Annotated in this window: 58 protein-coding genes and 3 pseudogenes (2 of these 61 only partly in view); 35 read left to right on the top strand and 26 right to left on the bottom strand. The window is 65.7% G+C overall.

Going from position 1 to position 55008, the window contains the following annotated elements; all coding sequences use genetic code 11:
• The 3 genes from ACQI5H_RS13795 to ACQI5H_RS13785 all read left to right on the top strand — a co-directional run.
• Positions 1–592: the 3' portion of a cytochrome P450 gene (locus ACQI5H_RS13795; protein WP_427079917.1), read on the top strand. 719 nt of this gene lie to the left of the window's left edge; 592 of the gene's 1311 nt are visible here — the last part of the coding sequence; its start codon lies off the left edge, out of view; it ends in the stop codon at positions 590–592.
• 77 nt (positions 593–669) lie between these two features.
• Complete coding sequence (locus ACQI5H_RS13790; RefSeq protein ID WP_076122314.1) at positions 670–1209, top strand: ester cyclase; 540 nt, start codon at positions 670–672, stop codon at positions 1207–1209.
• Between the two features lie 10 nt (positions 1210–1219).
• Positions 1220–1714: a hypothetical protein gene (locus ACQI5H_RS13785; RefSeq protein WP_427079916.1), complete on the top strand. Its 495-nt coding sequence runs from the start codon at positions 1220–1222 to the stop codon at positions 1712–1714.
• Here the strand turns inward: ACQI5H_RS13785 and ACQI5H_RS13780 are convergent.
• Positions 1711–2415: a haloacid dehalogenase type II gene (locus ACQI5H_RS13780; protein ID WP_427079915.1), complete on the bottom strand. Its 705-nt coding sequence runs from the start codon at positions 2413–2415 to the stop codon at positions 1711–1713. The two genes, ACQI5H_RS13785 and ACQI5H_RS13780, sit on opposite strands and share 4 nt — an antisense overlap.
• A 9-nt stretch (positions 2416–2424) precedes the next feature.
• Here ACQI5H_RS13780 and ACQI5H_RS13775 point away from each other — a divergent pair, with 9 nt between their 5' ends.
• Positions 2425–2793 (top strand): YidH family protein, encoded by a 369-nt coding sequence (locus tag ACQI5H_RS13775; RefSeq protein ID WP_427079914.1) that lies wholly within the window; start codon positions 2425–2427, stop codon positions 2791–2793.
• Positions 2790–3101 carry a DUF202 domain-containing protein gene (locus ACQI5H_RS13770; protein WP_427079913.1) on the top strand — a complete coding sequence of 104 codons (312 nt, stop codon included), beginning with the start codon at positions 2790–2792 and terminating at the stop codon, positions 3099–3101. Before ACQI5H_RS13775 ends, ACQI5H_RS13770 begins: the two co-directional genes overlap by 4 nt.
• On the opposite strand, the gene ACQI5H_RS13765 is transcribed toward ACQI5H_RS13770, so the two are convergent.
• On the bottom strand, positions 3098–3832 hold the full coding sequence (locus ACQI5H_RS13765) for an Rv3717 family N-acetylmuramoyl-L-alanine amidase (RefSeq protein WP_427079912.1): 735 nt from the start codon (positions 3830–3832) through the stop codon (positions 3098–3100). The genes ACQI5H_RS13770 and ACQI5H_RS13765 overlap by 4 nt on opposite strands.
• A 309-nt stretch (positions 3833–4141) precedes the next feature.
• Here ACQI5H_RS13765 and ACQI5H_RS13760 point away from each other — a divergent pair, with 309 nt between their 5' ends.
• On the top strand, positions 4142–4897 hold the full coding sequence (locus ACQI5H_RS13760) for a cutinase family protein (RefSeq protein WP_427079911.1): 756 nt from the start codon (positions 4142–4144) through the stop codon (positions 4895–4897).
• A 47-nt stretch (positions 4898–4944) separates the two neighbouring features.
• Complete coding sequence (locus ACQI5H_RS13755; protein WP_427079910.1) at positions 4945–6114, top strand: acyl-CoA dehydrogenase family protein; 1170 nt, start codon at positions 4945–4947, stop codon at positions 6112–6114.
• Between the two features lie 3 nt (positions 6115–6117).
• On the opposite strand, the gene ACQI5H_RS13750 is transcribed toward ACQI5H_RS13755, so the two are convergent.
• The 3 genes from ACQI5H_RS13750 to ACQI5H_RS13740 all read right to left on the bottom strand — a co-directional run bounded on the left by ACQI5H_RS13750 (position 6118) and on the right by ACQI5H_RS13740 (position 8816).
• The gene (locus ACQI5H_RS13750; protein ID WP_427079909.1) at positions 6118–6687 is read right to left on the bottom strand and encodes a TetR/AcrR family transcriptional regulator; all 570 of its coding nucleotides are present in this window, start codon (positions 6685–6687) and stop codon (positions 6118–6120) included.
• A gap of 9 nt (positions 6688–6696) precedes the next feature.
• The gene (locus tag ACQI5H_RS13745; RefSeq protein ID WP_427079908.1) at positions 6697–8172 is read right to left on the bottom strand and encodes an MFS transporter; all 1476 of its coding nucleotides are present in this window, start codon (positions 8170–8172) and stop codon (positions 6697–6699) included.
• A gap of 62 nt (positions 8173–8234) precedes the next feature.
• Positions 8235–8816 (bottom strand): DUF3060 domain-containing protein, encoded by a 582-nt coding sequence (locus ACQI5H_RS13740; RefSeq protein WP_427079907.1) that lies wholly within the window; start codon positions 8814–8816, stop codon positions 8235–8237.
• A 390-nt stretch (positions 8817–9206) separates the two neighbouring features.
• Between ACQI5H_RS13740 and ACQI5H_RS13735 the strand changes: the two are divergent.
• The 3 genes and pseudogenes from ACQI5H_RS13735 to ACQI5H_RS13725 form a co-directional block, all read left to right on the top strand.
• Positions 9207–9878, top strand: a pseudogene (locus tag ACQI5H_RS13735) (BadF/BadG/BcrA/BcrD ATPase family protein); the annotation flags it as partial.
• A gap of 138 nt (positions 9879–10016) precedes the next feature.
• Complete coding sequence (locus tag ACQI5H_RS13730) at positions 10017–10913, top strand: N-acetylmuramic acid 6-phosphate etherase (protein ID WP_427080006.1); 897 nt, start codon at positions 10017–10019, stop codon at positions 10911–10913.
• Positions 10914–10942: 29 nt separating this feature from the next.
• A pseudogene (locus ACQI5H_RS13725) lies at positions 10943–11196 on the top strand (FIST signal transduction protein); the annotation flags it as partial.
• Between the two features lie 54 nt (positions 11197–11250).
• Here the strand turns inward: ACQI5H_RS13725 and ACQI5H_RS13720 are convergent.
• Positions 11251–13365 (bottom strand): serine/threonine-protein kinase, encoded by a 2115-nt coding sequence (locus ACQI5H_RS13720; protein WP_427079906.1) that lies wholly within the window; start codon positions 13363–13365, stop codon positions 11251–11253.
• Positions 13366–13506: 141 nt separating this feature from the next.
• Between ACQI5H_RS13720 and ACQI5H_RS13715 the strand changes: the two genes are divergently transcribed.
• From ACQI5H_RS13715 to ACQI5H_RS13705, 3 genes are all read left to right on the top strand, one after another.
• Positions 13507–14592: an MrcB family domain-containing protein gene (locus ACQI5H_RS13715; protein WP_427079905.1), complete on the top strand. Its 1086-nt coding sequence runs from the start codon at positions 13507–13509 to the stop codon at positions 14590–14592.
• Positions 14593–14789: 197 nt separating this feature from the next.
• Positions 14790–16064, top strand: coding sequence for an SIR2 family protein (locus ACQI5H_RS13710; RefSeq protein WP_427079904.1), 1275 nt, complete (start codon positions 14790–14792; stop codon positions 16062–16064).
• 262 nt (positions 16065–16326) lie between these two features.
• Positions 16327–17211: a S1 family peptidase gene (locus ACQI5H_RS13705; RefSeq protein ID WP_427079903.1), complete on the top strand. Its 885-nt coding sequence runs from the start codon at positions 16327–16329 to the stop codon at positions 17209–17211.
• Positions 17212–17590: 379 nt separating this feature from the next.
• Here the strand turns inward: ACQI5H_RS13705 and ACQI5H_RS13700 are convergent, their stop codons facing one another.
• Positions 17591–18040, bottom strand: coding sequence for a VOC family protein (locus ACQI5H_RS13700; protein WP_427079902.1), 450 nt, complete (start codon positions 18038–18040; stop codon positions 17591–17593).
• A gap of 87 nt (positions 18041–18127) precedes the next feature.
• On the opposite strand from ACQI5H_RS13700, the gene ACQI5H_RS13695 reads away from it, so the two are divergent.
• Positions 18128–19396: a cytochrome P450 gene (locus ACQI5H_RS13695; RefSeq protein WP_427079901.1), complete on the top strand. Its 1269-nt coding sequence runs from the start codon at positions 18128–18130 to the stop codon at positions 19394–19396.
• Here the strand turns inward: ACQI5H_RS13695 and ACQI5H_RS13690 are convergent, their stop codons facing one another.
• Both ACQI5H_RS13690 and ACQI5H_RS13685 read right to left on the bottom strand, forming a co-directional pair.
• Positions 19397–20863 (bottom strand): serine/threonine-protein kinase, encoded by a 1467-nt coding sequence (locus ACQI5H_RS13690; RefSeq protein WP_427079900.1) that lies wholly within the window; start codon positions 20861–20863, stop codon positions 19397–19399. It abuts the gene before it with no gap.
• Between the two features lie 78 nt (positions 20864–20941).
• Positions 20942–21298: a hypothetical protein gene (locus ACQI5H_RS13685; protein ID WP_427079899.1), complete on the bottom strand. Its 357-nt coding sequence runs from the start codon at positions 21296–21298 to the stop codon at positions 20942–20944.
• Between the two features lie 44 nt (positions 21299–21342).
• On the opposite strand from ACQI5H_RS13685, the gene ACQI5H_RS13680 reads away from it, so the two are divergent.
• Positions 21343–22716 (top strand): FAD-binding oxidoreductase, encoded by a 1374-nt coding sequence (locus ACQI5H_RS13680; RefSeq protein ID WP_427079898.1) that lies wholly within the window; start codon positions 21343–21345, stop codon positions 22714–22716.
• Between the two features lie 83 nt (positions 22717–22799).
• Here the strand turns inward: ACQI5H_RS13680 and ACQI5H_RS13675 are convergent, their stop codons facing one another.
• Together ACQI5H_RS13675 and ACQI5H_RS13670 are read right to left on the bottom strand one after the other, a co-directional pair.
• Positions 22800–23210, bottom strand: coding sequence for a hypothetical protein (locus ACQI5H_RS13675; RefSeq protein ID WP_427079897.1), 411 nt, complete (start codon positions 23208–23210; stop codon positions 22800–22802).
• A 21-nt stretch (positions 23211–23231) separates the two neighbouring features.
• Positions 23232–23837, bottom strand: coding sequence for a TetR/AcrR family transcriptional regulator (locus ACQI5H_RS13670; RefSeq protein WP_427079896.1), 606 nt, complete (start codon positions 23835–23837; stop codon positions 23232–23234).
• A gap of 62 nt (positions 23838–23899) precedes the next feature.
• Here ACQI5H_RS13670 and ACQI5H_RS13665 point away from each other — a divergent pair, with 62 nt between their 5' ends.
• Together ACQI5H_RS13665 and ACQI5H_RS13660 are read left to right on the top strand one after the other, a co-directional pair.
• The gene (locus ACQI5H_RS13665) at positions 23900–24349 is read left to right on the top strand and encodes a DUF1707 SHOCT-like domain-containing protein (protein ID WP_427079895.1); all 450 of its coding nucleotides are present in this window, start codon (positions 23900–23902) and stop codon (positions 24347–24349) included.
• A gap of 2 nt (positions 24350–24351) precedes the next feature.
• Entirely contained in the window at positions 24352–25113 is a 762-nt protein-coding gene (locus ACQI5H_RS13660) for an SDR family NAD(P)-dependent oxidoreductase (protein WP_427079894.1), read from the top strand.
• Between the two features lie 23 nt (positions 25114–25136).
• Here the strand turns inward: ACQI5H_RS13660 and ACQI5H_RS13655 are convergent, their stop codons facing one another.
• Genes ACQI5H_RS13655 through ACQI5H_RS13635 form a run of 5 tightly spaced genes read right to left on the bottom strand, consistent with a single transcriptional unit; the run spans position 25137 to position 28213 of the window.
• Positions 25137–25586, bottom strand: a complete 450-nt coding sequence (locus ACQI5H_RS13655) for a hypothetical protein (protein WP_427079893.1) — start codon at positions 25584–25586, stop codon at positions 25137–25139.
• 40 nt (positions 25587–25626) lie between these two features.
• Positions 25627–26061 carry a protease inhibitor I42 family protein gene (locus tag ACQI5H_RS13650; RefSeq protein ID WP_427080005.1) on the bottom strand — a complete coding sequence of 145 codons (435 nt, stop codon included), beginning with the start codon at positions 26059–26061 and terminating at the stop codon, positions 25627–25629.
• The gene (locus tag ACQI5H_RS13645) at positions 25961–26491 is read right to left on the bottom strand and encodes a hypothetical protein (RefSeq protein WP_427079892.1); all 531 of its coding nucleotides are present in this window, start codon (positions 26489–26491) and stop codon (positions 25961–25963) included. The genes ACQI5H_RS13650 and ACQI5H_RS13645 overlap by 101 nt, the downstream gene beginning before the upstream one ends.
• On the bottom strand, positions 26488–27297 hold the full coding sequence (locus tag ACQI5H_RS13640; RefSeq protein WP_427079891.1) for an SDR family oxidoreductase: 810 nt from the start codon (positions 27295–27297) through the stop codon (positions 26488–26490). Before ACQI5H_RS13640 ends, ACQI5H_RS13645 begins: the two co-directional genes overlap by 4 nt.
• A 4-nt stretch (positions 27298–27301) precedes the next feature.
• On the bottom strand, positions 27302–28213 hold the full coding sequence (locus ACQI5H_RS13635) for an RNA polymerase sigma-70 factor (protein ID WP_427079890.1): 912 nt from the start codon (positions 28211–28213) through the stop codon (positions 27302–27304).
• A 49-nt stretch (positions 28214–28262) separates the two neighbouring features.
• Here ACQI5H_RS13635 and ACQI5H_RS13630 point away from each other — a divergent pair, with 49 nt between their 5' ends.
• From ACQI5H_RS13630 to ACQI5H_RS13615, 4 genes and pseudogenes are all read left to right on the top strand, one after another.
• Positions 28263–29315, top strand: a complete 1053-nt coding sequence (locus ACQI5H_RS13630; protein ID WP_427079889.1) for a DUF5685 family protein — start codon at positions 28263–28265, stop codon at positions 29313–29315.
• A gap of 35 nt (positions 29316–29350) precedes the next feature.
• Positions 29351–30133, top strand: a complete 783-nt coding sequence (locus ACQI5H_RS13625; RefSeq protein ID WP_427079888.1) for an enoyl-CoA hydratase/isomerase family protein — start codon at positions 29351–29353, stop codon at positions 30131–30133.
• Positions 30134–30176: 43 nt separating this feature from the next.
• Entirely contained in the window at positions 30177–31769 is a 1593-nt protein-coding gene (locus ACQI5H_RS13620; RefSeq protein ID WP_427079887.1) for a Na+/H+ antiporter, read from the top strand.
• A 114-nt stretch (positions 31770–31883) separates the two neighbouring features.
• Positions 31884–32214, top strand: a pseudogene (locus ACQI5H_RS13615) (hypothetical protein).
• Positions 32215–32235: 21 nt separating this feature from the next.
• On the opposite strand, the gene ACQI5H_RS13610 reads toward ACQI5H_RS13615, so the two are convergent.
• Positions 32236–32853 (bottom strand): TetR/AcrR family transcriptional regulator, encoded by a 618-nt coding sequence (locus ACQI5H_RS13610; protein WP_427079886.1) that lies wholly within the window; start codon positions 32851–32853, stop codon positions 32236–32238.
• A gap of 9 nt (positions 32854–32862) precedes the next feature.
• Positions 32863–34032 carry an aromatic ring-hydroxylating oxygenase subunit alpha gene (locus ACQI5H_RS13605; protein WP_427079885.1) on the bottom strand — a complete coding sequence of 390 codons (1170 nt, stop codon included), beginning with the start codon at positions 34030–34032 and terminating at the stop codon, positions 32863–32865.
• Positions 34033–34160: 128 nt separating this feature from the next.
• Here ACQI5H_RS13605 and ACQI5H_RS13600 point away from each other — a divergent pair, with 128 nt between their 5' ends.
• From ACQI5H_RS13600 to ACQI5H_RS13590, 3 genes are all read left to right on the top strand, one after another.
• Positions 34161–35267: a glycosyltransferase gene (locus ACQI5H_RS13600; protein WP_427079884.1), complete on the top strand. Its 1107-nt coding sequence runs from the start codon at positions 34161–34163 to the stop codon at positions 35265–35267.
• 13 nt (positions 35268–35280) lie between these two features.
• Entirely contained in the window at positions 35281–36129 is an 849-nt protein-coding gene (locus ACQI5H_RS13595) for a sulfurtransferase (protein WP_427079883.1), read from the top strand.
• Between the two features lie 76 nt (positions 36130–36205).
• Positions 36206–37384, top strand: coding sequence for an FAD-binding domain (locus ACQI5H_RS13590; protein WP_427079882.1), 1179 nt, complete (start codon positions 36206–36208; stop codon positions 37382–37384).
• A 6-nt stretch (positions 37385–37390) separates the two neighbouring features.
• Here the strand turns inward: ACQI5H_RS13590 and ACQI5H_RS13585 are convergent, their stop codons facing one another.
• Positions 37391–38239 (bottom strand): hypothetical protein, encoded by an 849-nt coding sequence (locus ACQI5H_RS13585; protein WP_427079881.1) that lies wholly within the window; start codon positions 38237–38239, stop codon positions 37391–37393.
• Positions 38240–38363: 124 nt separating this feature from the next.
• On the opposite strand from ACQI5H_RS13585, the gene ACQI5H_RS13580 reads away from it, so the two are divergent.
• From ACQI5H_RS13580 to ACQI5H_RS13550, 7 genes are read left to right on the top strand one after another with little or no spacing between them, the layout of a single operon-like run.
• Positions 38364–39143, top strand: a complete 780-nt coding sequence (locus ACQI5H_RS13580) for an alpha/beta hydrolase (protein ID WP_427079880.1) — start codon at positions 38364–38366, stop codon at positions 39141–39143.
• Complete coding sequence (locus ACQI5H_RS13575) at positions 39140–39922, top strand: SDR family NAD(P)-dependent oxidoreductase (protein WP_427079879.1); 783 nt, start codon at positions 39140–39142, stop codon at positions 39920–39922. The genes ACQI5H_RS13580 and ACQI5H_RS13575 overlap by 4 nt, the downstream gene beginning before the upstream one ends.
• Positions 39919–40791 carry a TIGR03619 family F420-dependent LLM class oxidoreductase gene (locus ACQI5H_RS13570; protein WP_427079878.1) on the top strand — a complete coding sequence of 291 codons (873 nt, stop codon included), beginning with the start codon at positions 39919–39921 and terminating at the stop codon, positions 40789–40791. Before ACQI5H_RS13575 ends, ACQI5H_RS13570 begins: the two co-directional genes overlap by 4 nt.
• Positions 40788–41516 carry a hypothetical protein gene (locus ACQI5H_RS13565; protein WP_427079877.1) on the top strand — a complete coding sequence of 243 codons (729 nt, stop codon included), beginning with the start codon at positions 40788–40790 and terminating at the stop codon, positions 41514–41516. Before ACQI5H_RS13570 ends, ACQI5H_RS13565 begins: the two co-directional genes overlap by 4 nt.
• Positions 41507–41992, top strand: coding sequence for a lipoprotein LpqH (locus ACQI5H_RS13560; protein ID WP_427079876.1), 486 nt, complete (start codon positions 41507–41509; stop codon positions 41990–41992). The genes ACQI5H_RS13565 and ACQI5H_RS13560 overlap by 10 nt, the downstream gene beginning before the upstream one ends.
• Before the next feature lie 59 nt (positions 41993–42051).
• Positions 42052–43038, top strand: coding sequence for an alpha/beta fold hydrolase (locus ACQI5H_RS13555; protein WP_427079875.1), 987 nt, complete (start codon positions 42052–42054; stop codon positions 43036–43038).
• Positions 43035–44282, top strand: coding sequence for an MFS transporter (locus ACQI5H_RS13550; protein WP_427079874.1), 1248 nt, complete (start codon positions 43035–43037; stop codon positions 44280–44282). The genes ACQI5H_RS13555 and ACQI5H_RS13550 overlap by 4 nt, the downstream gene beginning before the upstream one ends.
• A 38-nt stretch (positions 44283–44320) precedes the next feature.
• Here ACQI5H_RS13550 and ACQI5H_RS13545 read toward each other — a convergent pair whose 3' ends face one another.
• Both ACQI5H_RS13545 and ACQI5H_RS13540 read right to left on the bottom strand, forming a co-directional pair.
• Complete coding sequence (locus ACQI5H_RS13545) at positions 44321–45160, bottom strand: hypothetical protein (protein ID WP_427079873.1); 840 nt, start codon at positions 45158–45160, stop codon at positions 44321–44323.
• 109 nt (positions 45161–45269) lie between these two features.
• Positions 45270–45920, bottom strand: coding sequence for a TetR/AcrR family transcriptional regulator (locus ACQI5H_RS13540; protein WP_427079872.1), 651 nt, complete (start codon positions 45918–45920; stop codon positions 45270–45272).
• A 166-nt stretch (positions 45921–46086) separates the two neighbouring features.
• On the opposite strand from ACQI5H_RS13540, the gene ACQI5H_RS13535 reads away from it, so the two are divergent.
• Entirely contained in the window at positions 46087–46872 is a 786-nt protein-coding gene (locus tag ACQI5H_RS13535) for a spirocyclase AveC family protein (protein WP_427079871.1), read from the top strand.
• A gap of 4 nt (positions 46873–46876) precedes the next feature.
• On the opposite strand, the gene ACQI5H_RS13530 is transcribed toward ACQI5H_RS13535, so the two are convergent.
• The 4 genes from ACQI5H_RS13530 to ACQI5H_RS13515 form a co-directional block, all read right to left on the bottom strand.
• Complete coding sequence (locus ACQI5H_RS13530; protein ID WP_427079870.1) at positions 46877–48073, bottom strand: cytochrome P450; 1197 nt, start codon at positions 48071–48073, stop codon at positions 46877–46879.
• Entirely contained in the window at positions 48073–49062 is a 990-nt protein-coding gene (locus ACQI5H_RS13525; protein ID WP_427079869.1) for an LLM class flavin-dependent oxidoreductase, read from the bottom strand. The genes ACQI5H_RS13530 and ACQI5H_RS13525 overlap by 1 nt, the downstream gene beginning before the upstream one ends.
• Positions 49063–49129: 67 nt before the next feature.
• The gene (locus ACQI5H_RS13520) at positions 49130–50191 is read right to left on the bottom strand and encodes a dihydrodipicolinate reductase (protein ID WP_427079868.1); all 1062 of its coding nucleotides are present in this window, start codon (positions 50189–50191) and stop codon (positions 49130–49132) included.
• Between the two features lie 13 nt (positions 50192–50204).
• Positions 50205–51167, bottom strand: a complete 963-nt coding sequence (locus ACQI5H_RS13515; protein ID WP_427079867.1) for an LLM class flavin-dependent oxidoreductase — start codon at positions 51165–51167, stop codon at positions 50205–50207.
• A gap of 152 nt (positions 51168–51319) precedes the next feature.
• Here ACQI5H_RS13515 and ACQI5H_RS13510 point away from each other — a divergent pair, with 152 nt between their 5' ends.
• Entirely contained in the window at positions 51320–52414 is a 1095-nt protein-coding gene (locus ACQI5H_RS13510; RefSeq protein WP_427079866.1) for a dihydrodipicolinate reductase, read from the top strand.
• A 76-nt stretch (positions 52415–52490) separates the two neighbouring features.
• The gene (locus ACQI5H_RS13505; RefSeq protein ID WP_427080004.1) at positions 52491–53630 is read left to right on the top strand and encodes a MalY/PatB family protein; all 1140 of its coding nucleotides are present in this window, start codon (positions 52491–52493) and stop codon (positions 53628–53630) included.
• 33 nt (positions 53631–53663) lie between these two features.
• Here the strand turns inward: ACQI5H_RS13505 and ACQI5H_RS13500 are convergent, their stop codons facing one another.
• On the bottom strand, positions 53664–54395 hold the full coding sequence (locus ACQI5H_RS13500; protein ID WP_427079865.1) for a DUF2652 domain-containing protein: 732 nt from the start codon (positions 54393–54395) through the stop codon (positions 53664–53666).
• A gap of 114 nt (positions 54396–54509) precedes the next feature.
• Between ACQI5H_RS13500 and ACQI5H_RS13495 the strand changes: the two genes are divergently transcribed.
• On the top strand, positions 54510–55008 hold the 5' portion of the coding sequence (locus ACQI5H_RS13495; protein ID WP_427079864.1) for a haloalkane dehalogenase. 407 nt of this gene lie beyond the right edge of the window; 499 of the gene's 906 nt are visible here — the first part of the coding sequence; the start codon lies at positions 54510–54512; its stop codon lies off the right edge, out of view.

Genomic DNA, 55008 nt, shown 5'->3' with positions numbered 1-55008 from the left:
CGATCTGACCAGCGCCCTGGTCGAAGCCGAGGTCGACGGCGAGCGGCTGTCCTCGTCGGAGATCGCGTCGTTCTTCATCCTGCTGGTGGTCGCCGGCAATGAGACCACGCGAAATGCGATCAGCCATGGCGTGCTTGCCCTTTCGCGGTATCCCTCGGAGCGGGAGAAGTGGTGGTCGGACTACGAGAAACTGGCACCCACGGCGGTCGAGGAGATCGTGCGGTGGGCCTCCCCGGTTGTCTACATGCGGCGAACGCTGACCCGCGACACCGAGCTGAGCGGCACCAAGATGGCCGCCGGCGACAAGGTCGCGCTGTGGTACAACTCGGCGAACCGCGACGAGTCAAAGTTCGATAATCCGTGGGCTTTCGACATCACGCGCAATCCCAATCCGCATCTCGGTTTCGGCGGCGGGGGCGCTCACTTCTGCCTCGGCGCCAACTTGGCCCGTCGGGAGATACGGGTGGCATTCGACGAATTGCGGCGCGAAATCCCCGACATCGTCGCGACGGAGGAACCCGCGCGGCTGCTGTCGCAATTCATTCACGGCATCAAGACCCTGCCGGTCGCCTGGACTCCCCCGCGCGGTTAGCCGCTGCGGGAGGGCATAGCCGTTCCGCGAATCCGCTAGCACATGCGCTATCAAATCCGGGGCTTACGCTAACGACCGTGACCATTCCCGCGTTTCCCCCTCCCGAGGTGCTCGCCGCCCGCGAGAAACTCGTGCTCGACCACTTCCACGATGAGGTCCGCCAGGCCTGGGACGACGTGCTGTCGACCTTCCCGCACCCGCGCTACGAGCTGATCCCGCAGATGGTCGTCCACGACGGCGACGAGGCGGTGCGCGGCTACTACGTCTACACGCGCACCGCGTTTCCCGACCAGGACCACGAGATCATCGCGCTGCGGCACAGCGCCGACGCGGTAATCGTCGAATTCTGGTTGATGGGCACACACCGCGGTTATCTCGGCAAGGTTCCGCCCACCGGCAGCCGGTTCCGGGTCCGCATGAATGCCTACTTTGTGTTCGATGACACGGAAACGCTTGTGTGCGAACGCATTTACTTCGACACGCTGACCATGATCAAGCAGCTGCTGGGCGGGCTGAACATGAGGAAGCCGTCGAACTGGCTGCTGGCCGCGCGGTGCGTGCGCGGCTTCCTGTCGATGTCGTCCGAAAAGCCTGACCCGGCACTGACTTCCGCGTAAACTACACCGCATGCGGGCCCTTTACGCGGTAGGCGGCCTGGCCGCCAGCGCGTTGCTGGCCGCCTGCGGTTCCGACCGAGCCAGAGACACAATCACCCCGCACGCGACAGCGACGCCATCCGCGACGGCGGCCACAACGCTGAGCTCGCACACCGAGAAGTGGATCAACCTACAGGTCGGCGAGTGTGTCGCGGACCTTCCACCTGCCGATCTGAGTCGGGTGACGGTCACCGTGGTCGATTGTGCGACAGCGCATTTGGCCGAGGTCTACCTGCGCGCCCCGGTGGCCGTCGACAAAGCGATCGCCAACGTCGCCAGCCGCGACTGCGCGGCCGGTTTCGCGCCGTACACCGGGCAATCCGTTGACGGCAGCCCGTTTTCGATCACCTATCTCATCGACTCAAATCAGGACCGCACCGGCGCCAACCCCACCCCGAGCACGGTCATCTGCCTGCTGCAGGCCGCCAACGGTCAGCCGCTGACCCGTTCGGCCCACCGGCCCTAGCAACCCAACTGTGCGGCGAGGTCGACGAAGTCCGAAGCGTTGACGTCGAACTCGTCGGAATACGCGACGTCGGCTGAACCGTCGGGCCCGAATTCCCGTGGGCGCGCGACGAAGGCCGTGCGGAACCCGAGCCGGGCCGCCGCGCGGATGTCGTACTTGTGGCTTGCCACCATCATGATGTCCGCGGGATCGCGGCCCAGGTAGGTCGCGGCCATGCGATAGATCGCCGGGTCGGGCTTGAACACCCCGGCCATCTCGGCGGCAAAGACGGCATCCCAGGGCAATCCCGCCCGCTTGGAGATGTTGATCACCGCCGATACGTCCGCGTTCGACAGCGTCGCCAATGTGAACGCGCGCCGAAGCCGCGTCAGCCCCGGGACCACATCCGGCCACGGCGCCAGCCGCTGCCAGGCCAGCGTGAGCTCCTCGCGCTCGGCGTCCGAAAACCCCGCGATGCCGCGCTCCCCCAGGACGGTGTCCAACGACGAGCGGTACACCGAGTGCACCGAAACCCAGCGCGCGCCCGGCGCGGCGTCCAACGCGGCGAAATAGCCTGCGCGCCAACGCCGCACCACGTCGCCCCAATCGACGGCCGGGTGCCGGCCGGCGCTGAGGCGCTGTGCCTCGCCGCAGACGGTGGAATGAAAATCGGTCGCCGTGCCCTGCACGTCGAACAACAACGCCTTGACCACGCACCTCATCATGCAACGATGTGCCTCGTGGCCGACAACGCCGAAGAGCCCGAAGAGCTCGACTACCGGTTCACCTTCGCCAACGAGCGGACGTTTCTGGCCTGGCAACGCACCGCGCTGGGCCTGCTCGCGGCGGCCGTCGCCCTAGTGCAGCTGGTTCCGGAGCTGGCGATCCCCGGGTCGCGCCGCCTGCTCGGGGTTGGTCTCGCGCTGCTGGCGACCCTCACCAGCGTGATGGGTCTGGTGCGCTGGCAGCAGGCCGATCGCGCCATGCGACGCGGAGGCCCGCTGCCCCGTCACCCCTCGCCGGTGTACCTGGCGGTGGGGCTCAGCCTGGTCGGGATCATCGCGCTCGGCCTGGTCATCCTGAAGGCGGTCGCGGGTTGACCCGGCCGGCCAGCCTGCCGGCGGAACGCACGATCCTGGCCTGGACGCGGACGTCGTTCGCGTTTCTGGTCAACGGCGTGCTCCTGACGATCAAGGACTGGCACGGCGCAACCGAACCGGCGGCCTTGATCCCTGCCGCGTTGGCCGGTGCCGCCGCGCTGTGTAGCTTCCTGATCACCCTGCAACGCCAGCGGACGCTGGGCCGGCGGCCGATGCCGGCGCGCATCGCCGCCCGGACCCCGGTGTACGTCGTCGGGATCTCCGTGCTGGTGCTCGTCGTCGTGACGGCCCTGACCCAGCTCGTCTAGAGCTTCAGGTACGCCGCGATCCCCTGGACGACGGCGGCGGCATACCTCGCCCGACCGTCCGCGCTTTCCATCCGGGCGCCCTCGTCGGCGTTTTTCATGTTGCCGAGCTCGACGAGGATCGCCGGGTACTCGGCGAGGTTCAGACCGGCGAGGTCGTCGCGGCCGTAGAGGCCGTCGGAGCCGATGTAGGTGGACGGCCGCAGGCCCGCCTGCACCAGGGCATCGCGCATCGTGCGGGCAAGCTGAATCGCGGGGCCAGATTGCGCGGCGTTCAGGGGCGGGCTGGAGTAGTTGACGTGGAATCCGCTGCCCGACGGCGGACCACCGTCGGCGTGGACGCTGACGATCGCGTCGGGGCGCATCGCGTTGGCCAGCGCCGCGCGCCGGTCGACGCAGGGACCGACGGAGCTGTCGTTGTCCCGCGACAACTGGGTGCGCACGCCCATCTGGTTGAGCGAGCCGCTGATCAGCTGGACGACGTCCCAGTTAAACGCGTGCTCCGGATAGCCGTCGTTGGTGGCGGCGCCCGACGTCTGGCACGCCTTCATGCCGCCCCGCCCGTTGGGGACTTGTTGGTTTATCGAGGCGTCGTTCACCGCGTTGTGGCCCGGGTCGAGGAAGATGGCCGTGCCCGCGGCGGCCACACGGGGGGCGTCGAGCGTCGCGGCACCGAGCACCGCCGGCGCGACGCCGGCGAATCGCAGTAGGTCACGCCTGGAGACAGCGCCCATCGCGCGATGCTAGCAATTGCTCCGCCGCAACGAGTATTGGGCTGGCCAGCAACGTATTTGGCGATGGTTCGCCGCGGAGCTCCCGCGGAGATGCGCCCCTGGCCGTGAAATCTGGTTCACAATCCGGTGATTGGCCAAGCCCGGCAGTCCACGCACCGCTAACGCCCGCGCGAACCACAGCAAACTTGAGTTGGCGACCCCCGATCGCACTGGGTACGGTGCTCTCGCCGAGTGACTTGCGGACCCCCTACGGTGTGGGGGAATAATTATGAAGTCCTCTGGAAATTCTTAGGTTTGGGAGGCGCTGGAATGGGCAAATATTGCGGCATGACCGCCGGTAATGTCATTCGCTTTCTTGCTCCTGCAGTACTCGCCGCCGCTGGACTCAGCGGATCCGTCGTGGCTGCCCCAATCGCATTCGCCCAGGGATGTCCGGACGTCCAGGTGTTGTTCGCCCGCGGCACCGGTGAGGATCCCGGGGTCGGCCCGACGGGACAAGCGTTCGTCGATAACCTGCGCGGGCGCATCGCCCCGAAGTCGATGGATGTCTATCCGGTCAACTACCCCGCAAGCCAGGAGTGGCAGACGGGCGTCGACGGCATCCGGGACGCGGGCGCGCACGTCCAGTCCGAGGCGGCAAGCTGCCCGCAGACCAAGATGGTGCTCAGCGGCTACTCCCAGGGTGCGGCCGTGATGGGCTTCGTCACCTCCGCGGCGGTGCCCGACGGGGTCGACCCGGCGACGGTGCCGAAACCGCTGTCGCCCGACGTGGCCAACCACGTCGCCGCGGTCGTGCTGTTCGGAATGCCGAACGTCCGGGCCATGGACTTCCTCGGCCAGCCCCCGGTCGTCATCGGGCCGACCTACGCGGCCAAGACCATCAAGGTCTGCGCCCCCGAAGACCCGGTGTGCTCCGACGGTATGAACTTCGCCGCGCACGACACGTACGCGGACGACGGCAGCATCGTGGACAAGGGCGCGGAATTCGCCGCCGCGCGCGTCAACGGTTCCCCCACGGGGCCAGCGACCGTGGTGAACTCGCCACACGGGGGCTTCGGCAGCTGACAAGCTGACCAGCTGACCGTACAAAAAAGTATGTTACGGTCGACGGCATGTCCGTCGTCGATGTCCGCTCCCTGCACGGAATCACCGACGAATTCGTCGCGCGGCTGGCCGAGCGCGCCGACGAGGCCGAGCGGCTGCGCCGCCTACCCGCCGAGACGGTCAGCGAGTTCAAGCAGACCGACCTCATTCGACTGTTGCTGCCGGCGCGCTTCGGCGGCATCGAGGCGTCGTTCCCCGAGCTGCTCGCACCGATCCGGCGGATGGCGCACGGCTGCGCGTCGAGCGCGTGGACCCTGGGTTTTTATGCATTGCACAACTGGATGCTGTCGCTGTTCGACCCGCGGCTTCAGGAGGAAGTGTTCGCCTCGGGACCGGTGCTGGCGCCCGCTCCCCTGGCCCCGACCGGGCGCGGCAGCGCGGCGGACGGCGGAGTGCGCCTGACGGGCCGGTGGTCTTGGGCGACCGGGGCGATGAACGCGGATTGGGTGATCGTCGGGGCGCTCGTCGAGCGGCGGGACGGCGTTAGCGCGGCGCTGGTGGCCGTGCCGGCAGGCGAGGTCGAGGTGGCCGACGTGTGGCACACCGCGGGGATGCGCGGCACCGGCTCGCACGACCTCGTCGCCACCGACGTCTTCGTGCCCGAGCACCGCATCGTCTCGGTGTCGGACATCTACGGCGGAACCGCGCCGGGAGCGCAGTTTCACGGAGTCGCGACGTACCGTTGGCCGCTGGTTCCGGCGCTCGCGCTGACGGCGGCGATGCCGGTCCTCGGTGCCGCCGAACGGGTGACCGAGCTGTTCGCCGAACGGCTGGCCGGCCGGATGCTCGCGTATAGCGGTGTGGCACAGAAGGATCAGCCCGCCGCCCAGATCAGGCTCGCGGATGCCAACGTGCGGCTGCGCGCGGTACGCGCGCTGATCGCCGAGACCGCCGAGGAGATCGAGCGCATCGTGGTCAGCGGTGAGCGCGTCCGACGATCGACACGGGCCAACGCGCGCATGGCCGCGGCCCATACCGTGCACGAGTGCCGATCCGTCATCGCCGATCTGATGGAAGCCGCCGGCGCTAGCGCCCACTTCCTGGCGAACCCGTTGCAGCGCGCCAAGCGCGACGTGGACATCGCGGCCGGCCATGTGGTGTTCGATTACGACGTCGGCCGAGAGTTGGCCGGTGCGTTGGCAATTGGCGCGAAGATCTCGCCGATCGCGATGGTGTGAGCTTTACGTCGGATCGGCCAGCATGAGGTCGAGCAATCGCTCCCGTTGCGTCACGGACTCCGCCTGCTCGGCCGAGCCGGCGAGGTGCAGCAGCCCGATGCCCGCCGCGAAGGTCAGCTCCGCGCGCAGCTTGGCGTCGTCGGGATCGAAACCGTAGTCCGCGTAGGCCTTTGCGACCGACTGCAGCAGGCGTCGGTCGGCGGCGCGGATGTTGGCGGCGGCGACGCGGTCCGTGCGGGCCCACTCGCGCATCGCGCGCTCGAGCATCCAATGTTGCGGGCTGACCAAGTCAATCATCATGGTGGACAGCCGTTCCCGCGGTGGTAGCGCGTCGAGTTCGGCCAGGGATTGGCGGTCGCGCTCCAGGAAGGTGTTCCAGGATTCGACGAGCGCGGCCCGATAGCCGTCCATGTCCTCGAAGTGCCAGTAGAAGCTGCCCCGGGTGACACCCAGCTGCTGGCAGAGCCGTTCGACCTTCAGCGCGCGCACGCCCTGCTCGGCGAGCAGGGCGTAGCCGGCCTGCAGCCAGTCCTGGACCGACAGGCGGGTCGACGGGGGTTTCCGCGCAGCCACCGTGCCAGGTTACGGGCTTTTGTCGCCGGGGTCCTCGGCGTCGGCCACGGTCAACGGCAGGGCCAGCTCTTCCAGCGGTCGGCGCTCGGCCGCGACGCCGAGCCACAGCTCGACCAGGCCGGCGGCGGCCATCACGACCGCGCCGATCAAAAACGACCAGACCACCTGGCCGCGATCTCCGGAGTTGATCAGCTGGCCGAAGAGCAACGGCCCGGTGATGCCGCCGATCGCCGTGCCCACCGCGTAGAAGAACGCGATCGCCAGGGCCCGGGTTTCCATCGGGAAGATCTCGCTGACGGTCAGGTAGGCCGCGCTCGCGCCGGCCGATGCCAGGAAGAACGCGACCGCGAGCACCGCGATGAACGTCCACGCGCCGCCGGTCTTGGTCACAAATAGGACCGCGAGGACGACGACCGCGACGGCCGAGCCGATGTAGGTCAGGGTGATCATCGGTTTGCGGCCGACGGTGTCGAACAGGTGCCCGAGCAGCAGCGGGCCGAAGAAATTGCTCAGCGCCCACAGGATGAAGAACACCGGCACCGCCCCCGAGGCGACGCCGTAGAACCCGCTGAGCAGCGTGCCCAGGTTGAACGTCACGCCGTTGTAAAGGAAGGCCTGCCCGATGAACAGCGCCAACCCCAAGATCGCGCGACGCGGGTAGAGCTTGAAGGCCACCCTGGCGATCTCGACGAACGAGATCGTCTCGCGCTGTCTGATTCTTAGTGGCCGGCCTTGCGGCTCGGGCAGCGGTTCGCCGGTGTGCTCTTCGACTTCTTTTTCGATGTCGCCGACCACTTGCTCGGCTTCCTGGTCGCGCCCGTGAATGAACAGCCAGCGTGGGCTTTCCGGGACGTTGCGCCGGACGACGAGGACGAAAATGCCGAAGATGGCCCCGATGGCGAACGCGAGCCGCCACCCGACATTGGCGGGGAAGTTCGCCGTGTTGAGCAGGACCAGTGCGCCGGCCGCGCCCATGGCCGACCCAAGCCAATAGGTCCCGTTGATGATCAGGTCGACGCGACCGCGCACCCGTGCGGGGATCAGCTCGTCGATGGCCGAGTTGATGGCGGCGTATTCGCCGCCGATGCCGGAGCCGGTGAAGAAGCGTGCCAGGTAGAAAAACCACGGCGCGAAGGCGAATGCGGTCGCGACCGTCGCGGTCAGATACACGATGAGGGTCAGCACGAAGAGGTTGCGGCGGCCGAAGCGGTCGGTCAGGTGGCCGAAGAACAATGCGCCCAGGCAGGCCCCGGTGATGTAAATCGCCGCCGCCACGCCGATGTCCGCGGGTGTGAGCGCGATGCCGCTGCCCTTTTCGGTGAGGCGAGCCGACACGTTGCCGACCATCGTGACCTCGAGCCCGTCGAGGATCCACACGCCGCCCAGCCCGACCACGACGCGCCAGTGAAACCGCGACCAGGGCAGCCGGTCCAGCCGCGCAGGTACCTGGGTGGTAATGGTTCCGGTTTGCACGCTGTCACTCATCGCTACCCCCATTACCCACCGCGTCGTGTTCGCAAGCCTCCGCGCGCGGTTGTCCCGCAGCCTCAGCCCCGGTGGATCGTATTGGAGTAGCCCGAGTCGGTGATCTTCGGTGTGCCCGAGTGGTAGGTGACGACGTTGTCGTAGCCGGAGACGTTGATGCGGTCGACGTTGTCGACGGTGACTTTGTTGTCGTAGCTCGAGATCGTGAGGCTGGCGGCGTGGCCGGTGATGTCGAACTCGATGCTGTAGGCCGACAGCGTCAGCTTGCAGTTGTTGCAGGCGTGGGCGGTGACCGTGTTGCTGTAACCGGTGGATTCCAGGGTGTCGGCGTTGTCGACGGTGACGTTGTTGTTGTAGCCGCCCACCTTGAGGCTGGCGCAGTGGCCGGTGACTGTATACGTGCCGCCCGTGCCGTAGAGCGTGAGGTTGCCGTCGTTGCACGCGATCGTCTTGGTCTCCATGCTGCCGCCGACTCGGAGGTCGCCGCCTTGGGGCACCGCGGTAGGGCCGTTGCTGGGCACCCCCGGCTTCGGAATGTTGCCAAGGATCGACGCGCTCGGGTTTGACCTGACGAACATCAACACGAGCGCGATGACGACCGGGATGAGAATCCCCAGCACGACCAGGATGAGCAACCACGGCATTGGGGTGCTGCGTCGCGGGGGCTGGAACCCGAGGCCATACGTCGGAGTTGGCGAGTACGACGGACCGCTCGTGTATGGCGCCTCACCTGCATACGGCGCACTCTCCGTGTATGGCGCACTTTGGGGGGTCGATGTCGCGTCGCCAAGCCCACGCTCTAACTCGCGGATCCGCTTCTCGGGATCGTCGTCTTTCATTTGCCAAATGTGCCACAGGTACTGGTCGGGGGCCAGCCTGAATTCCCGCTCGCCGACTGTTTCAGGACGCCACCTGCAATCGGATGGCCATATCGAGCGAAATCCTAAGTGTCGGATGGGAATTCGAGGAGTGGATGATGGCTTTGGCCTTGACGCCCTGGTCAACATGCGGCCTCTCATGACAGGATTGCTGGGGTGATCCTGGCCGTAGACCTCGGCAAGACGTCCTGCCGGGCCGCGGCAGGTGGCCGGAGGGCCGAGGGGCCGGGCGCGCCGGGGCTGACGGCGCCTGGCGGCGAGCGGGCCGCGGAGGCGGCGATCCTGGCCGTCGCGCGCGAGCTGGGCCCAGTCGACGAGGTGATTGTCGGCGCCGCCGGGGCGCTGGCGGCGCCGGAAGCGGCACGCGCGCTGGGCAATTCGCTGATGACCTCGCTGCGCGCGCAACGCGTCGCGGTGACCAGCGATGCCGTCATCGCACACGCTGGCGCGCTGAATGGGGAGCCGGGCGTCGTTCTGATCGTGGGCACCGGCGTGGTGGCGCTCGCGATCGGCGCCGATGGCGCGCGGCGGACCGCCGACGGCTGGGGCCCGTGGCTGGGTGATGAGGGCGGTGGAGCGTGGATCGGCGCCGCCGGTCTGCGCGCGGCGCTGCGCGCCCACGACGGCCGCGGCCCGTCCACCATGCTGCTCGACGCCGCCCGCGCCCGCTTCGGCGCGCCGGAGACCTGGCCCGCTCAGCTCACCGGCGCCGCCGCTCTCGCGTCTTTCGCACCCGACGTCCTAGCTGAAGAGGGCGATGCCGCGGCACTGGGGCTCGTCAGCGCCGCCGCCGAGGCGCTTGCCGCGACCGCCCGCGCGGCCGGGGACGGCCCGGTGGCGATGGTCGGCGGCCTGGCGCGAGTCGAGGCTCTGCGCGCGCAGCTCAACCTCGTCCCGGCCGCCGGCGACGCGCTCGACGGCGCGCTGCGGCTGGCGGCGATCCACGAGCCGCACGTCATCCGGGTGCTGGCTCCCAAAACCGTTGCCGCGCATGGGCTCGACGCGCTCGCCACCGAGGCCGTGCGTCCAGACCTGGACGACCTCGACGCCCGGCCCATCGGCGAGATCGTCGCGCTGCTCGTCGCCGCCGAGGGCGAGACGCACGCCGTGGTGGCGGCGGGGGTCCCGCGGATCGCGGCGGCGGCCGAGGCAATCGCCGCACGCCTCGAGCGCGGCGGCCGCCTGATCTACGCCGGCGCCGGAACACCTGGACGGCTCGGCGTGCTCGACGCGGCCGAGTGCGGGCCGACGTTCGGCACCGACCTCGTACGCGGCGTGATCGCAGGTGGGCCAGCGGCCCTGACCAACGCGATCGAGGGCGCGGAGGACGCATTCGACCCCGCCGATCTCGCCGACCTGACCGCCGCCGACGCGCTCGTCGGGATCACGGCGTCGGGCCGCACGCCGTACGTTCTCGGGGCGCTCGAGCACGCGCGAGCGGCGGGCGCGCTGACCGTCGCGATCGTCAACAACCCGGGCAGCGAGGGGTCTGCTGACGTCGTGATCGAATTGCTCACCGGCCCTGAGGTTCTCGCCGGCTCCACGCGCTTGTCCGCAGGGACGGCCCAGAAGGTCGTGCTCAACGCGCTGTCGACCAGCGTGATGATCGCCCTCGGCAAGGCCTACGGCCCGCAGATGGTCGACGTGCGCGCAACCAGCGCGAAGCTGCGTCGCCGCGCGGTGCGAATCGTCCGCGATGCGGCCGGCGTCGATGAACAGGCCGCGACCGCCGCGCTCGCGGCTGCGGGCGGTCACGCCAAGACCGCGATCGTCGCGCTGCTCGCGGGCGTCGACGCGGCCGAGGCCGCCGTTCGGCTCGAACGGGCGCGGGGACGCGTGCGGGACGCGCTCGGCCGGACCTGAGGATGGCCGGGACGGCGCATCATGAAACTGTGCGGATCGGAGTCGGAGTCTCTACCGCGCCCGACGCACATCAGGCCGCGGTGGAGGCTGCAGCACACGCGAGCGAGGAGTTCCGGGTGAGGCGCCGTCGCTGGCCGTCCTACTCGCATCGCGATCACACACCGACAAGGCCGTCGACATCCTCGACGCGGTGCAACAGATGGTCGAGGCGCCCGCGCTGATCGGTTGCGTCGCCTCGGCGATCGTCGCCGGCCGCCAGGCGAGCCGGCGGTGCCCCGCGGTTACTCCGCGACCGAACCATGGCGAAACAACATCCGCCGCATGGCACAGCTAACTGTTAGAACAACGCCGGGTCAGCCAGAACGACAGCCGGCGGCACGTCACTGATCCGCGTCGCAACAATGGGTGTCTTGTAAACGTTGCCTTTGAAGCCGCACTCGTTGGTGAGAATTGTTACGGTTTGAGTGCCGTGCAGTGTGCCGTCCGGCTGCGGCTGTAATGATGAGCTAATTGTGGCTGTATCTGCGCCCTCTCCGCTCGAACATGGTGCGGGCGGCTGTAGATAAGGCGTGTTCTGCCAGTATCCGTCCGTGAACTCGAAGAAGAGTCCGATCCCGGCGGATTCCTGTTGGTTATTGTCTGCGAGGACCGCCCCCGTGGCGACGCATCGAGTAGAAGTGCATGACGAACGAAACCCATACCAATGGGTTTCCTTGCTAGAGCCGCCGGTCGTGGGGTTTCCACTAACGGTCTGGTGTGCCATGTCGAGGTCAATGCGATATGCGCCCTCGAGTACCGGCCCCCCAGAGGGTGGTCTCGAGGCGATGGTCGTGGGTACGGCGGTCACTTCCGCCGGATCAGGTATGGCGATGCCGGTGGGCACGTCACCTGTGCGGGTCGCCACGAAGGGAGTCGCCAGTACCAATCCCTGCTGGCCGCACTCGTTTGTGAGAACAGTCTGGGTGGTAAGGCCGTGCAGCGTGCCGTCGGGCTGAGGCTCCAGAGAGTTCACGGCCATCAGCGTTTCTGCGCCCGCGACGATCGCTCCGTTCACGCCTAGGCACCTGTCGACGCTTTCTTGGCGACGAAAGGGCGTTTCCTGCCAGTGGCCGTCGGCGAAATGGTAATCCCTGGGCGCGGAACCGGCAGCAGTGCCGAGGATTTGGGGATTCTTGTTGTCCAACTCGACGTCCTTCGCCACGCACCCCGCGGGCGTGCAAAGCGACCGGAAGGCTACCCAGAAGATGTTGTTGACGCTGGACGCAGGCGGCGTAGGCGCGCCATTAGCGGTCCGCTTTGCCAGGTCGTAGACCATCCGAAAGGTGCCGTCGAGGACAGCAGCAGGCGCGGCAGGAGTACCAGCAGCCGCGGAGGTGGTCCGGTGCTTCGGCTGGGTCATGTAGCCGATGACACCGATGACGGTCAGCATCACCACCGCTATCGCCGTCCCGAGTAATATCCGATTCCGCCTGCGCCCCTTCCCCTCGGCCACTGGCGCCTTTGTGGCTGTGGAATCCGATGTCTCGCTGGGTCGTTTCGACCACGCGGATGATCCCGCAATAGGTGCGGCGACGGTGATGCCCGCCTCGGTGCCGCGATCACTTTCCGCTGCACTGGCGGCGCGTTCACTGAGTGACTGGGCGAACTCGCGGCACCTGCCGAACCGTTCGGCGGGGTTCTTGACCAACGCAGTCGACAACACCGGATCGAGATGCGCCAACTCGCGTCGGCGGTCGCTGAGCTTCGGTGGTGCTGCATTGAGATGCTGGCTGATGACAGCCACGGGGTTGGAATGCTGATACGGCGGGGCGCCGGTGAGCAACTGAAACGCGGTGGCGGCCAGCGCGTATTGATCGGCGCGGCCGTCGATGTTTTCACCCATTAACTGCTCAGGTGCGGCATAGGCGACGGTTCCCACGGTGAGATTAGTCGCCGTCAGTCCGCTGACGTCCGCGAGCTGTCGCGCTATTCCGAAGTCGGCCAACAGGATACGTCGCTCACCGTCCTCGGGCTCTGCGAGCAGAATGTTGGCCGGCTTGACGTCACGATGCAACAGCCCGCGGTGGTGGGCGTAGTCAAGCGCCCCGGCAATCGCGGTGACGATGGCGCACACGTCATGTACCGGCATCCCCGTCGGGTACCGGTCTTTCATCAATTGGCCGGCGTCGGTGCCTTCGACGTAGTCCATCGCGATCCACAGTTGGTCATCGAATTCGCCGCGATCATGCACCCCGACGATATGGGGGTGCCACAGCGTGGCCGCGACGTCGGCTTCGCGGTTGAAACGGTCCCGGAACTCGCGATCGGCGGACACGTCGGTCGGGAGGATCTTCAATGCGTCGCTGCGGGGCAGCCGAGGGTGCCGGGCCAAATAGACCTCCCCCATCCCCCCGGAACCCAGCAGCCGCAGGATGGTGTACCCGGCGAAGGTCGCGCCGCTGACCAACGGCATGCTTCCAACCCCCGTTTGGTGATCTCGCTGTTTGAGACGATGCCCGATTCGTCGATGGCAGCGTATGCGCCTCCGGGATTACTCACATCAGGATTGTGAAAATTGGCGCCGCACGTCAACGCGAGTCGCTAACGTGCCACCATGCGCGATGCCATTCAAGAGGTGCTGTTGTGGCAGACGGAGTATTCCAGCAAAGTCACGGACGCCATGAAGCGACGCGGCGACCTGGTCAGGACACAATTGCCAAACGAGCTCCGAGACCTGCTACCGGAACTCGCCCCGCGTGTTGGGGTCGATGATCTACGGGTGCAGGGCGGCGACGGTAGCGGGAGTCGCACCGAAATCCCGTGGACCCGCGTCTACTCCCAATCCCGTTCACCCAGCGCGACCCGCGACTGGTATCTCGTTTTCCTGTTCAGCGCCGGCGGCGACCGCGCCTACCTGAGCCTCAACCAAGGGACAACGCAATGGGATGCAGGTGGTTGGCGCCCACAGCCGCTATCCGACCTGTCTGCCCGCACGGCCTGGGCTCGACAGGTCCTCACTGATGAAGCAACATTTCCCGGTCCGTGGACAACTGAGATGCGGCTCGACAATCGCGCTAGCGAGCTCGGCACCCTCTATGAGCTGGGAAATGTTGTGGCAGTTGAGTACCCGATCGACGATGTGCCGTCCGACGAGCAGATTAGGGCTGACCTGATTGTGGGCGCCTCGTGGTTGGGACGTATTTACGACCTCAAAGATGAAGGGTTGTATGTACCGGGCGACTCACCCGAGGTATCGGACGGTGTCGCTGCGCTAGACGCGATCAGCAGGCCACGGAAGATCCGAGACCGCACGCGTCTGAATGCTGCAGAGAACAAAGTCATCGAGCAGCGCGCTGTGGAGCTCGTGCGTGCCTACTTCGAGGGACTTCACTACGAGACCAAAGACGTCGGGTCAACCGAGTCGTATGACGTCAAGGCCATCAAGGAAGGCCAAACGATCAAGATCGAGGTCAAGGGGACAACCTCGGACGGCTCAGATGTGGTTCTGACGTCCAACGAGGTAGGGCTCCACGAAGCTGAATACCCCAACAATGCATTTGCGATAGTCCGGCACATCCTCCTGCGCAGGAACGGCGAGCAACCCATGGCAACGGGGGGCGAGTTGATCTTGGAGATGCCATGGAAGTTAGATCCCGGCCGGTTACAGCCGATTGCATACCGCTATCGCACGGGGCTCTGACCTGAGCCATCTTGTTCCACGTCACTCGGTCAGCCCGGCGCGCGCCCGGTCTAGGGCCGCCATCACCTAGGGTCATCGGGGTCATAGCCTTCATCAAGGATCGCACCACGTTCTATCTCGCCCCTAGCGGCTTGGGACACAGAAGCTGGCGCGTCGGTACCCTCGGACCCTCGGTTTGAGATGGGACTATCGAGGACATGTCAGAACAAGGACCAGAAGACATCGCGAGAGATGTGGCGATCCCCAAACCGGGCAGTCTTGACGAGCACGAGAACATCTGTCAATGCGTCGAGTGTGGGCTCGATTATGACTTCGACCTGCCCGAAGAGTTGGTCAGGGCCGCACACTCACGTGACGTTGTCATCTTTGCCGGCGCCGGTGTCAGTACCGAGGTGCCCACGGTATTCCCTGAAACCATCATGGAGGCGGCAGCCGAGGAATTAGGTCTCAAAGAAGCCGAATCGTTTCCCAAAGTCATCCAGGCCTATGTTGACAGATTTGAGCGCAGGGCGTTCGTTCAAATGGTCAAGGCAAAATTCGACTGGATTAACAGCTTTTGGGGCCCAAGATACGATGCGCGTAAATTTCATCGAGAACTTTCCACGATGCCATATTTGCAAGACATCGTGACGACGAACTGGGATACATACTTTGAAGAGGAATGTTTAGCGACGCCATTCGTCGCGGGCGAAGATATCGCCCTTTATGACATGCCAGGCCGTCGGGTGCTTAAAATACATGGCAGCATGACGAATCTTAGCACTATCATAGCGACGGAATCAGACTATGAGAAATGCCTTGCCGAATTGAGCGACAACGTGATCGGCACGCTACTCAAACATATGCTGTTGACCCGCACCATTGTATTCGTCGGCTACTCGCTCAGAGATTGGGATTTTCGGCGGCTGTACGAAAAGCTTCTCGCGGATATGGGCGGATACTCACGACGGGCATACTTCGTCTCGCCATTTGGCGCGGATGAAGAAGATGAAGACAAATTTGGTCTCGTGACATTAAAGACAAGTGGTGTCAAGTTCTTAAGAGAGCTGAAGAAAGCTAATCTCGGCAGTTGTTTTTTACATGATTCGAGCTACGGCCGTGTAGCCCAGTATTACGACACTATTCTGGAGGCTGATTCATTCGCGAAGACTGTACCTCATAAGAAGTATCCTTCCGTGCTGTATTGCTGGGCATTCCACGACGGCGCTCGCGACGCATGCTCTCGCATTAAGAACAGGAAAGGTTCCGGCGAATATTCAAGCCGTGCTTATATCTTGAATCGGATCAAAACTTACGAAAATCTCCAAGAATCTGCATGGCGTGCTGCCAACTACTGGGATGACGCATATATTGATGGATATTTGGTGCCGCTATATATCATGCTTGACGATCAAGAAGACGAAGACGGCGACTATAAGTTATTCACTACCGCGCCCTTTACTTCATTTATGGAGCAGACGGTGATTCGCTGATGCGCACTAACGAAGAATTTCGAGACGCGGTCAAAGCTAGTAATCGGCGAGCCCCGAAGCCGCGAGCGGCGGCTCGTAAACTTCTCGAAAAGATACCGGCAGATATGGTCGTGACACATGGTCCATTCCTGAGTGGTCTTAGCACAGAGAATGAATACGTAGAGGACGAGCACGCCCCATGATCGTTTGCCAAGCGGTCTTGCCCAAGTCTAAATCCGGATTGACTGACGTAATCGCACGAAATAGCTGAATGGGGTAGGATATGGGCTCGGCTTTGCCGAAACCCGAAGGCGTAATTGGTGACAAAGCCTTCGTCGAATTAGGGCTTACATCATGGAGCTCAGCTATAGTTCCTGTTGTTGTAATGAGCGCAAACAGAATCCAATGTATCGGAACCGCCTTCAATATCTCTCCGTTTGGTGTATGGGTTACTGCGGCTCATGTGATGGATGAGGCGGATGCTCTCGTCGCGAGCACGCCCGGCTCTAATGTGGGCCTGGTATGGGTCGGGTCAGGCGTCGGCGAAAACGTTGTAGATCTACTGGGTGGCGCCATCCCGATTAATTTCTGCGATAGGCGTCCTAGTAGTGACCTAGCGCTGTTGCGTACCGATTTGCGGCGACAGAATGGTCATCTCTACCCATTGCCACATCTCAACCTTAGCGCACGAATGCGACGAGTGGGCACACCGATCGCCGGACTTGGCTATACACGATTTAATATACAATCTGATATTACTAATTCAGATGGCCGTCGGATAGTTGTAGAACCCAATTTTCACATGGCGACGGGCGAGGTAACGCGACTCTATCCGGAACGCAGAGATAGCGCGATGCTCCCCAGTGCATGTTTTGAGACTTCGGCAAGATTTGACGGGGGAATGAGTGGCGGGCCTCTTATATGCCAAGACGGCTGGGTGTGCGGTGTCGTCTCAACCGGCGGCCTTGGAAGCGACGATGATGGCTATACGTCATTTGCATCAGCGACACCGGTTATCTTCTTGCTGGAATTGCAGGAAGGGGCGCAAACGCAGAGCGTCTATGAGATGGTTCAGCGCGGCTTGGTGATTGCCGATCAGTATTTCCCGAATCTTGAAATCGTAGAACAAGGCGAGCGTGTCGGTATCTCATTTGCAATCGAACGCTAAAGGTCATGCTTCAGAGACCTTTGTCTATTGTGCGTCCGAGAGCGTCTAGGTCTGCCGGATCAAACTTCAACAGTTTGGCCCGACTCTCTGAGCCGTGAGCGAACCGCGAGCGATCAGTCGCGGATTAGTTGAGACGCCGAGATTCGGGGCATGCGTGCCGGAAGTTGATAGCACATGATCACACGGCGCGATTATTAGCTACCCAAAAATATCGCAGTAGTTGCAATAACAGTGTTGTAGCAAAGCGCCCCCGGCAGGATTCGAACCTGCGGCGTCTGCTCGAGCGGCACCGTGGCTGGTCGAGGAGCCGCTCTTCAAGCCACCAACCGACATTCAAGAACCGATGTGGTCGCCCATAGCGAGCTGCGCAAGACTCTTCTTAAGGACGAGTCGGCAACACCGAAAGCCAATCCTCCGGAAGCAGCTCCAGCAACTGTCCATCCGGATCCCGGATCATGGCTGAGGCCTGCGACACCGTGCCGTCGACCACCGCTCCCCCGAACTCCACGACCTTCTCCAAAGCGCCCTTGAGATCGGACACCGAGAACGAGATGTGCGTCAGCCCAATCTGATCCATGACGCGTTCTGACCCGGTGTGAACCTGACGCTTCGAGTAGTCCATGAGTTCCAGCACAAAGCCATCGCGCATCAAATACGTCGCATGCACCCCGAGCGGCTCGGGAAGCTGCACAAGCTGTGCGGTGGGGCCGTCGGGCGGATCGAGCTCCCACCAGAACTGAAACCCAAGCACATTTTCGTAGAACCGCCGCGACCGCTCGCGATCGGAGACACACAATCCGACATGGTTGAAGGTCGTCCGGTAACTCATCGCGGCCTTTCTCGACAGAACCCAAGAGCGTAATAATGCAAAGATAGTGCAAAAAGCCGAGCTCTCGTCGCGGTGGAGGACTTCCAGATGACTACACGGCCCGACGTCAGGCCCGACTCCATCGTCGACTTCGACCACCATTCCGACGAGTTCAACCTCAACCAACAGCAGATCAACGCCGAGCTACGGCAGAAATGCCCCGTCGCCTGGAACACGAACTACGACGGATTCTGGTTCCTCAGCAGCTACGACACGGTCAGCCAGACCGCCCGCGACGACGACACTTTCTCCCACCGATACGACCCCGATGCCGAGGACGGTGTCGACTACCAGGGCGAGATGGGCGTGCCGCGCCCCGACGGCCAACCGGCCCTGGGCATCGGCGAGGTCGACGGCGCCTATCACCTGGCCCTCCGCCACGCGCTGGCCCCGTTCTTCTCGCCGGGGGCCGTCGAAAAACTCAAGCCCTTCATGGAGCAATCCGCGCACTGGTTCCTCGACCAAAAGATCACCGACGGGCAGATGGACCTCGTCCTCGACTACGCCAGCCCGGTCCCCGCCATCCTCACCATGAAGCTGATGGGCCTGCCCTACGACAACTGGCACCTCTACGCCCACCTCTTCCATTCCGTCATGGCCGTCCCCCAGGACAGCGACGAGTACACCAGCGCCATCGCCAAAGTCCCCGCCATGATGCAAGAGGTCCTCGACTTCGCGGCGGCCCGACGAGCCGACGCCCGAGAAGACCTGACCAGCTTCCTCATCCAGTTCGAATTCGACGGCCAGCGCCTCACCGACGAACAGCTGCTCAACATCATCTGGAACCTCATCGGCGGCGGCGTCGACACCACCACCTCCCAAACCGCGCTCACGCTGAAACACCTGGGCACCCACCCCGAGCTACGCCAACAACTCATCGACCACCCCGAGCTCTACCGCACCGCCACCGACGAATTCCTGCGCTACTTCTCGGTCAACAAGTCACTGAGCCGCACCGTCACCCGCGACGTCGAACTCAACGGCCAACGGTTGAGAAAAAACGACCGCGTCATCATCAGCTGGCTCTCCGCCAACCACGACGAACACGAATTCGAGCGACCCGACGACGTCATCCTGGATCGAATGCCCAACCGCCACCTCGCCTTTGGGCTCGGGCCGCATCGCTGCATCGGATCGCACCTGGCGCGACTGATGTCCGAAGTGATGGTGAAGGCGGTGCTCGACCGCATGCCCGACTACCGCGTCGACGTCGAAAACGTCCACCAATACATGAACAACCCCAGCATGACCGGGCTGGGCCAGCTGCCGGTCACCTTCACCCCAGGAGCGAGCCGAGAGACGTTGCGCCCCTGGTGATCACGACGCCGTCGCGTACTGCAGCACTGGCTCCGAGGAATCGACGTGCTCGCCGCTGATGATCTTCAGCCGTTCGGGGCGTACCTGGTAGAGGACGCCGTTGAGCGGATTGCTGACATCGAACCCGTCCCCAACACGTTCCGCGTTGGAAAGTTCGATGTGGGCGCCGTCGCGGATCCGCTCACCGCGGTAGTAGTAACTCCCGCTGAGGTTTTGACACACCACAGCGAGTGACTGGGCGGTTCGCACCACGGCGGCCGGCGGATTGCCCGGGTCGCACCGGGCCGTCTCACCGACGAACCCCAACCCGTCGGCGCCCTTCACCGGGTGGGATAGCGACGGCGTCTTCGGCGCCGGCGCGCGCGACGGAGGCGCGGCCCGCACGGACTGCGACGGCACCGCACCGTTACGTGGCGTGAAGACCACCGATCCCACCGCCACGACCAGCCCGACGATCAACGCGACCACGGCCGCCGCGGTCAGCACGAGCGGCGCCCGGCCGATGGTCAGCGGACGCGCCGGCCGGTCCGGCCTCGACTCCGCGGGCGGGTACGGGCTGTAGCCGGTGTCATCGGCGTTGGGATAGAACGCCGCGAACGGCCGCGTGCGCGGCGGCAGGCTCTGGCCCGCCGCGACGGGAACCCGCTCGTCGGCCGAGGACACCGCCTCGCTGGCCGCCCGGGCCAGCTCACCCGCGGACGCGAACCGCCCCGCGCGCTGCTTGGCCATACCCTCGGCGACGACATCGTCGAAGGCCCGGCCGACGCCGCGGCGCATGATGCTGGGCCGCGGCACCGGGGACAGCAGGTGCGCGCTCTTCAACTCCTGCGGATCCGAACCCTCGAACGGCGGCTGCCCGGTGAGGCACTCGTAGAGCACACACGCCAGCGAATACACGTCGGTCTGCGGCCCAATCCGCCCGCTGGTGAACCGTTCGGGCGCCATGTACGTGCGCGACATCGCGGCGTCGCCGCCGGCATGGGCAATGCCGAAGTCGACGACGTACGCGAAGTGGTCGCGCGTGAGCAGGACGTTCTCCGGTCTGACGTCGAGGTGCATCAGCCCTCCGGCGTGCGCGGCGTCGAGCGCACGCGCCACCTGCGCCGTGATCGAGGCCGCACGCGAGGATTCCAGCGGCCCCCGCTCGCGCAGCAAGTCGCGCAGGCTGCCACCCTCGACCAGGTGCATATCGAGGTAGAGCACCCCGTCGATCTCGCCGAAGTCATGCACCGGGATGACGTGGGGTTCCTGCAAGCGCGCCGCTCCCCGGCATGCTTGGTAAAAGCGTTGCTGGAAGCCAGGTTCCGCGGCCCTCTCGGCACGTAATAGCTTGACCGCGACGCGCCGATCCTTAACCGTGTCGTAGGCCCGATAGACCTCGCCCAGCGCGCCGCTGCCGATCAGTGCTTGCAGCTCATAGGGCCCGAACCGGGTACCGAGACGCGAGCCGCCATCCGAAGACGACAATCGGCAATCCTTCCGTCAGCTCGAACAGATCCAGCCCGGCGGATTCCCAAATTCGGCGTCGACGTAACGTGCGACAGCTCACGCGTGCGGCGGTACTGGGCACCAGAACAGGCCGCAGTTGAAATTCGGAGGGCCGGTTTGCCGCGGCGGAGCGTTGATCGGTCCGCTCGGCCAGCCATATACGGCTCCATTGCCGGTATCGACGACACCACGATAGTCGTAGTAGTACTCGTGGCACACGCTCATGTTCCAGTTGATGAAGTTATCTGGAATCCGCTCGCCAGGACACCAGTGACCGCACGTGTGGCCCGCCGGGCAGTTTCCGCCGACGTGGCCAAACGGATCGGCGTGGGCAACACCCGCGGCCATCGCCAACCCCGCGGTGGCGATGGCGCCCGATACCAGTGCCCCGGCGACGATCGTTTTCAACGTCATGCGGCAACTACACAACGGCCAGCGCACTACCGATCCCAATTACGATGAGCGACATGACGGCGCGCTTCGCGGAAATCGTCGGGCCCCAAAACCTGTTGACCGGCGACGCCATCCCCGACGACTACTTCCACGACGAGGTACTGACGACGCCGCCGCAGAAACCCGCCTACGTCGCCAAACCCGCATCGGCCGAAGAGGTCGCGCGGCTGCTCAAAACCGCCACGCAGCACAAGGTTCCGGTGACGGCACGCGGATCTGGGACCGGCCTGTCGGGCGCCGCGACACCGCGCGAGGGCGGGCTGGTCATCTCCTTCGAGCGGATGAACGCGGTCCTCGAGGTCGATACGACCAACCAGGTCGCCGTGGTCCAACCGGGAGTGACGCTGACCGAACTGGACGCCGCGACCGTCGACGCCGGGCTGAGCTACATGGTTCATCCGGGCGAGCTGTCGTCCAGCGTCGGCGGCAACGTGGGAACCAACGCCGGCGGCATGCGGGCGGTCAAGTACGGGATCGCCCGCCACAACGTGCTCGGATTGCAGGCCGCGCTGCCGACCGGCGAGCTCATCCGGACCGGCGGCAAGATCGCCAAGGTCTCCACCGGCTACGACCTGACCCAGCTCATCGTGGGCTCGGAAGGCACCCTGGCCCTGGCCACCGAGGTGACCGTCAAGCTTCATCCTCGCCTCGACCACAGCGCCACCGTGCTCGCCCCGTTCGCCGACTTCGACCAAGTGATGCAGGCGGTGCCTCGCATTTTGGCCAGCGGGCTGGTGCCCTACATCCTCGAGTACATCGACAACATGACGATGGCCGCCCTGGTCCACACCCAGAACCTCGAGCTCGGCATCCCGGATCAGATCCGCGACAGCTGCCAGGCGTATCTCGTTGTGGCGCTTGAGAATCGCACCGCGGACCGGCTGGACGAGGACGTCGAGCGGGCCGGTGAGCTGGTCGCCGAGCTGGGTGCCGTCGACGCCTACGTGCTCGAGGGAAGCTCGGCCCGTCGGTTGATCGAGGCACGCGAGAAGGCGTTCTGGACGGCAAAGGCGATCGGCGCCGACGACATCATCGACACCGTCGTGCCGCGCTCCGCGATGCCGAAGTTCCTTTCCACCGCACGCGATCTGGCGGCGGCCGCGGGCGGCGCCGCGGCGGGGTGCGGGCACGCCGGTGACGGCAACGTGCACCTGGCCATCATCTGCAAGAACCCGTCGAGTAGGAAGAAGCTGCTGACCGACATCTTCGCGCTGGCAATGGAATTGGGTGGCGCGATCTCCGGCGAACACGGGCTGGGCCGCGCCAAAACGCCGTACTTTCTGGAGCTCGAAGACCCCGTCAAGGTCGAGCTCATGCGCCGCATCAAGCAGAGTTTCGACCCGGCGGGCATCCTCAATCCCGACGTTCTCTTCGCGTAGGACCCAACCCGCTAAGCAATTGTCGCTGTGAGGCGGGCACAACATGTGCCGCCTCTTCGAGAGACTCGTGTGGCCAATGTGACTTATTGGCGCCGCCGCGCTGCCAACCAGCGTGTGGCGAACCAACAGAACAGCGCGAACCCGACGCTGGAATAGATCAAGTTGATGACCACGCCCGCCGTCGGATCGAACCCGAGCTCGCGCAACTGGCCCGCTTTGCGGGCATCGATACCGTGGCTGAGCTCCCAGATGATTCCCGCGATCGCGACGAGCTGCCCGGCGAGCACGACGAGGACGAGCCGGATCACCCACCGCGTGCCGCGCAGCACCAGCACCGCGACGCCGGTCAGGACGATCGCAACCGGAACATAGACCAGCGCTTGACCCGTCTCGCGGTGCGCTACGGCGGAGACCAACGCGGTGACGGCCAGCCCCACGCCAGCAAGCATGAGCCCGGCGACGCTGATCGCCAGCGGCCGATGAAACGCAGCCATGACGGCGGAGTCTACGCGTCCTCAAAGCAATTGGGCCACAACATTTTCAATCATGTCCTCCGGATCTTGGCCAATGCCGACGGCGTGCAATTCGCCGCCGATGGCAAGCGAGGCGACGCCGTGCACCAGCGCCCAGAGCGGGCCGGCAACCGAACGCGGGTCCGCACCGTCGACAATGCCCGCCTCCTCGCAACGTGTGATCGCCTCGAGCAGGTCGCCGAACGCCCGCTCCGCCGCAACGCCCAGGCTCGGGTGTTCCGCCTTCGAAATCTCGGCGCCGAACATCACCTGGTAGCGGTCCGAATGGGCGACGGCCCAGCGCACATAGGCACGACCCAGTTCAACAACCCGCGCCTTCGGCTCCCCCACGGCCTCGGCGGCCGCGACCAGCGCGGCGTGCAGTTCGAGGAACCCCTGTTCGGCGACCGTGGCCAGCAATTCAGCCTTGTCGGCGAAGTGCCGATACGGGGCCGCCGCGCTGACGCCGGCGCGCCGCGCCGCCTCGGTGAGGGTGAACCCTTTCGGCCCCTTCTCGGCCACCAGCGATAGCGCGGCGCTGGTCAGCGCCCGTTTCAGATCGCCGTGGTGGTAGCTGTCGCGACGCACAGCCGTCGATTTCCGTGCCATGTTGACGAGATTAACATTATGGTTTATGTTAATGCTATTCACATCCCGACCGAGGAGCAGAAATGAGCAAGCAACTCTTGACCACCACCCCGAACAACCGCGCCGGCGACCGCGACCGACAGCGGACGGCCGCACGCCTCGGCCAGGCACTCGCGCAGGGCTATCTGGAGCTGGATGAGTACGACCAGCGCCTGCAGGCGACCTACCAGACGCACACCACCGGGGAACTAAGCGAGCTCGTCAAAGACCTTCCGCTCGCTCGCATCCGTCGTGCCGACCCTCGCCGCCGCGCCGCCCGCGCGGCCGCGGCCCGTCGCGGCGTGCGCATCCACCTCGGCGCCTTCGTCGCGATGACCCTTGTCGTGCTCGCCGTCTGGGCGGCGGTCGCCGCCGGCACCGGTGCCGCGTACTTCTGGCCGGTCTGGCCCATCCTCGGCGCAGCGATCGGCCTCGTCAGCCACGCCCTAGCCGTCCGCCCCGTCGTGAAAACCATTGGAATTCAAGGAGTTTAGAAATGTCGCTAGCCGTAATTACCGGCGCCAGCTCGGGCCTCGGCGCAATCTTCGCCGACCAGCTCGCGAAGCGTGGCCATAGCTTGGTACTCGCCGGACGGGACGAGGCGCGCCTGAAAGCGGTCGCCCAACACGTAGGCCAACAAGCCGACGTAGTCGTCGGCGACCTCGGCACCAAGAAAGGCACAGACGCCCTCATCGCCCACCTCGGCAACCGAGACGTCGACGTCCTGGTCAACAACGCCGGGTTCGGCACCTACGGACCGTTCGCCGAGATCGACACCGAGCGCGAGCAAGAACTGGTCGCCGTCAACGTCGACGCGCTGGTGCGACTCACGCATGCGGTGCTCCCCCAAATGCTCCAGCGCGGTCGCGGCGGCATCCTGAACGTCGCCTCCACCATCGCGTTTCAGCCCGGCCCCTACCAAGCCACCTACGGCGCGTCGAAGGCATTCGTGCTGTCGCTCAGCCAAGCGTTGTGGGCGGAGACCCGAAAATCCGGAGTCACCGTGACGGCGTTGTGCCCGGGCCCCACCCGCACCGGGTTCGTCGACGCCCTCGGATCCGACGTCTCGCACACCGCGATCTATCGACGCCTCGCGGACCCCGAGCCCGTCGTGGCCGCCGGCCTGAAGGGTCTGGACCGAGGCCGGCCCGTCGTCGTACCCGGCTTGCGCAATCGGTTGACGTCCGCGTTCAGCCACCTGTCCCCCGGTTCGATGTCGGCGCGCGTCACCGGGCGGATGCTGCGGCCGGCCAAGTGACCAACCGCGTTGCGCCGCAACACCTATGACTTCGGACGCACCCCGGCGGCGCGATAGACGAAGACCGGCTCGACCGGAAACCGCAACGTCGTGCTGGGCAGCTTCTCCAATACCTCGTCCGGGATCGTCCTCTTGTACTTGAGCTTCATCATGCCGCTGCACGCGCGGTCCACGCCGTGCAACCCGATGTCGATCACCAGACCTTTGCCGGTGATGGTCGCGGTCGCCGGTCCCTTGTCGGCGTCCCAGCCGCAATCGATGGACCGCAAGTTGGTGTCTCCCCGCGTGGGAAAGGTCGCGACCACCCGCGCCGCGCTGAAGGCGAACGCGCCCTTATAGCGGGACACCCCGGAGGCCGAAAAGACGCCCGGGACATGGCCGCTGAAGTGCCGACTCACGCCGACATTCCCCGCGAGGAAAATCAGACCCTCGGCTTCGAGCTGCTCGCGCAGGTCCGCGGGCACGTTGCTCAACCGCGACAAGTTGCGAAGGAAGCCAAACACAGCCAAATTTCTACCGCACTGTCACGGTCGCGTTGTAGGTGCACTTCGGTGTCGGATCGTGGCCCACGAAGCTGGTGTAGTAGGTGGTGATCGTGGTGATCCCGGGTTTCAACACCTCGAATGTCCAGACCTCGGTTCCGGGGGCCCCCAACGCGTCGCTGGTCGGTTGGACAAACGCGTGACTGGTCTGCTTCAGGATCGTCGGGTCGCCGATCTTGGTTTCGGCCCTCCACCGATACGGGGTGGTGTAGTTCGAGCCCAACTTCAGTGTCAATGTGTTGCCGACGGCCAGCGTGGTGTTCTGCGTGATGACGCTCTGCTTGAGCACGTCATCCATCGACACCTCAAGGGTGGTGCTGGTCGGGGGGTTCCTGGACTGGAACGTGCAGCCCACCAACGTCGATGTAACGAGCATCGCGACGGTCACCAAGAGCCTGATCTTCACGACAGTCATTTGCGTCCATTATGGGGGCTCGCGTTGGTCGCCACGTGGTGAGGATCAGCAGGGCGACCGGCAGCAGCACGGCAATGGTGAGGACGGTTGTCTGCGCGACCGCGTCCGCCGTCGTGAAGTGCTCCAGGTGGTTGACGTGAAAGATCAGGTGCGGGATCGCGAACAGCAGGTAGGCACCCAACGCAACCCGGACCACGCGGCGCTCCATCGTTATTGCGGCGACGACGAATACGAGCGCAAGTGAAAGATTCATCGCGCCGTAGTCGCGCATCAGGTGTTCGGAGAACGGCGGCACCAGGGTCACCCAGGGCACGTAGTCGTAGAACGCGCGAGGGGCCAGGGTCGCGACGAGTCCGACGGCGAGCGCCACGAACGCGAGAAACCACACGCCGGCACGAAGCACGGCCAGCCGGGCATTCATTGCGATCCCCTGCGTCGGGGGCGCGGCAAGTAAGCGCGGATAGCGTCGCGGTACGGCCGTTGACCCGCGTCGACCTGTTCGCGGAGGTACTGCTCGAAGGTGATCGTGCCGTCGGCGTGTTCCGGCGTCAGCAGGCCTCCGGCGCCGATCCCGCGAAACACCTTGCCGGGCAACCGGATCGGGACGATTGGCCGGCGCTTGCCGACGATCGCCAGGTAGCTGCGAGCGAGATCGTCGAGCGCACGCGGCTGCGGCCCGCCGAAATCCGGCGCACGCCCGAGGGGCTCGCCGAGCGCCAGCTGGGCCAACCGCTCGCCCACGTCACGCACGTCGACCGGTTGGAACCTCAAGCCCGCCGGCAGCGCCATCACCGGCGGCTTCGCGAGCATCCGCAACAGGAAAGCGATCAGATCGTGAAACTGGGTGGCCCGCATCACCGTCCACGGCAGGCCCGACTCGGCGATCGTGCGTTCATTGGCGAGCATCGTGCGGTAGAGGGTGAACGGAATGCGGTCGATGCCGACGATGGAGACGTACACCAGATGCGGTGAGCCGGCGCGTTTGGCCGCCGCGACCAGGCGCTCGCTGGGATACACGCAATGCACGATCGTGTCGACACCGTCCAGCGCCGCGTCCAACCCGTCGCCGGTTTGCACGTCGCCGACGACGTGCCGAACATCGGTGGATTGCTGCGGCCGCCGTCCGCGGCTCAGCACGCGGACGTCCTTGCCCGCGGCCGCAAGCTGGTCGACGACGATGCGCCCGACGGTGCCAGTGCCGCCGGTTACCAGTACTCGATTAGCCATACCCTTATGAACCGGGCAGCCCGGCCGGACGTGACAACTGCTCGGCAATAAATCTCAGCTTGTCCGGATTGGCCACCACGCGCACCGCCGCTATCTGCTGGTCGCTGATCTCGAAGTACAGGACACCAGCCAACGTTTCGCCGTCGAATGCCAGCACCGCGGGCTCGCCGTTGACCTCGGCGAAATCCAACCGCAGCGCAAACTGTGGCGCGTTCCTGCCGAACGCGCCCGCAATGTACCGGGCCACCCGGTCGCGGCCCAGGATCGGACGCCGGGCGGCCCCCACCTTGCCGCCGCCGTCGGCCGTGGAGGTCGCATCGGCGGTCAGGATTTCGACGAGTCCGGTCACATCGCCCGCGCCAGCCGCAGTGAAGAATCGGTCGACCAACGACCGCCACTTCGCCCGGTCCGGTCGGTGCACCGACGGACGCGGTTCGCCCAGCCGTTGCCGCGCGCGCCGGTAGAGCTGCCGGACGTTGATCTCCGACAGTTGCAGGATCTCGGCGATCTCGAAGTGGCTGTAGGCGAACGCCTCTCGGAGCACGAACGCCGCCCGCTCGTTGGGTTTGAGGCGTTCCATCAAGCTCAGCAGCGCGATCGACACCGACTCGCGCTGCTCGGCGGTTTCCTGCGGGCCGAGTGCCCGGTCGTCGGTGAGGACCGGCTCCGGAAGCCACGGGCCGGGGTACACCTCGCGGCGGGCGCGCGCCGAGGTGAGCCGGTTGAGGCACAGGTTCGTGACGACCTTCGTCAGCCACGCCGGCAGCGATTCGATGTGGTCCGGGTCGGCGGCGTGTAGGCGCAGGTATGCATCCTGCACCGCGTCTTCGGCTTCGCTCGCCGACCCGAGCAGTCGATATGCCAACCAGAACAGGCGCGACCGCTGAGCCTCGAAATCCTCGACGAGCTCGCTCACCCTGCCCAGCCTGCCATCTTGGGAGCTCGAGGTCAGGTAGCTTCTGTGCATGTTTGGCATCATCCGGCCCTGCCGTCATCGGCTCGGCGACGAGCTCGCGGCCGCGTGGACGGCCCAATTGTGCGGATTGTGTCTGGCGCTGCGCGACGATTACGGCCAGGTCGCGCGGATCGCCACCAACTATGACGGCCTGGTGGTCTCGCTGCTCGTCGAGGCGCAGTCGGCCGGCGAACCGACACGCCGAAAGGCCGGGCGGTGCCCGCTGCGCGGACTGCGGCGAGCCGACGTTGCCACGGGTGAGTGTGTGCGACTGGCCGCGGTGGTGTCTCTGGCGCTGGCCGCTGCGCGGGTTCGCGATCATGTCGACGACCGCGACGGCGTGGTCGGCGTGGTCGGAGTGCGACCGGCCGCGCGTCGCATGGCCGAGCGATGGGTGCGTCAGGGCAACGACGCCGGTCACAGCCTGGGCTTCGATACCGGTGTGCTCGTCGCCGCGATGGACCGGCAGGCCGAGCTCGAGGCCACCGCGGGGCCGGGCAGCTCGCTGCTGGCAGTGACCGAGCCCACCGAGACGGCGGTCGCCGAGGCGTTCGCGCACACCGCCGTGCTGGCCGGCCGCCCGGGCAACACGGCGCCGCTGCGCGAGATCGGCCGGCTGTTCGGGCGAGTGGCGCACCTGCTCGACGCCGTCGAGGACTACCGCGACGACCTGGCGCGCGGCAAGTGGAATCCGTTGGCCGCCACCGAAACTCCGATCGCGCAGGCGCGCTGGCTGTGCGACGATGCCGTGCTGGGCATCGAATTGGCGCTCGCCGACGTGGAGTTCAGCGACGGGCGCCTGGCACACCGGCTGTTGACGCGCGAGGTGCGCCGCGCGGTCTCCCGCACCTTCACCGGGGCCGGTTACCGAGCGCAAAGCGGAACGCCGCACGGCCAGCAGGAGCCGATCAACTTCGGTCCCGGCAATCCCGCGGGACCCGAGGGTGAAGAGCCGGGTCCAGCGGCGAAACGCCGCGGCGGCGGCGACGGAACCGGTTGCATCTGCTGCTGCGATGGCTGCGACTGTTGTTGCGACTGCGGCGACTGCTGCGACTGCACATAGGGCCCGACGCGCCCGGCCGGTTAATGTTGCCGGCCATGACCACTTACGACACGCTCACCTTCGCGCAGGACGGGCCCGTCACCCGGATTGCGCTCAACCGGCCGGACGCGGCCAATGGCATCGACGACACGCTGGCGCGTGAGTTGGTCGACGCGGCAGCGCGATGCGACGTCCCCGAGACGAAGGTGGTTGTGCTTACCGGCGCGGGACGGTTTTTCTGCGCCGGCGGCGACTTGAAGGCGATGGCGGCCTCGCCGCTCGGTCCCGGCCGATTCGTCAAACGCCTGGCCGACGACCTGCACCGGGCGATCTCAACCTTCGCGCGGATGGATGCCGTCCTGATCATCGCGGTCAACGGCGTGGCGGCAGGGGCGGGATTCAGCCTCGCGATGATCGGCGACCTGGTGCTGGCCGCCGAGTCCGCGTCGTTCACCATGGCCTACACCAAGGCGGGGCTCAGCCCCGATGGCAGCTCGTCCTACTATCTCCCGCGGCTGATCGGCGTCCGCCGCACCCAGGAACTGATGCTGACCAACCGGCGACTCTCGGCCCAGGAGGCGGCGCAGTGGGGGTTGGTCACCGAGGTCGTGCCCGACGACGGTCTGGCCGCCCGCGTCGACTCGCTGGTCGCTGAAATGGGCGGCGCCGCAAAGGCGTCCAGCTCGGCGGTGAAGAAACTTCTGATGACCAGCTTCGGCAATGGCCTCGAGGAGCAAATGGAGATCGAAGGCCGGATCATCGCGGCGTGTGCCGATAACCCGGACGGCCGCGAGGGCATCGATGCGTTCGTGAACAAGCGCACACCAACGTTCGCCTGACGCCCACCACGCGCCAACCGACCGGGTCCGGCAGGATGGGCTGGTGTTTGGCCTAGAACTCGTCGTCGCGCTCGTCTCCACCGTCATCGTGGGAACGGTCATCGGCCGGCGGTATCGCGTGGGCCCCCCGGTGCTCCTCATCTTGCTCGGCGCACTAATGGGTCTGATCCCGCATTTCGGTCATGTGCATGTCGATGGCGAGGTCCTGCTGCTGCTGTTCTTGCCCGGGATCCTCTACTGGGAAGGCATCAACACCAGCTTTCGCGAGATCCGGGCGAACGCGCGCATCATCGTCATCCTCAGCGTCGCCCTGGTGATCGCGACGGCGGCCGCCGTGTCGTGGACCGCGCGCTCGCTGGGCATGGACCCGCACGCGGCCGGCGTCCTGGGCGCGGTGCTGTCCCCCACCGATGCCGCCGCGGTGGCCGGCCTCGCAAAAAAACTGCCGCGCCGCCAGCTGACCGTGCTGAAGGCCGAGAGCCTCATCAACGACGGCACCGCGCTGGTGCTGTTCGCCGTCAGCGTCCAGGTCGCGATCGGCGGATCGGCGATCAGCCCCCTGCAGGTGACGGGCCGGTTCATCCTGTCCTACGTCGGCGGCATCGCCGCCGGGCTGCTAGTCGGCGGCGCGGCCACCCTCATCCGCAAACGAATCGACGCGCCCCAGGAAGAAGGCGCCCTGAGCCTGCTGACACCGTTCGCCGCGTTCCTGTTGGCCCAAGCCTTCGACTGCAGCGGTGTCGTCGCGGTCATGGTGTCCGCCCTGGTGCTCGCATACGCGGGACCGCTGGTGATCCGCGCCCGCTCCCGCCTGACGGCCTACGGGTTTTGGGACATCGCGACGTTCCTGCTCAACGGCTCATTGTGGGTGTTCGTCGGCGTGCAGATCCCGGGCGCATTGCGCGGTATCGCAGGAGTCGACGGCGGATTTCGCCACGCCTTGTATCTGGCTCTCGCCATCACCGTGGTGGTCATCGTGTCCCGGATCGTCTGGGGCGAGGTCACCACCCTCCTGATTCGCCTCATCGACCGCCGCGAGTTGCAACGTGCCCGTCGCGTCACATGGCGACAGCGCTTCCTCACGGCATGGGCCGGATTCCGCGGCGCCGTGTCGCTGGCCGCGGCGGTGGCCGTTCCCGCAACCACGCTCAGCGGCGCGCCTTTCCCGGACCGCAGCCTGATCATCTTCATCGTGGTCGTTGTCATCCTGGTGACCGTCCTGGTCCAAGGAACCACGCTGCCTGCCGTGCTCCGCTGGGCGAAGATCCCCGACGACGCCACCTACGTCCAAGAATTGGAGCTCGCCCGCACCCGCGGCGTACAAGCCGCCCTCGACGCGCTGCCGACGGTTGCCGACGAAGTCGGCATCAGCGACGACCTACGACGGCGCCTGCAGAAGGAATACGAGGAGAAGGCCGCGCTCGCCCAGGCCACCGAGGACGGTTCGGCGAACCACCGCCTGCTCAAGGGCAAGGAGAAGGTGCGGCGGGTGCGACTCGGCGTGCTCGAACACAAGCGCCGCGAAATCACCGCGCTTCGCAACCAAAAGGTCATCGACGACATCGTGCTGCGCGAGTTGCAGAACGAGATGGATCTAGAGGAAGTGCAACTACTCAACGCCGCCGACGACGACTGAGTCCTACGTAAGTCACACGCGCCTCAGGGATCTCGCCGGAAAGGCGACACCCTTTGTGCCCGCCTCATAGCGACAACTTGAGTACTTGTCATACCCGGACGCGATCGTTTGCATATGGACCTCCGAGGAATCGAATTGCGTTACGTGCTGACGTGGCACCTTGCCCACAATGGACGAACGACCATCGCCGAAATGATCGATGCGCTCAATCGGCAGGGCTTCCGCATCCATGGCAGAGCGTCAAAGGCCATTTCCGATGCCTTGCGGTAGGAGACCGCACGCGACAGAGCGCGCCGAATCGGACGAGGCCAGTACGGGCCTGGGTATATCCCGCGCTCGACCGAATACAGAATCCACCAACGCGTACTGGCTCTGCGGGAGGCAGCGAAATTGTCGCTGTGAGGCGGGCACAAGGAGCGCCCCTTCCCGCGCGAGGCCAAAGTGATCGATGTGACAACGCATTTGGTTACTGCGCCGAGGCGATCGGTCGGTAGTGGGTGATTGCGGGCGCAACCCATTGGCGCAAGTAGTCGCGTAGTTCGGCGCCGGACCGCGGGGGCCGGCCGGGGTCGACGATGAAGGATTGCAGGATCCGCAGCATGAATTCGACGAGACCGTCGCGTCGGTCGTCGGTGATGCCCGCGGCGTTCCAGTCCACGTTGAATCGGTCCACGATCGAACGCCCAAGGGCGAGAGCAACATCGGAGGTCACGCTCGCCGAATTCGCCGTCGCCTTTTCCGCGGTCAAGAGCAGTCCCAGGTATTTGTCGTGGGGCAGCTCTTCCAGGGTGTGGGCGATGCCCTCGACCACGGCCTCGGCGGGATCGTGGATCGGATTTAGGTGTGCGCCGATCCGATCGAGATAGGGGCCCACATGCGACAGCGCTGTGGCGGCCAAAAGCGCGTCGGGACTGGGGAAATAGCGGTACACGGTTTGGCGGGTGACCCCGAGATCGCGGGCGATGTCGCTGATCCGGATGTCCGGGCCGGATTCGTCGATGGCACGGCTTGCCGCCGCGATGATTCGTCCGATGGCTTCCTCGTCGCTCGAGGGCAGTTCACCGGACCAGCCATGTCTGCGCATCTACGTAACCTAGCCCAACGCGACGCCTAGCTCCTCGGCGAAGACCTTGATCATGTGTTGCACGCCGATTTCGTTGCGGCCGATGATCATGTGGTCGTGTTGCCCGTGGCGCACACCTTCGCCGCACTGGGGCAGCATCGCGAAGTCCTCGTCCCGGACGGCGGCGTGCACGGCGTCATAGATCAGGTCATAGGCGCTTCGGTGCTCGTCACTGGTTGCCGGGATTCGCGCTAGCCAGCTGTGACGTACCGTGCACCGGGTGGGTGAACCGGCGGGCAGGATGTCGATGACTTCGACGCCGACGTTGCTGTTGGCCAGGATCAGGTTCGGGTAGATCCAGTAGATCAGGCCCATGTTGTCGCGCACGTCCCAGGAACCGCTGGGGTCGGTGTCGAGGTTGGTGATCCAGTTGAACGGAAACCCGAGTCGGTGGTGCCTGCCGTATTCGTCGTAGATCGCCACATTCGGCAATGCGTTTTGCCCAATCAGACTCTCGCCGTGCACAAATGGAAAGTGGTAGCCCTCCGCGAACGCTTCCAACGCTCCCTTCCACGACACGTCGGACGTGAACTCGCGGTAGGTGTGATACCCGAACGACCCGTAGTCGAGTTCGGCCAGTTGCGGTCCCAAGGGGCCCAGATGCGCATCGACGTCAATGGAGCCGTCGGCGCTCAACACCGCCCAGACGAAGCCGTAGGCCTCCTGGCTGGGCAGCTCGACTAATCCGTAGTTCGCGGTGTCCACACCAGTGAAGCCGGATTTGCCTGGCACGCTGAACAATTCGCCGGTGTTCTTGTACGTCCACGCGTGATACGGACGGGTGAATCGCGAGGCGTTGCCCGCTCCGCAGGCGGGCATCGCGCCGCGGTGGCGGCAATAATTCAAGAACACATGACTGGCGCCCGAGCGGTCGCGGGTCACCAGCAACGAACTGCCCAGCACCGAACGAACTTCGAAATCGTTCGGGTTCGGGATCTGCACGCTCGGCAGGATCGCCAGCGGAGTGCGCCGCAGGATCTGAGATTCCTCGACGTCGGTGATCTTGGCGTCGCGGTAGTAGTGCAACGGCACCCGCAACGGCTGGTGCGCCATGTCCGTGGTCTTGTCCAGGACCAGCCGCAAGGCACGCCGCGTCAAATCGTCATTGATTTCCGTCGGTCGAACGTCCTCGATCGTCATGACTTCAGACCATACACCTAATCGCTTATGGATGGTCAATACTCGGAGTCTGCGGAATTCATGGACTGTTCAGGCACGCGTCGGTTCCACATCGTTGAGTGCACAGCCACGGCGGGTGTCCTCACGGTATGCGTGTTGTACAGGTCGCCAACTTTTATGGCCCGCGCTCCGGCGGCCTTCGCACGGCGGTGGACCGGCTCGGCGCCGAGTACTGCGCCATGGGACACGAGGTGTTTCTGATCGTCCCCGGCCCGCGCACCGAACGCACCGAATTGCGAACGGGCGTCGTACGAATCACCCTGCCCGCCAGGCTGATTCCCTTTACCGGCGGCTACCGCGCGGTGATGCCGTGGCCGGTCAAGGCACTAGTGGAGTCGCTGAAACCCGACGCGCTGGAGGTCTCCGACCGGCTCACGCTGCGATCACTGGGGCCGTGGGGTCGCGAATTCGGCGCCAGGACAGTGATGATCTCCCACGAGCGCCTGGATCGCCTTGTGGGACAGATACTTCCGCGCCGGGCCGCGGAGAAGTTCGCGGACTTCGCCAATAGGCGCACCGCCGCCAACTACGACACCGTGGTGTGCACCACGGGTTTCGCTCGCGAGGAATTCGACCGCATCGGAGCGACGAACACGGTCACCGTCCCGCTGGGCGTGGACCTGCACACCTTCCACCCGCGGCGGCACTCGCACCTGGTCCGGCGGCGATGGGCCACACCCGAACAGATCCTGCTGGTCCACTGCGGCCGGCTGTCGGTCGAAAAGCGCGTCGACCGCAGCATCGACGCGCTGGGCGCCCTGCGCCATGGCGGCGTCGACGCCCGGCTGGTCGTCGTGGGCGAGGGCCCGCTGCGGGCCAGGCTGCAGCGGCAGGCCGCCCGGCTTCCGATCGACTTCACCGGTTTCATCAACGACCGCCACACCATCGCGGGGCTGCTCGCCACGGCCGACGTGACGCTGGCACCCGGGCCGCACGAAACCTTCGGGCTCGCCGCGCTGGAATCGCTGGCGTGCGGGACGCCGGCCGTCGTCTCGCGCACGTCGGCGCTCACCGAGATCGTCACCCCCGACAGCGGTGCGCTGGCCGACAACGATCCCTTCGCCATCGCGACAGCCGTCGGCACCATCGTCAGCCGACCCGAGCAGCACCGCCGCAGTTCCGCGCGGCGCCGCGCGGAGAACTTCACCTGGCAACGTGCGGCGGCGGGCATGCTGGAATCGCTGGGAACCGCGTAGTTACGCTCAATCGGTGGAAGCGCGCGACCGGGTACTCATCACGGTCACGGAGCTGGCCGACATCCTCGCGGCGGGCGATCCGCTTACCGTCCTGGATGTGCGTTGGCGCCTCGACGAGCCCGACGGGCGACCGGCGTACCTGGAGGGCCACATCCCGGGCGCGGTGTATGTGTCACTCGAGGACGAGCTCAGCGATCACACCGTCGCCGGCCGTGGACGACACCCGCTGCCGTCGGGCCGTGATCTGGACGCCGCCGCGCGCCGCTGGGGAATTCGGGCTGACTCGACGGTCGTGGTGTATGACGACTGGAATCGCGCCGGCTCCGCGCGGGCATGGTGGGTGTTGACCGCGGCGGGACTGCCGAATGTGCGGATTCTGGACGGCGGGCTGTCGGCGTGGCGATCCGCCGGACACCGTCTGGAGACCGGTCTCGTCGAGCCGCAACCGGGGAATGTGACTGTGCCGCACGATGATTTGTATGCCGGCGGCCGGCCGACGTTGACCGCCGAACAATCGGGCGCTGTGACGTTGCTTGACGCCCGCGCGCCGGAACGCTTCCGGGGCGCCGTCGAACCCCTCGATCCCGTCGCCGGTCATATCCCGGGCGCAATAAATCTGCCGAGCACCGCGGTGCTTGCCGCCGACGGCACGTTTGTCGGCGATTTCGCACTCGCCCAATTGCTTTCCGACCGTGGCATCTCCGATGACCGCCCAGTCGGCGCCTACTGCGGTTCGGGCGTTACCGCCAGTGTCGTGATCGCGGCGCTCGCGGCGACGGGCCGCGAGGCGGCACTGTTCCCCGGGTCATGGTCCGAATGGTGTTCGGACCCGAGCCGCCCGGTGAGCCGCGGTTCCGAATAACGCCTTCTATTTCCTAGTGCAACTATTGCATAGTGCTATAGTAATAGCGTCCCTGCTAGCTGGGAGGGGTACGCACATGAAGGTTGCCATTGTCGGCGCGGGGATCGCCGGTCCCACGCTCGCGTACTGGCTGTGGCGCTGTGGTCACGAGCCGACACTGATCGAAAAGGCGCCGCGGCTCCGCACGGGCGGTTATCTCGTGGACTTTTGGGGAGGCGGTTACGCCGTCGCCGAACGCATGGGACTCACCGCCGAATTGCACGAGACGGGGTACGCGGTTGAGGAAGTGCGACTGGTGGACCGGCACTCGCGGAGGGTGGGCGGCTTTTCGGCGGATTTGTTCCGGCGAAACCTCGACGGCCGGTTCGTCAGTGTGCCGCGCGGTGACTTAGCCGGCATGATCTATCGCGCGATCGGCGACGACGTCGAAACCCTATTCGGTACAAGCGTTTCGGCCATCGCACAAGACGACTCGGGCGTCGAGATCACACTCGAACACGGCCAGTCGCGACGGTTCGACTTAGTCGTCGGCGCCGGCGGTATCCATTCGCCGGTGCGCGGTTTGGTCTTCGGCCCGCAATCGAGATTCGAGACCGACCTCGGCTACCGGGTGGCGGCCTTCGAAGCCGACGATTACCAACCGCGCGACGAACTCGTATACCTCGCCCACAGCTCGCCGGGGCGAATGATCGCTCGCTTTGCGATGCGTGGCGAAAAGACCTTATTTCTCTTCGTTTTCAGCACCGACCACATGAACGGCCCCGACCCACAAGGCTTGTCGGAGGTCAATGCCGCGCTCGGTCAGGTCTTCGGCGACGCGGGCTGGGAATGCCCCGAGATCCTGCGCACACTCGACGATGCCGCCGACGTGTACTTCGACCGCACCAGCCAAATCGTCATGGACCACTGGTCGAAGGGGCGGGTAGCGCTCGTCGGCGACGCCGCGGCCGCGGTCTCCCTGCTGGCGGGCGAGGGAGCGGGACTGGCGATGGTGCAGGCCTACGTGCTGGCCGGCGAACTCAGCCGCGCCGACCACCCCGAAGCGTTTCGTCGCTACGAACGCCAGCTGCGGCCGGTCGTCGAGTCCAGGCAGCGCTCGGCGCGCGGATTCGCCTCGGCGTTCACGCCGAAGACGTCGCTCGGTGTGTGGACCCGCAATCAAGCGTCCAAACTGCTGAACATCCCGCAAGTGGCCGATTGGGTCATCGGGCGTGAATTCCGCGACGACATCGCTTTACCCGAGTATGTCGCGTAGGGCCTTTCAATCGCCCCAGCTCCGCAAGAACGCCTCGGTTACCCGGGCGGCGTTGCCGGCCGCGACCTTGTAGTAATGGAAGAACTGGAACGGGAAGCCCGGCAGGTGAAGTGGATCTCCGGGCCCGTCCGAGATCCCGCGGATCCCCAAAAATGGGACCCCGTGTGCGTCCGCGACCGCCTGCGCGGCGGCGGTCTCCATGTCCGTCGCGTCGAAGGCCGGGTCTGCCGCCGACCTGATCTTCAGATTGCTGAGCAGCGCCTTTCTCAGCCAGGGCAACGCCGCCTGGAAGAAGTTGCCGGTATGCAGACGCGACCGGTCCGGCGCGCTGCCGGGTTCGCAACCGAAAATGTTGCCGCCGTTCGGGATGCAGGGGAACGCCGCGCCGTTGTTGTTGTCCCACGTGCACCCGTCTCCTCCGACGAACACCTGCGGATAGCGCTGCAGGTTGACGTGCGCCAGTGCGACCGACAGCTTCTCGGCCGTGGCCAGCATGTCGGCATCGACCGGGCGAAATGTCACGCCATCATCCAGGGTCCACCGCGCCGGTACGGCAACATCCGCGATGCTCGTGCGCCCGCCGCCGCCAGCGACTCCCGAAAACACCACTGCGGCAATGGAAGTCGTGTCGGTGAACCGGGCGAGGGCGATCTCGGTGGTGTCGGTGGCGTTCACCATGCCGACGCCGGTCATCGCCACGACCACCTTCTTCCCTGCGATCGTGCCGAGGTAGAAGTGCCGACGGTCGGCGACCACCACGGGCTTGGGGTCCAGTGTGGTGTGCGACAGCACCGCGTCGGCCTCGGCCGGAAACGCGGACAAGACCAGCGTGCGCTGTTCACAATCCGGCGTCATGGTGAGGCACTTCCTCGGGCTCGGCAGCGGTCACATTCTAATTTCCGCCGCGCCAACCGTGGCCAAAAGCTAATCTCAGCGGCGTTGCAGGCGTTGCAGCTAACCAGGCACGCGGGAGTCACTCATGCTCGAAGTGATCGAAAAGCGGCCTTCCCATGAATCTGACATACCAGTGCTCTTCGTCCACGGTGCCTGGCACGGCGCCTGGTGCTGGGACGAGCATTTCCTCGATTTCTTCGCGAGCAAGGGCTACCGATCACTGGCCCTGAGCCTCCGCGGGCACGGCAACAGCCCCGCACCCAAGAAGATGCAATTTTGTTCGATGGCGGACCTCGTCGACGACGTCGATTCGGTCGCCAGCAGCCTGCCCACACGCCCGATCGTCGTCGGCCACTCCATGGGCGGCTTCGTCGTGCAGAAGTACCTGGAGTCGCACGATGCCCCGGCCGCCGTCCTGGTCGCCCCCGTCCCCGTGAGCGGGGTCGCCGGATTCCTGCTGCGCAGGTTCCGGCGCCACCCGTGGTTGACCGCAACGGAACTGGCCAAGACCAAATCACTGCGCAGCATCGGTGCCACACCCGAATTGGCCCGCGAAAGTTTCTTCTCGGAGCTGACCCCCGATGCCGACCTGGCGCGCTACACCGCGCAGCTCGGCGAAGAGCACCTCGGAAAGCATGTGCTCGACATGCTTTTCCTCAACCTCCCCCGGCCCGATCTCATCACCACCCGGATGTTGGTCATCGGCGCCGAGAAAGACGGGTGTTTCACGCAGCGGGAAGTCCGCGCGACCGCGCGCGCGTATCGCGTCGAACCCGAGACCTTCCCCAAGATGGGCCACGACATGATGCTCGAGCCCGGCTGGGAGGCCGTCGCCGAGCGAATCCACGAGTGGCTCGAAACATGACGGACCGACTGGCCGGCAAGGTCGCCATCATCACCGGGGCAAGCACTGGACTGGGGCCGGTGCTTGGCTCGCTGTTCGTCCGCGAGGGCGCCCGCGTCCTGCTTGCCGCGCGACGCGAAGAGCTTGTCTATCGCGCCGCCGAAGCGGCGGGTCCCGGTGCCATCGCGATGCGGGCCGACGTGACCGACGAGCGTGACGTCGCCGCCATGGTGACGCGAGCGGTCGACGAGTTCGGCCAGGTCGACATTCTCTGCAACAACGCGGCCGCGCCCGGACAGGACCGCTGGATCTGGGAGCAGACGCTGGACAACTGGAACGCCACGATCGCTATCGACGTCACCGCGGCGATGCTGTGCACCCGCGAGGTGCTCAACCGGTCGATGCTGCAGCGCCGTCGCGGAGTCATCCTGAACTTCTCCTCGACGGCCAGCTATACGGGCATGGTCCGCAAAACCCACTACGTCGCCGCGAAGGCGTCGCTTCGCGCCTTCACCAAGGCCGTTGCGCGGGAAGTGGGTTCGTACGGAATCCGGTGCAATTGCATCGTGCCGGGTGCGATCGACACGGAGCTGTGGCGCGCCTGGGTCCAGCGCATGGCCGACGAGCAAGGAGTTGACTTCGCGACTCAGCGCGCAAAGTCACTCAAAGGAATTGCACTGCAAGATATTTCCTCGCCCGAGGATGTCGCTAATCTGGCGTTGTTCCTTGCCAGCGACGAAAGCCGTACCATCACAGGGCAATCGATTCCCGTCGACGCCGGAGGGTACATGCAGGGATGAGCGCCGTTAAGCTGTCGGTAGCAACGCCGGTGGTGACGATGCTGCCCGGGTCCAGCGGCGATTGGGAGAAAACCGCGTCGATCGACGACCTGGCCCAGATTGCCGAAGCCGCAGACAAACTCGGCTACCACCACCTGACCTGCAGCGAGCACATCGCGTTGCCGGCGGCCGAACGGGCCCGCCGCGGCACTCGCTACTGGGATCCACTGGCCACGTTGGGTTACCTGGCCGCGCGCACCCGACGAATACGGTTGGCCACGCACGTGCTGGTTCTCGCCTATCACCACCCGCTCGAGATCGCCAAGCGCTACGGCACACTGGACAAAGTCAGCAACGGCCGACTCGTTCTCGGAGTCGGCGTTGGCAGCCTCAAGGAGGAGTTCGACCTCATCGGGGCGCCGTTCGATGACCGCGGACTGCGCGGCGACGATGCGTTGCGGGCGCTGCGCGCCTCGCTGTCGGTCGCCGAACCGGCCTACCGCGGCGAGTTCTATGCGTTCGGCGGGATGGTCGTCGACCCCTGCGCCGTCCAGGAACATGTGCCAATCTGGATCGGTGGACGAACGCTGCGCTCGCTGCGCCGGGCCGCGACACTCGCCGACGGCTGGGCTCCCTTCAACGTGAGCTTGCAACAGGTGCGAGAGTGGTTGGGCCGCTTCGAACTTCGGCCCGGGTTCGAGGTCGTCCTGCCACCCGCGGCTCCGCTGGACCCGATCAACGAGCCGGAACGCACGCGCGACGTCCTCGCCAACACCGCCGCACACGGTGCGACCATCATCAGCGCGATGTTCACCCACACGTCGCTCCGGCATTACCTGGAAAACCTGCAGGCGCTCGCGGAGTTGCACGCCCCTGGAGGATCCACGTGAACCGTGTCAAGGCAGGCGTTTTCAGCCTCACCGCGGCGCCACCACCGGACGACGACGGCAGCTACCTGCGCTGGCACCTGCTGGATCACATGCCGGAGCAATACCAACTTCCGGGCATCGTGCACGGCTTGCGGTGGATCGCCGACGGCGAGTACGCCGAGCACCGCTTGGCGGCCCACGGACCGCTCGGCGAGGTCGGGAACGCCGTCCACTACCTGGTCGGCGACCCCGTGGAACAAACCTTCGACGACTTCGTCGGACTCGGGCGCACGCTGCGCGACAATGGCCGCTTCCCCGTAACCCGGCCGTCGCTGCAAGTGGCCGGGCTGCGCCTACTGCAGTGGCAATCCGCGCCGCGCGCACTCATTTCCGCGGAGGTCGTGCCGTTCCGGCCGCACCGCGGCGTCCTGCTGATCGTCGAGGAACCCACCGACGGCCGCTCCGACGCCTGGCTGCAATGGCTGCACGCCGAGCACTATCCGGCACTGCTCGCCACGCCCGGCACGGCGGGCGCCTGGACGTTCGGGTCCACCACCGCCTGGCAGATACCGCGCGGTTGGCGGACGGACCACCAATACATCACCGTCGTCTACCTCGACGACGACCCGCTCACCGTCACCGCCGCGCTGGCGCCGGTGATCGAAGAGCGGTGGCAATCGTCGGCGGTGCGACCGGTGTTCGCCGGACCCCTGCGGACCATGATCCGGTGGGAGGCGTGGCCGTGAGAGGAATCGTCGTCGGAGTGGTTGTTCTGGTGGCCGCCCTGCCGGGTTGTTCCACGAAGAGTGGTGCGCCCCCGGCGAGCTCGAGTGCGGCGTTGTCCGGCGCCACCGTCATGCTGGACCAGCACACGCACACGATCTACAGCAAAGTCGACTGCAATACCTCGGCGGCGAAACCGAGTGCGACACCGGCGGAATCGGGAGATCTGACCACCCGCATCACCGTGCATGACGATTCTGCCTCGGTGTCGCTGGCACTGTCCGACGAAAAACCGCCGAGCGTCGACGGCTTCGCCATCTCGCTCAAGGTGGACAACGGTCAATATCAGTTGCCCTACCAGTCGGTGCAGACTCCGACCCAGGTCCAGGCGAGCAAGGAGGGCAAGAGCTACACAGTGACCGGGGCGGGCCAAGGGTCAGCGCCCGGACAAAGCGCCACGCGTCAGGTGACATTCGGGATTCACGTGACGTGCCCGTGAGCGAAGTTCGGCCACGGGAGGCGTTGTCTAACCGCGATTCCCTCTGCGATGCTGGCAGCTTGGACATCTTCGCGGAGTGGCAAAAAGGCGGTACCGAACTTCGTTGGCGGTCGACCACCGCCGCCAACGACGGACAGGAACTCGCGGTGTTCAGCCGCCGCTGCGGCACACCCGGGGCGCCCGCACTGGTGCTGGTGCACGGCTTTCCGACGTCGAGCATCGACTACTTCGCCCTGTCAAATGAACTGAGCTCCGAGTTCGACATGTATTTGCTGGACTTTCCGGGCTACGGATTGTCCGACAAACCCCCGGAGCCGTACGTCTATTCGCTGTACGACGACGCGCGCCTGCTTGTCTACGCGATCACGCAGGTGTGGAACCTGAGCCAATACCGCATCCTCACCCACGATCGTGGGAGCAGTGTCGGCATGATCGCGCTCGAGATGTTGGCAACCCACGACCAAGCGGCCGCGCCCGTCGACCTCATCTTGACCAACGCCAACATCTACCTGCCGCTGTCGAACCTCACCGCGTTCCAAACCGCGATGCTCGACCCCGCGACGGGGCGCGCCACCGCGGCGGCGACGACGCCGGAGCTGCTGGCGGCCGGCCTGGGAGCCAGCACCTTCATGCCGCGGCGGACGGCGGAGGACCCGGAGATCGCCGCGCTGGCGAAATGTTTCGCCCACAACGACGGAATCCGCGTGCTGCCCGACACGATTCAGTACCTGAACGAGCGCGCCGCCGACGAAACCAGTTGGCTCGAAGCGCTTTCCAGGAGTGAAGTCAACACCACGGTGGTGTGGGGCGTGCACGACAACGTCTCACCGCTGCGGGTCCCCAACCACGTCTGGCAGGCGTATCTGAAGGACAAGCCGGGTCGCAACCGTTACTGGGTGGTGCCGGGCGCCGATCACTATCTGCAGTGCGACGCCCCCGGGCAATTGGCCCAGATCGTTCGCCTCACGGCCCAGGGTGACGACATTGCGCTCCAGACGCTCGGGAATCAACCCGACGGCGCGGTCCTGGTGGATCAAAGCGCGTGACCGGTTACGCCGACGAGGATCGTCGTGACGCGGTGATCGACGACGCCGCCGACCGGCGTTGGCTTACCCCCGGCGTCGGCGCGGTGGGAGCGGCGAGCTTCTTCTCCGACGCGGGCCACGAGGCCACCACGTCTGTGCTGCCCGCGTTCCTGACCGGCACACTGGGCGCCTCCGCGGCCGCACTCGGCGTCATCGACGGGATCAGCGACGCGTTGATCGGCGTGATGAAGCTGGTCGGCGGGCCGGTCGCCAACGATCCCGACCGGCGAGGACGGGTTTCGTCGGCCGGTTACCTGGGCACCGCGTTGGCGACCGGGGCGATCGGCGCGGCAGTGACGATATGGCAGGTCGGGATTCTGCGTGCCCTCGCCTGGGTGTCTCGTGGCATGCGGGGGCCGTCGCGCGACGCCCTGCTGGCGTCCCTGATACCCGAGTCCGCACACGGCAGGGCGTTCGGCCTCGAACGCGCCGGGGACAACCTGGGTGCGGTGGTGGGCCCGCTGCTCGCTGCCGGGCTGGTCGCCTTGGTTGGCATCCGCCCCACCCTGTTCCTGGCCGCAATCCCGGGCTTGTTCGCCGTGGCCGCGATCCTGGTGGCCGCGCGAGAGGCCCGTCGCCGCAACCACTCCAACGACCGGCCGGCCAGGCGGAGGTTTGAGTTCGGTGCGCTGCGCGACGCCGGCATGCTGCGCGCGCTACTGCCGGTGGCGCTGTTCGAATTCGGCAATGTCGCAACGACTCTGCTGATCCTGCGTTCCACCCAGCTACTTACTTCCCCGCACCGGACGGTGACCGCGGCGACATCGCTCGCGATCCTGATTTACGCGCTCCATAACGCGGTCGCCACGGCGGCTTCGCTGGCTGCCGGGCGATGGTACGACGGGACCGGGCCACGCACGGTGTTCGCCACGGGTGCGGCCGTCTATGTCGTCGGCTATGCGGTGTTTGCGGCCGGCCCGCATAGTGCGATAGTCATCGCGCTGGGCTTCGCGCTCGCCGGGGCGGGCATCGGCCTGGCCGAACCCACCCAATCTGCCGTCGTTTCCCAGCTGCTTCCGGACCGATTGCGCGGCAGCGGATTCGGTGTGCTTGGGGCTGTCCAGGCCACGGGTGACCTGGTGGCCACGGTTGTGGCAGGCGTGCTCTACACCGTGGCGTCACCCGCGGTCGCCTTCGGGTACGCGGCCGCGTGGATGGCCGTCGCGATCGTGGCCTCGGGCCTGCTGCGGCCGTCGCGGGCGTGACGCTGCAGTCACGTTCGAGCCCCAGCGTGACTGCAGCGTCACGTTCGCCGCGCACGTGCAGCGCGCACCCGGCGAACGATATCGGCGGGCCGATCAGCCGCCACCACCCGGACAACGACCCACCCACGAGCCTGCAGTCTTTCCAACCGTCGGATATCCCAGTTGTATTGCGAGCGATCGCTGCGGTGGTGGTCGCCGTCGTACTCGACGGCGACTTTGACGTCCTCCCAACCCATATCGAGGTAGGCAACCACCGCCCCGAACTCGTCGCTCACCGAAATCTGTGTCTGCGGTCGAGGCAGACCCGCCTGCACCAGCACCAGTCGCAGCCAGGTTTCCTTCGGAGATTGCGCTCCGGGGTCGACGAGGTCGAGCGACACGCGAGCTTGCTCAAGTCCGCGACGTCCGCGATATCGATCCTCGAGCAAGTCGACGTCCGAAATTTTGAGCTCGGTAGCGCGAGCCAGTGCATCGATGGCGGCCACTGCCGTTGTCGTTGGATACCAGCAGGCCAGGTCGAGTGCCGTGCGAGCGGCCGTCGTCACCGGCAGGCCGTCCCTCAGGTCGAACTCGTCGCGGTCCAGCCTGTCGCCCCAGACCTGGACACCTGGTTGCCGATGCCGGTTGTCGTGAATGATGTCGATTGGCCGGTCGGTGTCCACCCATTTGCTGCCGTGCAGCGCAGCCGCCGTGAACCCGGCGATGACTCCGCGCCGGCGCGACCAGAGCCAGGCGCCGCGGGCCCGCACCACCGGATCCAGCCCAGCCCCCGCGGCGACATAGACGTCGCGGTACAACCGCGTGTACCGACGCCGCAATTGGCTGTGGGTCACGATGCCAGCAGCCTCAGCCTCACTGCCGATGAATGGTTCCGCCATGGCGGCAGGGTGCCACCCACCTCCGACACGCTCCCCAACGTGACGCTGCAGTCACGTTGGACCTCGAACGTGACTGCAGCGTCACGCTCGAGGCACGGTTGGCCCTAGCTCAATCGTTGCGGTGCAGGAAGCCGTGCAGGATCGCCTGGACGAGTTCCTCAACGATGACCTTCCTCGACGGCTGCTTCGTCCCGAAGTAGGTCGAACGCAAGGCGGCCATGCCGGCGATCATCGCGACCGTCGAATGGGCGGGCAGGTCAGGATGATCCGCGCGCATCCCACGCAAATGCATGCCCTCGGCGCTGATCCGGCCGAGCACCTTCAGCGCCCGCCTGACGTCGGCAATCCCGGCGTCCGCCATTTCCTCGGCGCCCAGCGTCTGCGAGGCCATCAGCGTCAACAGCAGACCCTGGTGCTCGACGAACACGTCGTAGAGCTGCCCGACGAAATGCCCGGCCAAGTCCTCCTCGTTGGTCTCCTCGGGGATAACCGACTGCCACGTCCGGCCGAATTCGTCGACGAAACTGGTGAACGGCAGGACGAGGGCCTCCCGGAACAGCGCCGCCTTCGAACCGAAATGGCGGAAGAGCAGGTGTTCGGTGACGCCGGCAGCCTGGGCGATTTCACGCGTCGTGGTGCTGCGGTAGTCCTGACGCGCAAACAGGTCTCGCGCCGCGTCGAGTAGTAGCTTGCGTGGCGCGCCACGGGGTCGGCGCGTGGCAGCCGGGGGCGTCTTGGTCGTGGAGGGTCGCTGGGACACGCCTTTTAAGATAGCATCCACTATCTCAGTATCGACCTCGTAGCGAAAGGGGTGCGGACGTGGGCGCTGTCATCATGCTCGGCACGCTGTTCGGCCTGATCGTCCTGATATTCGGCCTGGTGCTTAGCTACGACCCGCAAGCTCGTCGGCGCCAAGCGAGCGACCAATGACCACCGGGATGACGCCGTTGATGCAGGCGGCCAGCGGCTTCGCCATCGTCGGGGGCATCGCGTTTACCGCAGTCGGTGTGTATCTGAGCGTCCGCCAGGGTCGCGTACACCCGCTCCTGCTCCTCTGCATCTCGGCGATCTCGTTCTCGTGGATCGAGGCGCCCTACGACTGGGCGATGTACGCACAGTTCCCGCCCGCCATCCCCCGCATGCCGTCGTGGTGGCCGCTGAACATGACGTGGGGCGGGTTGCCCTTGTTCGTTCCGATCGGCTACATCTCCTACTTCGTGCTGCCCGCCGTGACGGGCGCGGCGCTCGGGAGATGGCTGAGCGCGAAATTCCAATGGCGCAGGCCCACAACGCTGTTGACCGTCGGTCTCGTCGTCGGCTTCTGTTGGGCGCTGCTTTTCAACGGCTTCCTGGGCGCGAAGCTCGGCGTCTTCTACTACGGCCGCGTGATCCCCGGGCTTGCGATACGTGAGGGGACGACACACCAGTATCCGCTGTACGACTCGCTCGCGATGGGCATCCAGATGATGGTCTTCACCTACCTCCTCGGTCGGACCGATTCGGAGGGACGAAACGTCATCGAGACGTGGGCCGACAAGAGGTCGACGAGTCGTCTGCAAGCATCGGTGCTATCCGTCGTCGCAGTCGTCGTCATCGGAAACCTGCTCTACGGCGCGGTTTTCGCGCCGCATCTCGTGACGAAGCTGGGCGGCTGGGTGACCGCGGGGCCGACGGGCCAGTTGTTCCCGGGCGTCCCGAACCAACCCAAGTAGGCGCCTAGCCGGTGAAGACCGGCAGCTTCGACCAGCCCCGCACGCTCGACGTGTGCGCCTTGGTGGCGTTGGCGTAGTCGACTTCCCAGTCCGGCCAGCGCTTGATGACCTCCTCCAAGGCGACCCGCGCCTGCATGCGCGCCAAGGCCGATCCAAGGCAGAAGTGCAGCCCGTGGCCGAAACTGAGATGGGTGTCGCCGCGATGGATGTCGAACTTCTCACCCTCGGGGTACCTACGCTCGTCGCGGTTGGCGGATCCGTTGAGTAGCAACATGATCGAGCCCTCGGGAACCGTCGTGCCGCGGCATTCCACATCGTGGGCGACGTAGCGCGCCTGCACCGGCGAGGGCGCCTCGTAGCGCAAGACCTCCTCGATGGCCATCGGGATCAGCGACGGGTTTTCGACGAGCTGGCGCCGCTGGTCGGGGTGTTCGGCCAGCAGCTGGCCGGCGAAGCCGATCAGGCGCGTCGTGGTCTCGTTACCCGCGCCGGCGATCATGCTGGTGTACTGCAGTACCTCGATCCTCGTCAGCCGCCGGGTCGATCCGTCCTCCTCGACTTCGGCGTTGAGCAACTGGGTCATCAGGTCATCGGAGGGGTGGTCCACCCGCCAGTCGATGTAGTCGGCGAACATCTGATAGCTCTGCTCGAAAAACTCTTTCGTGGCGGGCCTAAACGTGCCCTCTTTGAGGGTAAGTTGCCGGCCGCCGCGGTCACGGATCGACTCCTGGCTGTCTTCCGGGATGCCCAGCAGGTAGCCGATCGTGCGCATCGGGATCATCGAACCCAGGTTCTCGACGAAATCGAACCGCCCCGAGCCCATCAGCGGGTCGAGTGCTCGAACGCAGAACGCTCGGGTCAGCGGCTCGATCGCCTCCATCCGTCGCGGCGTGAAAACCCTTGAGAGCAAACGACGATGCAAATCGTGAATGGGCGGGTCCTCGAAGAGGATGATTCCCGGCGGAACCTCGACACCACTCATGATGATGTCCATGGTGGTGCCGCGGCCGGACCTGAAGGTGTCGAAGTTCATCAGTTCGCGCGAGACGTCCTCGTACCGGCTCAACGCGTAGAAGTTGTATTTGTCGTTGTGATAAAGCGGGGCTTCGTCGCGCAGCCGCTTCCAGATGGGATACGGGTCGTCGTCGATGTCGAAATCGAACGGGTCGTAGTAAACCTCGGTCGCACTCGCTCCGGTCATCATCCTGTCTTTCTCTCGGTCAGCGCCTCGGGCAGCACGACCTCGCCGACTCGCTTGAGGTATGGCCACGCGACTTCCGGCGGCAAGCCACCGCACAACGGCGACAAGTTGAGTACCTGACCGGAGCGAACCCGCGAAATCGCTTCCGGCACAGAGATGATCACGTGCGACTTGCCCACCTCGCGCAGCTCGTCCACCGTGGCCACGTGCGAGAAGCCGGCTGTTGTCTCGTCCCCGGGATTCCATGCTGCATAGGTCCGTACGTCGTGCAACAGATGCTCGCCAAGCTCTTCCCACGCCTGGTCGACGTCGTCGGCGACGAAAACGACTGAGGGGGTGTCGCGGCCGGGAAACATCGTCGGGCCGGGCGTATGACCGTGCTTGCGACACGCCTCCTCGTAGGCCTCCTGTATGCCGGGTTCGTTGGCGTTGCCCAGCATGCCCAGGCCGTACCTGCCGGCCCGGCGAGCCGCCGCCAACGTTCCACCGCCCCACATCATCGACGGGCCGCCCACGGTCAGCGGCGTGGGCGTCACCGTGATGCGGCGCCCGTCGTCGTCAACGGATTCTCCGGCGAGCAACCGGCGCAACAGACCGAGCTTTTCGTCGGCAAGTCGGCCGCGCTTGGTGATTTCCAAGCCGAAGTGCTCGAACTCCTCGGGCCGGTACCCGAGCGCCAGGGTGTAGGACGCCCGCCCCTCGCTGATGATGTCGAGGACCGCCATATCCTCGGCCAGCCGGACCGGATCGTAGAACGGCAGGATCAGGATCAGGTTCATCGCCAACCGTTGTGTGCGCGCCGCAATGGCCGGCGCCAGGATCATCGGCGACGGCAGGTAGCCGTCCTCGGACCCGTGGTGTTCACACAGCACGGCGGCAAGGCCACCGTGCTCCTCGGCCCACGCACACATCTCGGGGACGGCGGCGTACAGCGCCACCGTTGGCGCTCCCCAGGAAGGGGCGCGCATATCGAAACGCAGTGTGAACACCAGCAACTCCTAGATGACCTAATCTTTGTCCCCGTACGCTACGACGAGGCCCAATCCGCGTCAACGTTCAATCAAAGACGTCCCGCGGCAGGGTCGTCGGGATGTCCAGCGAGCTGAGCAGCCCGGGCGGCGCATCGACCACATATGGGATCGCGTTGACCACCCGCATGGCCGTGGCCGACATCGCGGCGCGCCCCGCGCCGTGTCCCTCGGCCGCCCCCAGCGTCATCACGCAGTGAATGTCCGGATCACCCTCGACGTCGACCCGATAGGTCGCGTCGCAATCCGACGTCGGCCAATCGGGGGCGACATCGCGGGCCATCCGGATGATGTGTTCGATCACGATGGCCTCGCGGCCGTTGACGACGCCCGCCGCCCGGGTCCGCACCGCGCCGCAGGTGCCCGCCTTGACGGTGCCGAACGCGACCTCGATGTCGCGATCGGTCAGCTCCCTGTCGAGGGCACCGTTGATGCGCTCGATCTGGACCCCCAGCCCGCTGGCGATCAGGTATATCGGTGCTTTCCAAGCCATTTCGATGAATCCGGGCGTCCAGAGCATCGGCTCGAAATCGAGCGGACGGCCGAAGCCCATCCCGTCCATCATCACGTCGGCCACCGGGTAATGGTCGTTGAGGGCGACCTCGCTCGCCGTGATACTGCGGATTCGCTTCGACTGCGTCGTCATCAGCAACGCCAGCTGATCCGAGGCGAAACCCGGAAAGATGCCCGAGACGTAGAACGATGCGCCGCCGAACCTGGCCGCCGCCTCGAGCTGGTCGCGCCAGTCCGGCGCGACATACGAGGGCGGATACACCAGACTCGTCGACGACGTCGACACGACGTTGATCCCCGCCTCCAGCATCCGCAAGTAGTCGGGCACAGCGGCGCCGTCGCGTTCGGGACCGCTCGCGGCATACACCACCGCGTCGGGCGCCAGCGCGATCAGCGCGTCGGCGTCATTGGTGGCCGCGATACCCAGCGGTTCGATGCCGGCCAATTCCCCGGCGTCCTTGCCGACTTTGTCGGGCGAATGCACCCATACCCCAACGAGTTCCAGGTCGGGCCGGCGGCGGATCGCATCGATGGCGATCGACCCGACTCCCCCCGTCGACCACACGACGGTACGCATGGGGCTCACCTCCCTACTCATGAGCGGCCGCGGCACGTTCGAGGTATGGCCACGCCACATCGGGCGGCACGCCGCCGCACAGCGGATGCAGCGGGAGAAGGTGTCCGCCGCGCACGTGGTCGGCGGCCTCGGCGGGTGTGAAGATCCGGTACGGCCCGCCTTCCGCACGAAGCGCGGCCACGCTGTCGGCCCGGCTGATGCTGGCCACCGAATCGTCGCCAGGCCGGTACGACGCCGCCGTCACCGCATCGTGCAGCAGGTAGGGCCCCAGGACGTCCCAGGCCTCGTCCACATCGTCGGCGACGAAAACCGTTGTCGGAGCGCCCGGTACGGGAAATTGGATCATCCCAGGCTCGTGTCCGTGTGCGCGGCACTGCTCCTCGTAGAACTCCTTCAGGCCCGGCAGGTCGGTCTGCGAAACAAACCCGAGCCCGTGACGGCCGGCCCGCCGGGCAGCGGCCTTGCTGCCACCGGCGATCAGCATCGTCGGTCCGCCCGGCGACCCACATGGCGGAGTGACGCGGACCGTGCGCCCGCGGTATTCGACGGGCTCGCCGCGCACCAGCGAGCCCAGCACGTCCAGGATCCCGTCGGCCACGCGGCCGCGGGTGGCCATCTCGACGCCGAAGTGCTCGTATTCCTGGCTGCGGTGTCCCAGACCGAACGCATACGACACCCGCCCGCGGCTGATCAGGTCCAGGACGCTGATCTCCTCGGCGAGCCGGACGGGATCCCACAGCGGAATCGGCACCGCGGCCAGCAATATCGCCAGGCTGCCCGTCCTGGCCGCGATTGCCGAAGCCAACATCAGCGGCGCGGGCAGATGACCGTCGTCGGCGCCGTGATGCTCGGAGAGCACCGCGAGTACCGCTCCCCGCGTCTCCGCCCAGGCGCACATGTCGATGGCCGCGACGTAGAGGTCGGCGGCCGCCCCGGCCCAACTCGGAGCACGCAGGTCGAACCTCAGCGTGAACATCAACAGCACCATAACCTAAGATTTGTTCATTAGGATAGTGCATACTCTCTTAACTCCTTGACCGTGCGGGCTCGCGGCTGTTAGCTTCCGAATCGAACGTCGGGTAACTGCCGACGTAAGGGCCACGGCCGCCTCGGCTTTCGGAGGAACAAATGACGGCTCAGCGCGTAGTGGTCTGGGCGACGGGCGGCATCGGGTCGATTGCGATCCGCACCATCCACCGACGCCCCGATCTGGATCTCGTCGGCGTGTGGGTGCACTCCGCGGAGAAGAACGGCAGGGACGCCGGCGAACTCGCCAACGGGGAGCCGATCGGCCTGGCCGCCACCAACGATGCGAACGCCCTGATCGCCCTCAAACCCGATTGCGTCATCTACGCGGCCAGCGGCCCCGAACGCGATGCGCTGGCCATCCCGGACTATGTCCGGCTGCTCGAAGCCGGAATCAACGTCGTCACCACCAGCACGACCCGGTTGGTCAATCCGCACGCCTACGAGCCCACCGAGTGGCGCGACCAACTGCTCGCCGCGGCCAAGCAGGGCCAGGTGTCGTTGTATGCGTCCGGGATCGAGCCCGGCTTCGCCGCCGACTATCTGCCCTTGGTGCTGTCCACCCAGTCGTCGTCCATCGAGAAGATCCACTCGTTTGAGATCGGCCTGTACGACGACTACGGGGTTCCCGACATCATGAGCGACGCGTTGGGCTTCGGACGGCCGCTCGACTACCAGCCCTGGATCGGCTATCCCGGTGCCATCGCCGGCGAATGGCAGGGGCAGCTCCGGTTGGTCGCCGACGCGCTTGGAGTCGAAATCCAGGAAATCCGTGAGAGTTTCGATCGCGCGGTCACGAACCGGACACTGGATGTCGCGATGGGCACCGTCGAGGCCGGGACATGCGGCGCGCTGCGAATGAAGGCGATCGGGGTGGTCGACGGTCGAGAGGCCATCGTCATCGAGCACGTGACCCGGCTCGCGCACGATGTCGCCCCCGACTGGCCGACCGGGATCGGCGACCTGTCCTACCGCGTCATGATCACGGGCGACCCCGACATCGACTGCAGCATGGCGGCGACACTCAAGGACCCGCACAAGGCCGGCGTCGGTGGAATGACCTCGGGAGCGGGCGCGATGGTCGCCACCGCGATGCGGGTCGTCAACGCAGTGCCGTATGTTGTTGCCGCCGAACCCGGTCTGCTGAGTTCGGTGGACTTGCCGCTGACGATTCCAAAGCACGCGTTTGCTACGTGATCTGGCTTAATCTGCCGGAGTGACGTTTAATCCGCTCGAAGAACTCACGCTGCAGCAGTTGCGGGCCCGCACGAGCATGAAGTGGCGCGCGCACCCTGCCGACGTGCTGCCGCTGTGGGTCGCGGAGATGGACGTCCAGCTCGCGCCGACGATCGCCGACGCCCTGCGCGCGGCCATCGACATTGGTGATACCGGCTATCCCGCCGGCCACGCGTTCGCCGAGGCGGTCGGCGAATTCGCTTCGCGGCGTTGGCAATGGCACGACCTGGCGTTGGGCCGCACGAGAACCGTTCCGGACGTCATGCTTGGCATCGTCGAGACGCTGCGTCTGGTCACCGACCGCGGCGACGCCGTCGTCGTCAATTCACCGGTGTACGCGCCGTTCTACGCTTTCGTGTCGCACGACGGCCGCCGAGTGATCGAATCACCTCTGGACGCCAACGGCCGAATTGATTTGGACGCCTTGGAAGAAGCGTTCACCGGTGCGTGCGCTTCGAGCGGGAAGGCCGCCTACCTGTTGTGCAATCCGCACAACCCGACGGGGACGGTGCACACGTTGGACGAGCTGCGCCGGGTCGCCGAACTGGCCCGGAGGTTCGGGGTCCGGGTGGTGTCGGACGAGATTCACGCACCGGTCATCCTCCCCGGCGCACGCTTCGTCCCGTATCTGACCGTCCCCGGTGCCGAGAACGCGTTCGCCCTGACGTCGGCATCGAAGGCGTGGAACCTATCCGGGCTGAAGGCGGCCCTGGCCATTGCCGGTCCGGAGTCGGCCGCGGACCTGCGGCGCATGCCGGAGGAGGTCGGGCATGGGCCGAGCCACCTCGGCATCATCGCGCACGCCGAAGCGTTCAGGACCGGTGGCGAGTGGCTCGACGCGCTGTTGCCGGGCCTGGACGCGAACCGGGCCTTGCTGGGCGATCTGGTCGCCGAGCACCTGCCCGAAGTGAAATGTCTACGGCCGCAAGGCACTTACCTCGCCTGGCTCGATTGCCGAGCGCTCGGGTTCGACGAAGAAGAAACCGAGGGACTCGCGGTGGTAGCCGATCTAGCCGGGCCCGCCCGCTGGTTCCTCGATCACGCCCGCGTCGCGCTCAGTTCCGGGCACGTCTTCGGTACCGGCGGGGCCGGACACGTGCGGCTGAACTTCGCTACCTCGCAAGCGATTCTCACCGAAGCCGTATCGCGAATGGGTCACGCTCTTGCGCAGCGGTGAGCGCCGAAGTTCTTCTGAAACAGCGATTTTCAGTTAGGCGGGGATCTCCTCGGCGCCGCGGCGGCCCAGGTTCCGGAAGCCGTCGGCGGGCTTCTTGAGGCCCAGTAGGAACGGCAGCGTCCTCAATTCGAACTTCGTCGTCTTTCCCAGCCGCCCGAAAAAGCCGCGCTCCGGCACGGTCGGCGTCACCTCCGACCTGGCGAGGTCGATGTAGTGCGTCGAGGTGTTTCCGATCCCGGCGAAATCGTGGATAAGCGGCTTGCACATGCCGCGAGTCGATTCGTCGAGGCACTCGGCCACGGGGTCGGTCATCAGCACGTATTCAGCTACGGGCACCGAATTTTTCAGCATCCGGTGGACCAGGATGACATCGACGCCGGCGAGCTCGGTGTGGCGCTTGACCCGCTGCTCGGCCACCTCGCCCTGGTGGACGACGAATTTGAGCGACAACTTGTCCAGCTGCACGCAGCTTGCACACTCGCAGGCGATGTCGGCTTTGAAGCGCTCCCGCTTTGCGAGGAACGACCGGCGCATACGTGACAGCCGGTCGCACACCAGCACTTTGGCATTGCCGTCGGGCTCCCAGAAGAATGCGGCGTCGCCCTCCAGTTTCGCCAGCTTGAGCCCTTTACCAGCATCGATAACCGCCTCCAGCAGCCCGGCCACCGTCTGCTGTGCGTGCGCCAGGTGCGTCCGGTTCCAATTCATGTAGTCCGTGTATCCGCTGATGTCGGCGATCAGCAGAACGGCGTGCCGGATGGCCATGAGTTTTGGAGTGTAGTGGCCACCACTGACACCCTCAATGAAATCTCGTACTGGACGAAGAGGCGTTCGGAGAGAGAGGCTTGCAGAGGTGCCCGCTCACCGGAGGAGCTGAATGTGGATGTGCTGCGAACCCCGGACTCCCGATTCGAAAACCTGGAGGGCTATCCGTTCGTAGCGAACTATCTCAACGTGGCGGCAAGCGATACTCAGCCGCTGCGAATGCACTTTCTCGACGAGGGTCCGGCGGATGGCCCGCCAATCGTGTTGCTGCACGGGGAGCCCACGTGGAGCTACCTGTACCGGACGATGATTCCGCCGCTGGCCGATGCCGGAAACCGCGTGCTCGCGCCCGACCTGATCGGCTTCGGCCGCTCCGACAAGCCCAGCAGGATCGAGGATTACACCTATCTGCGGCACGTGGAGTGGGTGACGTCGTGGATCGAGCGGCTCAACCTCAAGGACGTCACGCTGTTCGTCCAGGACTGGGGATCGCTCATCGGTTTGCGCATCGCCGCCGAGCAGAGTGATCGGATATCGCGGCTGGTGATCGCCAACGGTTTTCTCCCGACGGCCCAGCAACGCACCCCGCCGGCTTTCTACGCGTGGCGGGCCT

It is taken from the genome of Mycobacterium heidelbergense (assembly GCF_050205645.1).
GTDB classification, from domain to species: Bacteria; Actinomycetota; Actinomycetes; order Mycobacteriales; family Mycobacteriaceae; genus Mycobacterium; species Mycobacterium heidelbergense_A.
This window is presented reverse-complemented; position numbering and strand designations above follow the sequence as displayed.

Bases quoted from the DNA above. Each gene is read 5' to 3' on its own strand.
- ACQI5H_RS13785 (WP_427079916.1), top strand. From the start codon at position 1,220: ATGCGGGCCCTTTACGCGGTAGGCGGCCTGGCCGCCAGCGCGTTGCTG.
- ACQI5H_RS13780 (WP_427079915.1), bottom strand. From the start codon at position 2,415: ATGAGGTGCGTGGTCAAGGCGTTGTTGTTCGACGTGCAGGGCACGGCG.
- ACQI5H_RS13775 (WP_427079914.1), top strand. From the start codon at position 2,425: ATGTGCCTCGTGGCCGACAACGCCGAAGAGCCCGAAGAGCTCGACTAC.
- ACQI5H_RS13765 (WP_427079912.1), bottom strand. From the start codon at position 3,832: ATGGGCGCTGTCTCCAGGCGTGACCTACTGCGATTCGCCGGCGTCGCG.
- ACQI5H_RS13760 (WP_427079911.1), top strand. From the start codon at position 4,142: ATGGGCAAATATTGCGGCATGACCGCCGGTAATGTCATTCGCTTTCTT.
- ACQI5H_RS13755 (WP_427079910.1), top strand. From the start codon at position 4,945: ATGTCCGTCGTCGATGTCCGCTCCCTGCACGGAATCACCGACGAATTC.
- ACQI5H_RS13745 (WP_427079908.1), bottom strand. From the start codon at position 8,172: ATGAGTGACAGCGTGCAAACCGGAACCATTACCACCCAGGTACCTGCG.
- ACQI5H_RS13740 (WP_427079907.1), bottom strand. From the start codon at position 8,816: ATGCCGTGGTTGCTCATCCTGGTCGTGCTGGGGATTCTCATCCCGGTC.
- ACQI5H_RS13720 (WP_427079906.1), bottom strand. From the start codon at position 13,365: ATGCCGTTGGTCAGCGGCGCGACCTTCGCCGGGTACACCATCCTGCGG.
- ACQI5H_RS13715 (WP_427079905.1), top strand. From the start codon at position 13,507: ATGCGCGATGCCATTCAAGAGGTGCTGTTGTGGCAGACGGAGTATTCC.
- ACQI5H_RS13710 (WP_427079904.1), top strand. From the start codon at position 14,790: ATGTCAGAACAAGGACCAGAAGACATCGCGAGAGATGTGGCGATCCCC.
- ACQI5H_RS13705 (WP_427079903.1), top strand. From the start codon at position 16,327: ATGGGCTCGGCTTTGCCGAAACCCGAAGGCGTAATTGGTGACAAAGCC.
- ACQI5H_RS13700 (WP_427079902.1), bottom strand. From the start codon at position 18,040: ATGAGTTACCGGACGACCTTCAACCATGTCGGATTGTGTGTCTCCGAT.
- ACQI5H_RS13695 (WP_427079901.1), top strand. From the start codon at position 18,128: ATGACTACACGGCCCGACGTCAGGCCCGACTCCATCGTCGACTTCGAC.
- ACQI5H_RS13685 (WP_427079899.1), bottom strand. From the start codon at position 21,298: ATGACGTTGAAAACGATCGTCGCCGGGGCACTGGTATCGGGCGCCATC.
- ACQI5H_RS13680 (WP_427079898.1), top strand. From the start codon at position 21,343: ATGAGCGACATGACGGCGCGCTTCGCGGAAATCGTCGGGCCCCAAAAC.
- ACQI5H_RS13675 (WP_427079897.1), bottom strand. From the start codon at position 23,210: ATGGCTGCGTTTCATCGGCCGCTGGCGATCAGCGTCGCCGGGCTCATG.
- ACQI5H_RS13670 (WP_427079896.1), bottom strand. From the start codon at position 23,837: ATGGCACGGAAATCGACGGCTGTGCGTCGCGACAGCTACCACCACGGC.
- ACQI5H_RS13665 (WP_427079895.1), top strand. From the start codon at position 23,900: ATGAGCAAGCAACTCTTGACCACCACCCCGAACAACCGCGCCGGCGAC.
- ACQI5H_RS13660 (WP_427079894.1), top strand. From the start codon at position 24,352: ATGTCGCTAGCCGTAATTACCGGCGCCAGCTCGGGCCTCGGCGCAATC.
- ACQI5H_RS13645 (WP_427079892.1), bottom strand. From the start codon at position 26,491: ATGAATGCCCGGCTGGCCGTGCTTCGTGCCGGCGTGTGGTTTCTCGCG.
- ACQI5H_RS13640 (WP_427079891.1), bottom strand. From the start codon at position 27,297: ATGGCTAATCGAGTACTGGTAACCGGCGGCACTGGCACCGTCGGGCGC.
- ACQI5H_RS13630 (WP_427079889.1), top strand. From the start codon at position 28,263: ATGTTTGGCATCATCCGGCCCTGCCGTCATCGGCTCGGCGACGAGCTC.
- ACQI5H_RS13625 (WP_427079888.1), top strand. From the start codon at position 29,351: ATGACCACTTACGACACGCTCACCTTCGCGCAGGACGGGCCCGTCACC.
- ACQI5H_RS13610 (WP_427079886.1), bottom strand. From the start codon at position 32,853: ATGCGCAGACATGGCTGGTCCGGTGAACTGCCCTCGAGCGACGAGGAA.
- ACQI5H_RS13605 (WP_427079885.1), bottom strand. From the start codon at position 34,032: ATGACGATCGAGGACGTTCGACCGACGGAAATCAATGACGATTTGACG.
- ACQI5H_RS13600 (WP_427079884.1), top strand. From the start codon at position 34,161: ATGCGTGTTGTACAGGTCGCCAACTTTTATGGCCCGCGCTCCGGCGGC.
- ACQI5H_RS13590 (WP_427079882.1), top strand. From the start codon at position 36,206: ATGAAGGTTGCCATTGTCGGCGCGGGGATCGCCGGTCCCACGCTCGCG.
- ACQI5H_RS13585 (WP_427079881.1), bottom strand. From the start codon at position 38,239: ATGACGCCGGATTGTGAACAGCGCACGCTGGTCTTGTCCGCGTTTCCG.
- ACQI5H_RS13580 (WP_427079880.1), top strand. From the start codon at position 38,364: ATGCTCGAAGTGATCGAAAAGCGGCCTTCCCATGAATCTGACATACCA.
- ACQI5H_RS13575 (WP_427079879.1), top strand. From the start codon at position 39,140: ATGACGGACCGACTGGCCGGCAAGGTCGCCATCATCACCGGGGCAAGC.
- ACQI5H_RS13570 (WP_427079878.1), top strand. From the start codon at position 39,919: ATGAGCGCCGTTAAGCTGTCGGTAGCAACGCCGGTGGTGACGATGCTG.
- ACQI5H_RS13545 (WP_427079873.1), bottom strand. From the start codon at position 45,160: ATGGCGGAACCATTCATCGGCAGTGAGGCTGAGGCTGCTGGCATCGTG.
- ACQI5H_RS13535 (WP_427079871.1), top strand. From the start codon at position 46,087: ATGACCACCGGGATGACGCCGTTGATGCAGGCGGCCAGCGGCTTCGCC.
- ACQI5H_RS13530 (WP_427079870.1), bottom strand. From the start codon at position 48,073: ATGACCGGAGCGAGTGCGACCGAGGTTTACTACGACCCGTTCGATTTC.
- ACQI5H_RS13520 (WP_427079868.1), bottom strand. From the start codon at position 50,191: ATGCGTACCGTCGTGTGGTCGACGGGGGGAGTCGGGTCGATCGCCATC.
- ACQI5H_RS13515 (WP_427079867.1), bottom strand. From the start codon at position 51,167: ATGTTCACGCTGAGGTTCGACCTGCGTGCTCCGAGTTGGGCCGGGGCG.
- ACQI5H_RS13510 (WP_427079866.1), top strand. From the start codon at position 51,320: ATGACGGCTCAGCGCGTAGTGGTCTGGGCGACGGGCGGCATCGGGTCG.
- ACQI5H_RS13505 (WP_427080004.1), top strand. From the start codon at position 52,491: ATGAAGTGGCGCGCGCACCCTGCCGACGTGCTGCCGCTGTGGGTCGCG.
- ACQI5H_RS13500 (WP_427079865.1), bottom strand. From the start codon at position 54,395: ATGGCCATCCGGCACGCCGTTCTGCTGATCGCCGACATCAGCGGATAC.